Genomic DNA, 57,414 nt, shown 5'->3' on the forward strand with positions numbered 1-57,414 from the left:
GCTTCTCGGCGGCACGCACCGTGAGCCGGAGCCCTGCGGAGTCGTTCATACCCGCAGTAGTCGCCGCCAACCCTTTATCCTTGTCAGGGGGGCGGGCGTCGATCGACGGCGGCGACCCGACCGCAGCGCGAATGGGGCGAGACGGCGACACCGACCGCAACCCCCTTACCCCGTCCGGGCCCGCGTTGAGGTATGCAACCGACAGGGCAGTTACGCGGCGACGCGGTCCGCGTCGCCGGCGACGCCCGCCAGCGATTCTACGACTCCCGCGGCTACGGTCGCCCGCTCGACGGGAACGAGATCGAGCTCTCGCGCGTCGAGGCGGCCCACCTGCTCTTCCGAGGCGACCTCTCCGGGATCGCGCTCGACGCCGACGCGGACCCCGTGGGCTTCGAGCGCTTCTTCGTCGAGAGCGCCGCCGCGACCGACCGGTTCGCGGTGCGTTACCTCGTCTACGCGGACCTCCGCGACCGCGGTTTCTACCTCTCACCCGCCCGCGAGCCGTGGCCGGGTGGGAGCGCGGGTGTACCCGACGCGGTCGACTTCGTCGCCTACCAGCGCGGCTCGACGCCCGACACGGGGGACGTGAAGTACCCTGTCCAAGTCGTCGGCGAGCGCGAGTCGCTGGCCGCCGCCGGGCTCGCGGGACGCACGCTCGCGGTCGTCGACGAGGAGTCCGACATCACGTACTTCGCGGCGACGGCGGGCCGCATCGACGGCGAGACGGACTACGAACCACCGGAGCGCCTCGACGGCGTGCTTCTCTCCGACCGCGTCGTCGTCTGGGACGCGCCCGACGGCCTCTACGAGCGCGGCTTCTACGGCCAGCCGCTCACCGGCCGCGCGGCCGCCGTGGAGGGCGCCGTCCAGCTTTCGCTCGTCGAGGCCGCGTCGCTCGCGGCCGACGGCGTCCTCTCGCTGTCGGCGTCGGTGGGGACGGCGGGCGATGCTCCCGACACGGGCGCCGCGGACCGAGACGGGCCGGCCGCCGCGGTCGTCGCTCGCGGTCGCGCCGTCGAGGGCGAGCGGTTCGACCGCCGCCTCGCCGTTTATAAGCGCCTCCGCGAGGCCGACGCGGTCCCGAAGACCGGCTTCAAGTTCGGCGCCGACTTCCGGACCTACCTCGACGTGGAGACGGTCGACGACCTGCCGCACTCCGAGCACCTCGTGCGCGTCGTCGACGCCGACCACCGCTTCTCGCCGCGCGAGATGTCGCTCGACGTCCGGCTCGCGGGCGGCGTCCGCAAGGAAATGGTGTTCGCGCTGACGGCGGTCGAGGGCGGGAGCGACGGAATGACCCCCACGGACGACGGCGACGCGGCTCGCGACGCCGACGTGGAGTGGGTCTCCATCGGTCGGTTGACACCGTAGGTCGGTTTAAATTGGGATAAAAGCCCGTTCGCCGCCGACCGCGCTCAGTCGTTCGCGTACTCTTTCTCGAAGCCGCGGAACTCGGTTCGGTGCGCCTCCTCGTCGGCGAGAACCGTCACCGCCAGGTCCTCCGTGACGGGGTCGTCGGCGTCCTCGGCGGCGTTGATGAGCGCGCGGTACGTCTCGATGGCGCCGCCCTCGGCGTCGAGGACGCCGCGGATGACGGAGAGCACGTCTGTCGAGTCCTCGGGGGGCTGGAGCGAGTCCTGTCGCGCCTCGAACTCCGCGGAGCCGGGCGGGCGGGCGCCCAGCTGTTTGAGCCGGTTGCCGAGCTGTTCGGCGTGCGTCAACTCCTCCTGGATGTCCTGCTGGAGGCTCTCTTTGATCTCCTCGGCCCGGACGCCGTCGAGGACGATCGCGTTCGTTTGGTAGTTCATCACGGTCTCTATCTCGTCGCTGTAGGCCTTCCGGAGCAGTTCGATAACGCGGTCTGAAGTCATACGAGCAACATGTTTGTCGGACGCGGATATAATGGTCGGGGGTTCTGACTGCTCGGAGCGCAGCCGGACGACTCACACCCGAAGGATCCACCGCCGGCCGACCCGCGAGGCCTACTCGCCGCCCAGTTTCGACTCGCCGACCGCGTCGTGTCCCTCGATGACCTCTGTGCCGCCCATGTACGGGCGGAGCGCCTCGGGGACGGTAACGGTGCCGTCGTCGTTCTGGTAGTACTCCAAGATGGCGACGACGATGCGCGGGACCGCGAGCCCCGAACCGTTCAGCGTGTGGAGATAGTCGGCCGACTCGTGGTGCTCCTCACGGTAGCGGATCCCGGCGCGGCGCGCCTGGAAGTCTTCGAAGTTCGAGACGGAGGAGACCTCCAGCCAGCGGCCGCCTTCCTCGGGACCCTCGTCCATCTCGTCGGCCGGCGCCCACACCTCGATATCGTACTTCTTCGCCTGCGTGAACCCGAGGTCACCGGTGCACATCTCCAGGATGCGGTAGGGGAGTTCGAGGCGGCGAAGCACCTCCTCGGCCTCGTCGACGAGCCCCTCGAAGCGCTCGTCGCTCTCTTCCGGCCGCACGAAGTTCACCATCTCCACCTTGTTGAACTGGTGGACGCGGACGATTCCGCGCGTCTCGGTGCCGTGCTCGCCCGCCTCCTGCCGGAAGTTCGGCGTGTACGCCTGATACTTCAGGGGGAGGTCCTCGCCGAGCAGGATTTCGTCGCGGTGGAGGTTCGTGACGGGCACCTCCGCAGTCGGGAGCAGCCAGAGGTCGTCGTCGTCGTACTCGTCCTCGTTCGTCCCCTCGACCCGGTACGCGTCCTCGGTGAACTTCGGGAGTTGGCCGGTGCCCCGCATCGACGCCGAGTTGACGGGGATCGGCGGGAACACGTCCGTGTACTCCTGATCGCGGTGGACGTCGAGCATGAACTGAATCAGCGCGTGCTCCAGCCGGGCGCCGTCGCCCTTGGCGACGTAGAAGCCGGCGCCGGCGACCTTCGCGCCGCGCTCGAAGTCGAGGATTTCGAGGTCCTCGCCGAGGTCGTAGTGGGGGACCACGTCGTCCGGGAGCGTTCGGAGCCCATCGAACCCCTCACGACGGCGCTCGACGTTCTCAGACTCGTCGGCGCCGACCGGTACCGACTCCTGCGGGATCTGCGGGAGTTCGAGCAGCGACTCCTCCAGTTCGCTCTCCAGTTCCTCGGCGCGCGTCTCGATGTCCTGGAGTTCCGATTTGAGCTCCTGCGAGCGCTCGATCGCCTCCTGGGCCGCCTCCTCCTCTCCGGCCTGTTTGAGCTCACCGATCGTCGAGGAGACCTCGTTGCGCTCGTGACGCAGATCGTCGCCGCGCTGTTTCAGTTCCCGCCACTCCTCGTCGACGTCGAGTATCCGGTCGAGGTCGACGTCGACGCCCTTGTTCACGAGCGCCTCGCGGACGACCTCGGGGTTCTCCCGGACGAACTGTCGAGACAGCATTTATCGGGGATTCCGCGGGGCGACCCAAAACCGTATCGGAGCGTCGGGAGCGTCTTGTCCGAATCGGCGGGACGCTCATCGGTGTTTGATACCGATTTCTCACAGTAAGCAGTCGCTAGCGGTCGGTGTCGCGTCTGAAAAAGATATCAACGGCGTCGACAGCGGTCGTCGCGGTCGGTTCGGCTCAGAGGATGAACGTGATGACCGCGAGCACGATGAAGATGATAACGAGCCACTTCGCGATGCTCATACTCATTCCGGCGACGCCGCTGGCGCCGGCAACCGCCGCGATCAGCGCGAGGACGACGAACAGAATCGCGAGTCCGATCAGGTCCCCACCGAACTGGAGCGGCATTGCCAAGGCTCCGTCGTGAATCGCCTGTGTGATGCTCATACGTGACCGTCCGTTCCTATCTACTTAGTTACAAATACAATATCGACCGATCGCGGGCGTTTCCGTGTCAGACCGAGTCGTCCGCGACTGTCGATTCAATACCCGCCGGGCAGCGCCATGCCGATCGCGAGCGCGACCAGCGGCGCCGCGGCGACGACCGCGTACCACAGCCCGGCGGCGACGAGGAGGAGCCACGTGGAGGCGCCGTATCCCGTCGGGTCCCAGTCGACGCCGAGCCGCGGGAGCCCGGACGCGGCGACCGTCGGGGCGACGACGCCGGGGAGGGCGAACAGCGCGAGCGTCAGGAGCCAGCCGGTCGCCGTCTCGACGACCGCTGGAGCGCCGGTGACGCCGGCGGGATCGAAAACCATGCGCGAGTTCTCGCCGGACGTGTCAAACGCTTTGTGGTGGCGCGGACCGGGGATCGCGCGGACCACACGATTTAAGCGTCGCGCCGCCAGCGCGTACGCATGCTCATCACGGGTGCGGAACTGGCCGACGGGCGGGTCCGCGACGTTCGAATCGCGGACGGCAGGATCGCCGCGGTCGGTCAGGGACTCGACGCGGACGCGGGAGAGCGGGTCGTCGACGCTCGCGGGCGACACCTCCTGCCCGGGGCCATCGACGTTCACGTCCACTTCCGCGAGCCGGGCGGGAGCCACAAGGAGACGTGGACCTCCGGCTCGCGGAGCGCGGCGGCCGGCGGCGTGACGACGGTCGTCGACCAGCCGAACACCTCGCCGCCCACGGTCGACGGGGACGCCTTCGACCAGAAGGCCGCGCTGGCCGCCGAGTCGCTCGTCGACTACGGGATCAACGGCGGGGTCACCGGCGACTGGGACCCCGAGAGCCTGTTCGAGCGCCCCCTGTTCGCACTCGGCGAGGTGTTCCTCGCGGACTCGACCGGCGACATGGGGATCGCGACCGACCTGTTCGAGGAGGCGCTCGCGGAGGCCGCCGCCCGCGACGTCCCCGTCACGGTCCACGCTGAGGACGAGACGCTGTTCGACGACGACGCACTCGACGGCGACCTCGGCGGCGTCGGCACCGCAGCGGGGGCCGACGCGTGGTCTGCCTACCGGACCGCCGAGGCGGAGGTCGCCGCGGTCGAGCGCGCTCTCAAGGCCGCCGCCGAGAGCGACGCGCAGGTCCACATCGCACACACGTCGACGCCGGAGGGGATCGATGCGGTCGTCTCGGCACGGGAGTCCGAGACCGGCGGGGACGCGACGACAGACGCCGTTCCGCCCACCTGCGAGGTCACCCCTCATCACCTCTTTCTCTCGCGAGAGAACGCGGGTCGGCTCGGCACGTTCGGGCGGATGAACCCGCCCCTGCGATCCGAGGAGCGCCGGGCCGGAGTGTTCGAGCGCCTCCGTGACGGCGACGTCGACGTGGTCGCCACTGACCACGCGCCCCACACCGTCGCCGAGAAGCAACAGGGGCTCACGGAGGCGCCGAGCGGCGTCCCGGGGGTGGAGACGCTCTACCCGCTCCTCTTGGAGTCCGTCCGGAAGGGGGAACTCGGCTTGGAGCGCGTCCGCGACGTCGTCGCCGCCAATCCCGCGTCGATCTTCGGGATCGAGTCGAAGGGAGTGGTCGCCGAGGGGGCCGACGCCGACCTCGTCCTCGTCGACCTGACGAACCCCCGTGAGATCGAGGCCGGCGCGCTCCACAGCGCGTGCGGTTGGACCCCCTTCGAGGGGTTACAGGGTGTCTTCCCGGAGCTGACGCTCGTCCGCGGCGAGGTCGTATACGAACGCGACCCCCTCACGGGCGCGGAGGCGTTCGGCGAGCCGGACGGGCGGAACGTCCGACAATAATCCCTCGAACGTCCGACACCCGTCTCTCTTGGAACGTCCAACAATAGGACCTCTTGGTACGTTCGACAGCCGAACCAAGTGGACTGTCCGACAACCGGACCTCTTGGTACGTCCGGTAGCCGTCACCGACAGCGAATTCGAATCGCGGTCCGACCGCCGTGTCTCCCGGTCGGCCGTGTGCGAGCGACTGCGTCCGGCGGAACGCATATGCCGTTGCTACCCCTACCTATTCAGTATCAATGGTCGTGGGTAGCACTGTCACGGGGAGTGGTAGCAAGACGGCCGTACGGGCTGATCCGGTGTCGGCGGGAGCACGGGGCTCGCGACCAAATCGGGCCTCGCGGCCGGCCGGGGCCTCGCCGCGGTTCTGGGCCGCCGGGCGACGGGCGTCGCCATGACGGACGCGACCGAAGCGGGTTCGGGCGGTGTCGATACCGACGACGCCGACGTGGCCGACGTGGGGCTCGATGAGGTGGCGGCGATCGCCGAGCGCATCGTCGACAACGTCGAGTCGGTGATCGTCGGGAAGCGAGCGGCGGTCGAACACGTCGTGATCACGATTCTCGCCCGCGGACACCTCCTCGTAGAGGACGTGCCCGGGGTCGGGAAGACGACGCTGGCGAAGGCCGTCGCGAGTTCGATCGACGGCTCGTTCAAGCGCGTCCAGTTCACGCCCGACCTCCTCCCTGCCGACGTCACGGGCGTCAACGTGTTCAACCAGCGGACTGACGAGTTCGAGTTCCAACCCGGTCCGGTGTTCGCGAACGTCGTCCTCGGTGACGAGATTAACCGGGCGCCGCCGAAGACGCAGTCGTCGCTCTTGGAGGCAATGGAGGAGAAACAGGTGACGACCGACGGGGAGACCCGACCGCTCCCTGACCCGTTCTGCGTGATCGCCACGCAGAACGACGTCGAACCGGGACAGACGTACGAGCTTCCCGTGGCCGAAATCGACCGGTTCACCAAGAAGATCCGACTCGGCTACCCCACCGCCGACGAGGAGGCGACGATAATCGGCCGGATGGCCGGAACCCATCCGATCGATGCCGTCGAGCCTGTCGCGTCCATCGGAGACGTCAGACGCGCCCGCGATGTCGTCGCCGCAGTCGACGCGGCCGAGCCGGTTCGGAAGTACATCGCGCGGCTGGCGACGTACACGCGCCAGAACGCACGGCTCGGCGTGAGCCCGCGGGGAAGCCTCGCGCTGCTCCGGGCCGCGCAGGCGCGCGCCGCGCTCGACGGCCGCGGGTACGTGATCCCCGACGACGTCCAGACCGAGGCGCCGACCGTGCTGGCGCATCGAATCCGCTCCGACTCCGGAACCGACGGCGGAGATGTGGTCGAGGACGCGCTGGAGCGGACGAGCGTGGAGTGATCCGCCGTGGCGTCGCCAACCCTCACCCGTCGGGGTCTCGTCGTCGCCGCGGTCTGCCTCGTCGGCGTTGGCATGGCGTTCGCCGCCGGCGGGCGGTCGCTGGAGGCCGTCGTCTTGCCCAGCGTCGTCGCGCTCGCGGCGGGATACGTCCAACTCGCTCGGATCGACGAGCCGACGGTCAGGCGGACGCTTCCGGGCGAGCGGTCCGTCGGAGAGCGCGGCGAAGTCCGACTCGCGTTCCGCGGACGGACGGGTGAGCTGTCACCGACGTACGTCGCCGAGGTCGAAGACGGGCTTGATGAGGGGCTCGAGGGGCCGACGGCTCCTGTCCGCACCTCCGTCGGCGACGCCCCGGCGACGTACTCCGTCCGCTTCCTCAGACGTGGCGAACGACGCTTCGGTCCCGTCACGGTGACGGCGAGCGACGTCTTTGGACTCTTCGAGCGGCGAGCGGTCGTACAGGAGTTCGACTCGACGATAGCCTATCCGGCGTGTCGGTCGATTCCGGCGTGGTTCCGGCGGGCACTGTACGCCGAGGACGCGATGGGCACGAGCCGGCAGCGCGAGGAGTTCGACCGTCTCCGGGAGTACACGCGGGGCGATCCGCTCCGCGACGTCCACTGGGCGGCGACGGCGAAACACGACGAGATAGTGGTCAAATCGTTCGCCGCGGAGACGGAGCGCGGTCGTGTAGCGATCGCCGGCGAGGCCGCCGGGGGGCGGCGGGACGCGGACGGGCGGACCCCCGCCGACGCGCTCGCGAGCGCGGCCGCCAGCCTCGCGCTGGCCCTCTTGGACGACGGCGTCCCGGTCGATCTAACGCTCCCCGCCGGGGCGGTCTCGGCCGACCCGGGATCCCGCGGGCGCCGGACCGTGCTCGAACTGGCCGCGCGGACCGGTCCGGGGTCGGTCGGTGTCGAGGACGCTGACGTCCGCGTGGTCGCCGACGGGGACGGCGCGCAGTACCGCGTCGGCGACCGCGTCGTCGCGTTCGACGAGGTCGCGGGCGGCGGGATCGGAGAGGCGGGACCGGGCGAGGACGGTCCGGCGTCACGGGACGGCGCCGCGACCGGCGACGGGCAGGCGGACGGCCACCCGCTCGGCGGGGCCGCCGGGCGGGCCGCGTCGCCGAGCCGACGCGAGGTGCTCGGCCGATGAGAGGGCCGTCCCTCGGCGACCGCGGCGGATCGAATCGGGGCGGAACCTTCCGGCGCCGGGGCCGGCGGGAAGAGCCCGGGAGCGGGAGCGCCTCCGGCAGTGGCGGCGTCCGCGGATGGGTGCGGTCGGTCGTCGATCCGCCGGTTCTCGGCGTCGCAATCGCCACTGCGGCGTACCTCTCCGTGTTCCTCGGCGCGACGAACGTCGTTGGCGGGACGGCCCGGACCGCGGCGGTCGTCGCGCTGGCCGGTGTCGCCGGGTTCGTCCTCGCGCGGTCGATCGGCGAGCGGGCCGCGGTCCGGCTGACGGTCGCCCTGTTCGCCGTCACGTTGGCGGGGTACTACTTCGCGATCCCCGCGAGCCAGCGCGCGGTGTTCAGCGTCCGGCGGGTTGCGATCGACGTCGTCTCCCTGCTCACTGGACTGTCGATCCTGCGCCTCGCCCTCGCGGACGTGTGGGTGCTCGCGGTCGCGCCCGTGCCGACGTTCCTCGTCGGCTACCTCGTCGGTCGCGGACGGCACATGTGGGCCGCCAGCGTGGCCGGGGGAACACTGGGGTTCCTCGTGCTGACGGGCGACGCCAACGGGACGACGACGCTCGCCGGGGTCGTCGGCGTCGCGCTCGCGGCAGGCCTCTCGACGCTGTCGATACCGGGCGGGATCCGGGACCACGGCGACACTCTCGCGGCGGTGGTGGCGGCGATGATTCTCGTGAGCGCGACGCTCACCCTCCTTCCGGCCGGCGCGGCCCAGCCGTGGGGGCTCGACCGCGGCACACCGACGCTGGAGTCGTCGATCGACGCCGACGACGAGGTGACGATCATCGGCCCGACGCGGCTCTCGCCCGAGGTCCGGTACACCATCGAAAGCCCGACGGCGACGAACTGGCACGCCGGCGCGTTCGACACCTACACCGGCGACGGCTGGGTGCGATCGGGCGAGCAGTCGCCGTTAGCGGGATCGCTCGACGGGCCGCCGGGCGACGCGACGAGCGTGAACGTCACGATCACCGCCGAGACGGAGTCGCCCTCGCTCCCGTCGCCGTGGCAGGTCGTGGACGTGCGCGGGACCGCCGCGCAGACCGCTCGGGTCGACGAACACGGGACGATACGGCTCGCCGAGCCGCTGGCGCCGGGCGAGACGGTCACCGTCGAGAGCAGGATACTCGACGACGACCCGGCGGTCCTCCGTAACGCCAGCACGGCGTACGACCCCGCGCTCGAGGAGCGCTACACCCAGCTCCCCGAGAGCACGCCCGACCGGCTCGGCGATCGGACCGAGGCGATCCTCGCGGACGCGAACGCAGAGAATCCCTACGATCAGTCCGTCGCGATCGAACGGTATCTGCGCGAGGAGTACGCGTACTCGCTGACCGTGCGGAAACCCGACGGCGACGTGGCCGACGCATTCCTCTTCGAGATGGACGCGGGGTACTGCGTCTACTTCGCGACGACGATGGTGGCGATGCTCCGCTCGCAGGGCGTCCCGGCGCAGTTCGTCACCGGCTACTCCGAGGGTCAGTCGATCGGCGACGACCAGTACGTCGTTCGCGGGCAGGACGCTCACGCGTGGGTGAAGGTGTACTTCCCGGAGCACGGCTGGGTCGCCTTCGACCCCACGCCGCCTGCCGAGCGCGAGGAGGTCCGGAGCGCGCGACTCGCCGACGCGCGGGCCACGGGCGAGGAGAACGTCGACGTGGCAGCCTCCGATCCCGGCAGACTCGCACCGGACATCGTTCCCGACACCGTGGAGGGAGAGCCCGCGATCGAAGCGACGAACGAGACCAACGGAACGGCGACGGCCGCGAATGGGTCGAACGATGTCGACGACTCCGTTCAAGGGCGGATCGACCGACGCGAGGAGTCGCTCACTCGCGGGGCGGTCGGCGGGGAGCCGACGACCGACGACTCGGGATCTCGGATTCCGTCGGTCGAGACCGTCGCGTACTGGCTGTTCGCCGTCGTAATCGGCGTCACGGGCGCCCGACACTACCGCGTCGGCAAGCGCTCCCGCCGCGCCGCGAGGCTCTGGCTCCCGTGGATTCGCGCCGACCCGACCACGGACGCGCGGCGCGCGTTCGCCGACCTGGAGTCCCTGCTCGGCCGTCGGTACCGGGAACGCCGCGTGGGGGAGACCCCGCGGGCCTACCTCGATGCCCTCCGACTGCGCGGACTCGACGAGCGGGCGTTCGCGGTCGGCGAAACCTACGAGCGGGCGACGTACGCCGGGACGGTGACGCGCGCGGAGGCCGACGAGGCGCGCCGGACGGTCCGCAGACTGGCACTCGAGTCGACGCCGATCGTCCGTCGGCTGTTCGACTGACCCGCTCGCGCCCTCTCGCCGGACGTCTGTCGGATGTTCGCCGCGATCGCACTCCCGACACTATTTAATACGGTCACCATGTAGATTCGGTTGTAATGTCGGAAGTCTGCTCGACGTGCGGACTGCCCCAGGAACTCTGCGTCTGCGAAGACGTTGCGAAAGAGTCCCAGCAGATCAGCATCCGCATCGACGAGCGAAGGTACGGTAAGGAGGTAACGGTCATCGAAGGATTCGACCCGAAGGACGTCGACATGAGCTCCCTTTCGTCGGATCTCAAGTCGAAGTTCGCCTGTGGTGGCACCGTCGAGGACGGCGCCATCGAGCTACAGGGGAACCACTCGGGTCGCGTGGAGGATTTCCTCCGCGACAAGGGCTTCAACGTCGCGTGACCGTCACCTGACCGTCCGGCGTCGGGCGATTCGCGGATTCGATTTTTGAACGGTCCCGCTCGGTGAGCGACCGCACACGGATCCGGGGACCGCTTATATCAGGAGCGCCGCCCGGCCGACGACGAACGCGACCGCCCCCAGGAAGGTGCCGTATTTAAATCGGTGCTGCGCGGTCGCCGGGTCACTGAAACTTTCGTAGCCGGCGTACAGCATCACCGCGTCGGCGACGGCGACGACGAGCAGGTACACTCCGCCGAACGTCCCGTTTAGGTACGGGACCGGACTGGCCGCGACGGCGACGAGGAGCGCGGCGGTCCCGACCCACAGCGCTCTCCTCTCGCCGACCGCGATGGGGAGGGTTCGGAGCCCCTCCTCGCGGTCCCCGGCCACGTCCTCGACGTCTTTGATCACCTCTCGCGTGAACGTCGAGAGGCCGGCCAACAGCGCGAGGACGACGACGGCGGCCGGCGTGCCGACCGCAGCCCCGCCGAAGAGGAACGTCGACCCGACGAGGTACGAGACGAGCGCGTTGCCGAGCCCGGGCGTCCCTTTAAAAACCGTCGTGTAGGTGACGAGCGCGACGAGATTGACGGCGGCGATACCGATCGCCAGCGCGGGGAGGCGGGTCGCGAGCGCCACGGCGAGGAAGAACCAGACGCCGGCGACCGCGAGCGCGCCGCGGGCCGAGACGGCGCCGCGCGGAATGGGTCGGTCCGGTCGGTTGACGGCGTCGATGTCGCGGTCGAAGTAGTCGTTGATAGCGTTGCCCGCGGCGACTGCGACCGCGGTGACGAGCGCGGCGATGGCCGCGAGGATCACGGCGTCGCCGGCGCCGGCGACGAACGCACCCGTTCCCGTGAGGACCGCGGCGGCGATGCAGTTCCCCGGCCGCGCCAGCTCCGCGACCCCGCGCGCTGTGTCGTACACGTCGTCTCGCACGAGCGCGGCGCAGCACATAAACGACCCGGGATGTGTGCCGGCAGCGCGGTCCGCCAGTTCGGAAGTCGACGACCGGCCGCCCCGAGAGTGAGTCCGAATTGAGGGTTCCCGCAGGGATCACCCTACACCGCTCGATTATTCACAGACGGAATCGGCCACGAACGTTTATGACGTGTGGAAGAAAACCAGCGTGTATGGCTAAGGGCCTTGACGTCGGTACGATGAACATCCTCTCTGGACGACAGGAAGGGGCGGAGACGGTGTTCGTACAGCAACGGAACTCGTTCGTCGAGATCGAGTACAGCGACATGGCCGAGCAGATGCTCTCCCGCAGCGACGTCCTCCACATCCGGAAGGACGACAAGGTGTACGTCGTCGGTGACGACGCGCTCAACTTCGCGAACATCTTCAACAAGGAGACGCGCCGGCCGATGCAGCACGGAATCTTATCCAGCAACGAGGCGTCGGCGATTCCGATGATCAAGCTCATCACCGAGCAGGTGGTCGGCGAGCCCTCGCGGCCAAACGAGCGGCTGTTCTACTCCAGTCCGGCCGATCCGATCGACTCCGAGCTGACGACGCTGTACCACGAGAAGACGCTCGAGTCGATGCTCGGCGACATGGGGTACGACCCCGAGCCGATCAACGAGGGGATGGCAGTCATCTACTCCGAACTCGCGGATAACAACTTCACCGGGCTCGGGATCAGCTTCGGTGCGGGGATGACCAACGTCTGTCTCGCCTACTACGCGGTGCCCGTCATGAAGTTCTCCATCGCCCGCGGCGGCGACTGGATCGACGAGCAGACCTCGCAGGCCACGGGAACCCCGGTCGATAAGGTGACGAGCATCAAGGAGGACGACTTCGAACTCGACTTCCGCACCGACGTCGGCGGCGTCGAGGGCGCGCTCGCCATCTACTACGAGAACCTGCTCGACTACGTCATCGAGAACATCAGCCGCGAGGTCGACGAGGAGGACGTCGAGGAAGGCCTCGACGTTCCCGTGGTCGTCACCGGCGGCACCTCCAGCCCGAACGGATTCAAGGACCTGTTCGCCGACCACCTCGACGACGCGAACATCCCGTTCTCGATCAGCGGCGTGCGCTCGGCCGAGGAGCCGATGTACAGCGTCGCCAGCGGCGCCCTGGTCGCGGCGCGCTCGGAGGAGGGCGACGAGGCGGAGAGCGTGGACGAGCCCGCGAGCGAAGAGGCCGCGCCCGAGTCCGAGGACTGACCCCGCCATCGGACACCGATTTTTCGGATCGTGAGGACTCGCCGAACGCCTAACCCCGAGGCGCGTCGAGAGACCGTATGGCCGAAGCCGCGAGCGACGACGGCGACCGGCGACTCCGCGTCGACCTCGAAGTCGACCCGGCGGACGAGTGGGCGTGTCCGATCGTGTCGCAGACGGAGAACGCGAGCGAGGTCACGGTCAACGCGGTCGGAGACGAGTGCACCGTGGAGGTCGAACCCGCGACCGAGGAGGGGATCCGCCGGGACCGAGGCGAGGTCACCGACGACTGTCTCTGTCGGGTGTTTCAGGAGGTCGGCTACGTGCCTCACGTGCGGCGAGTCGAGGCCGGCTCGGTGATCGTGACCTCGTACGTCGACGACCGCGACGCGGTGCGGGAGATCGTCACCGGGCTCAGAGAGATCCTCGACCGCGTTCGACTCGTCAGACTCGCCGTCGTCGCCGGCCCCGACTCGATCGAACAGGCGACGGTGGACCTGTCGGCGCTCACCCCGAAACAGCGCGAGGGGGTAGAACTCGCCGTCGTCCGCGGCTACTTCGACGCCGACGTCGACGTGTCGCTCGGCGAGCTCGCCGACGAGCTGGCGATCAGTAAGTCGGCGCTCTCACAGCGGCTTCGGGCCGCGCAGGCGAAACTCGTCACGGACGCCTTCGAAGCGGTCGACGACTGAGCGACGTCTCGAACGCTTCGAAGCGGCACCCGTCAGTCGAGCGCGGGCCTCCCCCATCCGCGGTTCGCTCCGTCTATCTCGACCACGCCCGGCGTAGGAATCCTCCAAAACCCGATTTCGAGCGCTTTCACGAACGAAAAATCCGCCCCGAACTGGCTCGGAGACCGACCGTGTAAACCACATACCGATATAGCAAATCCGAGTTCGCAGCCGAACTTTCGAGCGCGACGCACACAGATCGAGTCGTGACGGAGGGATTCAGCGACGAAGGGCTCGAATTTGCCGGAACTGGGGCTCCCGACGCCGGTGAGGCACCGAGGCCACCTGTTATGTCCGGCCGTGACCAAGTGAGACGCATGCGCGAACTCGTCTTCGCCCTCGAGTACGAACCGGGGCGTAACAGGGTGGCCGACGCACTCGCTGAGCATTCGGGTGCGCGGGTGCGGTCGCTGTCGCTGCACGCCACGGAGGACCACCTCTGGCGCGTCGACCACGCCACCGGCTCCCCGGAGGCGCTCGCAGCCGTCGAGGACGCCTTCACCGACGGCGACTACTACGCCGACTGCCTCGCGACCGAGGACTGCGGCGCGACCCAGAGCACCCGCGTCCTCGACCGCACCGACGACACGCTCGTGTTGTACACCGACTGGGAGCCCACGCCGGTCTGCGCGTCCGTCCCCCACCTCGCGCGGGATCATCTCGGCGACGGCGTGCTGTTCGAGACCCGCCACGAGGGACGCCACTACACGTGGCGGCTCATCCACTCCGGCGCGGGGGACGTGGGCGCGTTCTTCGACGCGCTCCGCGACGCCGTCGGCGACGCGGCCCGGACGGAACTCCTCAGGACGGCGAACGTCTCCGGCGCACCCGACGAGTCGGAGAGCGACGGCGACGGAGTCGGGCTCTCGGCCGAACAAGAGGCCGCGCTCAGGGCCGCGGTCGAACACGGCTATTACGAGTCGCCGCGGGCGGTCGACGCCGGCGAACTCGCGGCCCACCTCGACGTCCCCCGGTCGACGCTCACCTATCGGCTTCGCCGGGCCGAAGAGCTGCTGGCGAAGGCGCACGTCGCCCGCGACCCGCAGACCGACGGGGTCCCCACCCCGCGTAGCTGATCCCGTGGCTCGCGTGAATTGGATATTTCCAACCAAGGCTTATCGCTGTGAGGGCCTTCCCTCATCGTAATGAGCGACGATCCCGACGAACAGGGAGGGGGAACCAAGGGGGACGGGGGCGAACGGCGCGAACTGACCGCCGCCCTCGCGGTGCCCGAGATGGACTGCCCGTCGTGCGCCGGGAAAGTGGACAACGCCCTCGAGCGCGTCGACGGGATCACCGAGGTCGCACTCAACCCGACCGCCGGGACGGCGACGGTCACGTACGACGCCGACCGAACGACCGAAGACGACGTGGTCGCGGCCATCGAGGGCGCAGGGTACGAAGTCACCGGCGGGCGCACAACCGGCGACGACGGAGCGGCCGGCCAGCGTGAAGAATCGAGCGGCAGGGGAGCCGACGGCGTCGCGGTCGCACCCCCGGCCGAGGTTTGGACGACCCCACGCGCGAAGAAGACCTGGCTGGGTGCGGTGCTGGTGGTCGCCGGACTCCTGTTCGAATTCGTCCTGACGGGGCGGAACCCCGCGGTGGCGAGCGTGCTCAGCGCCTCGCTCACGCTCGCGGACGTGCTGTTCATCGGCGCGGTCGCGGCCAGTGGGATCCCAGTTATCCGCGCCGGCTACTACTCGGCACTGAACCGAAGCCTCGATATCGACCTCCTGATGGGGACCGCGATCATCGCCGCGACGGGGATCGGCTACTTCGTCGAGGCCGCCACGCTCGCGGTGCTTTTCAGCGTGGCAGAGCTGCTGGAGGATTACGCGATGGACCGCGCCCGCGACTCGCTCCGGGAGCTGATGGAGTTGTCGCCGGACGAGGCCACGGTCAAGCGAGAGAAGGGGTCGGCGACGGGGTCTGGCGCAGACGGCGAATCGGTCAACGGCGACGAGGTGACGGTGCCGACCGACGACGTTGCCGTCGGCGAGATCGTAATCGTCCGTCCGGGGGAGAAGATCCCGCTCGACGGGACAGTCGTCGCGGGAGAGAGCGCGGTCGACGAGTCGCCGATCACCGGCGAGAGCGTCCCCGTCGACAAGGGCGTCGGCGACGAGGCGTTCGCCGGATCGATCAACGAGGAGGGGTACCTCGAGATCGAGGTCACCTCGACCGCGGGCGACTCCACCCTCTCGCGGATCATCGAACTGGTACAGGGCGCGCAGGCGAAGAAGACGGAGACGGAGCAGTTCGTCGACCGCTTCGCGGGGTACTACACCCCGGTCGTGGTCGTACTGGCGATCCTCACGGCCGCGGTCCCGCCGCTGATCATCGACGCCCCCGTGACGATCGAGCTCGCCGGATTCTCCTTCGTCTTCGCGAGCGACTGGGGGACCTGGTTCGTGCGCGGACTCACGCTGCTGGTGATCGCGTGTCCCTGCGCATTCGTCATCTCGACGCCCGTCTCCGTCGTCTCGGGGATCACCAGCGCGGCGAAGAACGGCGTCCTGATTAAGGGAGGGAACCACCTGGAAGCGATGGGCGAGGTCGACGCCGTCGCGCTCGATAAGACCGGGACACTCACGCGGGGCGAACTCGCGGTCACCGACCTCGTTCCGCTCGGAAGCGCCGACGAAACGACGCTGCTGCGACGGGCCGCGGCGCTCGAGCGACGGAGCGAACACCCGATTGCGGCCGCGATCCTCGACCGCGCCGAGGACGCGGGCGTGACCGGCGTCGCGGAGCCGACGGAGTTCGAGAGCCTGACCGGACGGGGAGTCCGGGCCGAGATAGACGGCGAGACGTACTACGCCGGGAAGCCGGCCCTGTTCGAGGACCTCGGGTTCGACCTCTCACGAGCCCGTGCTGAGACCGACGGCGGGGTCGTGTCGGAAGGCGACCGCACATCGGACACCTCCGGCGACGGTGCGTTCGCCGACGAAGTAATCGGTGCGCTGGAGAGCGAGGGGAAGACCGTCGTTCTCGTCGGAACGGCGACGGAACTGACCGGGGCCGTCGCCGTCGCCGACGAGGTGCGTCGCGACTCGAAGCGGGCGGTCGAGCGCCTCCGCGAACTCGGCGTGGAGCACGTCGTGATGCTGACTGGCGACAACGAGGGCACCGCGCGGGCGATAGCCGACCAGGTCGGCGTCGACGAGTATCGCGCCGAACTGCTGCCCGAGGAGAAGGTTTCCGCGGTGCAGTCGCTCCAGGAGGCGTACGGTGCCGTCGCGATGGTCGGCGACGGGATCAACGACGCACCCGCGCTGGCGGTGGCCGATGTCGGCGTCGCGATGGGCGCCGCGGGGACGGACACGGCCCTGGAGACTGCCGACATCGCCCTGATGGGCGACGACGTTTCGAAGCTCCCCTACCTCTACGGACTCTCGCACACGGCGAACGGCGTGATCCGCCAGAACGTCTGGGCGAGCCTCGGCGTGAAGTTCCTGCTCGCGCTCGGGGTGCCGCTGGGACTGGTGAGCGTCGCCGTCGCGGTCGTCGTCGGCGACATGGGCATGAGTCTCGGCGTCACCGGCAACGCGATGCGGCTCTCCGGCATCAAGCCTGAGTCGTTCGAGTAGGTGGTGGTCGCGACCCGGCACCCGCAACACGCGACACTAACATGAACTTTTATTAAGAATGGCTGCATCGGCAGAGTTGTGCCACCCGTAGTACACGATTGACAAAGGCTCGGACCCGGCGACGGCGACCCGTCCCGACGGACCGAGCGCGGCCGAGACGAGTATCGAGGCGAAGACGGAGACGGTGGACCGCGACGACGGGCTCCCAACTGCGGCGGAGGCGGTCGCCCGGTGCGCGAGACCGTTCGACGTGACGGACGGGGAGCGGATTCCCAACGGAACCGACCGATGGAACGCGTACACCGGGTCGTCGCACCGGTGACCGAGGCCGCGGCCTTTTAATCGGCGGACGAAGTACGGTCGGACGGCCGATGACGATACACCGCTCCGAGCTGCCTCGGCACCAGCGATGACGAGCCCTATGAGTGCCGAGGCCACTCTATTACCGAGCAACGACTACCGCGTATTTCGAGTCACAGTGGTTGCGTATCCTCGATCGCATCTGTGAGGATGTCGAGGAACATCGGATCGTACTCTTCACCAACGTGATTCACGTTCCACAGACCTGACTCCCGAATCTTCACGCTTCGACTGTGGTTGCCCAGCCAATCATTTGAACGAGCGTCGACTGCATCTTGCTGGTAGTTGCTGAGGAGTGCGATCGTGTTCCGTTCGATATAGGCCCGCTGGCTATCGGCGCTCGGTTCGTCGTCAACCTTCAACCAGAGGAACGGCAGGCTTCGGAGATAATCGCTTACTCGCCGCTCCATCTCGAGTTCATCGAGTCGTTGTTCCCGTTTCGCGCTCGAACCCTCGCCCCACTGTGGATACTCGCCATGTAAGGAGTCACGCTCTACGAACGCCTCACCGACTCGCTTTCTGAATACGGATCCTCGGTGATTACCACCTCCGTCGTAGGTCCCCCGCATCGCTCCTCGATGCGTCCGAAGTCGGTTCCAGAGCGACGTACTGCTTCCTTCCGAGACCGCATGAGTCCCGATTCGGGTCACTCGAAGCTGGTCGCCAGAGTCTCGGTATTCGTCCGGTGCGAAGAAGATGTAGACGCCCCGGTCAGGCCAGTCCATGTACCCGGTACAGTTCTTGAGTTGCCGTGTACCGCCGACTCGCTGCTCAAGGTCATTGAGTAACCCATAGAAGCGGTCGATGTCGTCCTGACGAGCCATTCTTACGAGGTTCCTCTCATTCACGCACAAAGAGTGTCACCACTCTGTTCGACGGATTCGAGTAGAACGACGGATGGAGGTCCTCGTACTCTCGCCGTGTCCAAGTATGAACGGGTGATTCCGTTCTCGACTGTGAGGGAGTAGACGAGCATCCGCGGGAGGAACTCTTCGGAAATAGTGACCGAGAGTCAGAGTTAGCTAATACGGAGATCAATTACAAGGAATCGAATACAGAAGGCCATCCGCCTACCATACTTTCTCAAATATGAATTATGTCCTGCCAATATACACATATATATTTGAGCATTCGTTCTCAGATCGAGATGTGGTTGTTCAAAGTGATTTCAACGAGAACTGAGATTGCATTCGGGCCAGCCCGTAGATAATATTGGAAAATAAGGTGGTTGCGCATATATCCAAGCTATCTCACAGAATAATTCCGATTTTGTCGCCAATTACCCCCGAATCGAACCAATTAGTAATGATTAGTAATATACATCGAGAGCTTTCGCAAAGTATGATATCACCCCGGTGGTCGCTTGAGTTGAGGGGAGAGAAAGCTTCCTAGGACTGTCTATCACGGTCTATCAGCGTCAAAGGACATCGGTCGCTTCGCTCCGTGACTTCCGGTGGAAGGGATGGTGACGTGCGTTATTGACCGTCAATCAGCACGGATTCGAGACGCTACTTCGGATTGTCGACGCAGCCGTTCAATTGATAACATACCAGTAGTACCTATATCACTAGGATCTGTTAAGTACTCACTCGCCGCATCCGCACCCACCCTCGCGAAGTAGTTCTCCGACGGGTGCGCCGGAGCCGCACGCGGGACAGACGGTACGCACGTCGACGAGCACGTCGTAGTCGGAGCGATCGAGCGTCCCGGCGGAGACGAGAGTGGCGAGGGCTGTCTGTATCACCGCTTCGAGACGGGACTGCAACTTCTCTATCGTCTCGATCTTCGGTCCGATAGCGCCAGTATCGTCTTCGGGCAGTTCCGCTTCACGTTCCTTTGTGAGGTACGTGTGAATCGCCTGATGAGTAACGAAATCCCCTTCCAACTCATCTACGTTGATCCCCTCCCGTTCCAAGCGTCGGCGTGTACGGGTCGCATCCGGTCCCCCTCCATCCGAGAGCGTCTCGTATGTCCCGGTGATTTCGAATTCGAGCGGGAGATCTCCGGTTCCTTTGAGTGTGGCCCGAAGCACCTCCTCGTTGAACTCGTCTGCGAGGTCACGAAGGCTGGTCCGCGTTTCGGGGTCTGCAGTCCATGATTCCTCGAGTTGGAGCCCGAGCCCGTCCAGATCATATTTGTCGATGACCTTTGCAACCTTTGTCGAACGGCCATTGCCCATGCGGGGCCGTAGCCGTTAAGCATTACAAAAGTACCGGTGTAATGCCAACGAGAGAGATTCGATCACTTCCGCTCGACGAGTACCGTCGACTTAGTCGAGGTTCTCCACGTACGTGTATTCCTCACTGAGTGCAGCGGCATCCTCGGGCAGCAGAGCGACGACCAAGTGATTCGAGTGCCCCTCGAAGTAATCGACGAGGCGGGCGATCCGGTCGGAATCGATCGCCTCCAACGAGTCGAGCACGATGAACGGAACGGTCTCCGCGACGTCGTGAACGAGGTACCCTGCGAGGGCAAAGACCAGCCCGGTGACTTCACGCTCACTCTCCGAGAGGTGGTCGACGGTATCCTCGTAGGCGCGTCCATCGGCGGTCGATCGAACGATATGAAGGGTGAATCGGGTTCGGTTCACGTTGCGGCGCCCCTCGCGAACCTCGACGTCGCGTCGCTCGATCCAGATACGATCGAGGTTATCGTACTCGAGGATGTTCAGGACCGTGTCCATATGCTCGTTGAACGCGTCGACCGCTTCTTCCTCGATCCGATCGACCTTCGTACGGAGCTCCGTGAGCTGCTCTGTGAGTGCCTCACGCTCTTTCCGCAGTGCGTCTCGCTCGTCGACTGACGCTTCACGTTCTGCGATTTTCACGTCGATGTCATCGATATCGGATTCCAAGCGCTCGATGCGCAGTTCGATCCCGTTGACCTCTCGATGAAGTTCGAGCGCCTCGTCGTGGCCTTCGATATCGATATCCTCCGTTTCCGCCTCCAGCTCCGCGACCGTCTCCTCTTGGTCTTCGATGCGAGCTTCCAATTCGTCGATCCGATCCGATGTCGTTTCGATTTCCGAGGCTATCTCCTCGAGCCGCTGTTCGGTGTGCTGTCGCCGCTCCTTCCGCTGTTTCAGTGCGGATCGCTCGTCGCTCACCTCCGAGATTCGGGCTTGGATATCGTTCCGCTCGTCCAATTTTGAGGAGCGTAACTCTCGAATTTTCGCCAACGTATCCTCGATTGTTGTCAGCTCGACTTCAGACCCGCACGTCCAGCAAACAGCCCGGTCCGATGCGGTGAGTGCATCGGTGGGGTCAGAGGAGTCCTCGAGTCCGAGTCCCTCTCCAGTTACCATCTCTTCGTTAAAGTTGACCACGCTACCGAGTTCGCTGATCGTGTCGTCGAGCGCCCGTTTGCGACCTCGGAGCTCGTCGATGCGACCGGCCAACCGATCTGGATTCTGATCGACCGATTCGATATCTTCCAGGGCGGTCTCTAATTCCTCACGTTCCGACCGTAGCTCCGAGCGAGTGGTCCGCTCGGTCTCGAGTTCGAACTCAACGTCGTCGAGCGTGGAGCGCGCCTCCCGAACACGGTCGAAGGCATTCTCGAGATCCTGTTTTTTCGACCGGCTCTCGGCGACGCCGATGTCCAGTCGATCGAGTTCAGCCTGGGCCGCCTTCAGATCAGTCTGTGCGCTCTCTAATTCCTCACGTTTCTCCCGACGTTGGGCCTCGAACTCGCGTATCTCTTGTTCAAGTGCGTCGAGCGCCTCGATACGGTCTCGAAGGTCGGCGCGCTCTCGCTTAACCGATTCGAGTTCGGTCTCGATTCGGTCGGTATCGATCGGTCGCATGATGACCTCGCGAAGGTCGTCACCACGGGCGACAGTACGCCGAGCCTCGTTACTTTCGAGCAGAAAGGCAAACAGATCCGCGAGAGCGGGATCGTCGAGGTACGGATCGCCGCCGAACACGACAGAACCGTTCTGCCGAGTCAGCGTGCGAGTATACGTATTATCGCCGAATTCGAGCGTTACCGAACCCTCATCGGCGTCACCTTTCAGCGAACTCTGTTCGCTCCCCAACCCGGCCATGAGAGCCTGTAAAAACGAGGTCCGATTAGTCGCATTTCGGCCGGAAAGAATTGAAACACCGGGAGGAATAGTAACGGACGCTTCGTCGATACCACCGATATTGCGGACCTCAACGTGTGTTGGTGGAGAAAGTTGTTCGATAGCCATGTTCACTTATGACATGACTTGTGTGTTAAACCTATCTTTATCACATTTCGATAATATGTACAGGTTCGTGAAAACTATCCGTTCGTGTGTGCTGAAAGTAGAATATCTGAAATTAGCAACGTGAGGTAGTCTCGTATCTGGCTTCCCGACTGTGCTTGTGGTATCAGTACAGATCGCATCGAGTTTGGAGCCCATTACGCCTGTACGGTTGTAATGTATCGTAGGTAACGCTGGTTCCTTGAGCGGGTTTTTTGATATCTGCCGTGACGCGGTACACACCGTTCGTCGGAGCGGAAGCCGTGAGGTTATCGAACTTCTTCCCGTATTATGGGAAATCATTCGATACCGCCGTCAACGGCGAACGCACGTTCGGTTATAAATCGCTCAGTTAATTGACCTCGTAGGCCAGCTTCAGTTCCAGCTCATTTACCGCGGCCAAGACCAGATTCGGGAGCTTCTCGCGATAGAGGTCGTCTTTGAATCGGTTCGCCGGTCCGGAGATGCTTAAGCCACCGACCGGGAAGCCGTCCGGGTCGCAGACGGCCGCACCGACCGCACGCAGTCCGGGCGTCGCTTCCTCGTTGTTGTACGCGACGCCCGACTCGCGAATCGTATCGAGTTCCTCAAACAGCTCCTCGCGGTCGGTAATGGTCTGCTCCGTCGATGCCGAGAGCCCGTGCTCCTCGATGATTTCATCGACCCGCGCCTCGGGAAGTTCCGCGAGGATGGCCTTACTTGACGCACTCACGTGAAGGGGACCGCTCTTCCCGATACTCGCGTCCGTCTGTACCGCGTTCTCCCCGGACTGCGTGTAAAGGTAGTATCTGAGCCCGTTCTCTTCGACGACGAACTGAACTCGTTCGCCCGTCTCCGCTGCGAGTTGGTCCACTTTCTGTTTCGCGAGGTCGAACACTTGTTTGTTCGTCTGAACGCGTCCACCGAGGGTCAGAAACGGCATTCCAAGCCTGTACTCTGTTCCTTCGCGCACGAGGTAGCCGTGCGACCGGAGGGTGTTGAGATGCCGATGCACCGTACTCGTGGAAATCTCCAGTTCCGTCGCTATTTCCGACAGCGTGAGTGCGCCGTTGGACTCGATGACGTGGACGATCGAGAGCGCCGTATCGAGCGTGGAGACGGTGTCATTTTCGTTGATGTCAGTCATGTCTCAACGATGGATGGTATACTATTTAATTTCCCGGATAGCGGGAAATTGCTCGGAGAGGTACATCCCCCCGAGAGCGGTAGTTGACCGTCAGGAGACGGGCAAAAGGAGCCGACTGACGGCCTTTGAAGGCCGAAATTCATCGATCCGGCTGCGAGCGTCGAGATGAAATATGTTGGAGATAACTCCGTTTCATAATAAAGTATTTTCAGATACACCCGTGATTTCGAATTGTTAGGTATGTAGTAACACACGAACATGTGGAACTGTGATATTTTCATATCGCGGGAAAACAGTCGGGCAACACGGGTCGAACTGACGCGAGTTTCGCGTTGAGACACAACGTTTGAGCGGCAGAGATGGAACTACCCGGTAGATCGCCGAAGGCGGAATCACACAGTCGCTCGAATGGAGATGGACGATTCAGTGCGAGGCAGTTCCCCGCGTCATGGCCGTCGAACGATTGTCAGTAGTAGCCCGTCCCGTCCATGAGTCGTCTCTGTGTCCGATAGACGGTGACGCTGTTGACCCTGTGCGGATCGGTTTCCACCGATGCGGTCGCCGACATGGCTCCTCGGGGATGGCCCACTGTGACGGTCTCCCCGACGCTTCCCGTAACCGCTTCGACGACGGTGCCTGGGAGCCGTGCCGCAGCGGCAGTGCAGGCGACACCGGTGACGGCATACACCGGATGGAGTTTTCCCATTGACATATACCGAGCAAGGAGGTCCACCTCGTCGCCGGACATCAGATTCCCGTCGGACGTCTCGTAATCGGACGGCGGCGACACGAACACGAGCTTCGGATAGCCAGGCGACTCTCTCGACGCGTCTTCAGGGTCGTCGACAAATCCGAGTTCCGCGCATATCGAGGCTCGAATGCGTTCCAAATCCGCGAGAAGCTCCGGATCGTTGTCGATCTCTTCAGGCGTCTCCGTGGCTGTCAGTCCGATGTCTTCGGACCTAACGAACGCGATCGGTGTCGTGACGTCAACGACCGACAGTTCGAGTGTTCGGCCGTCGATCGTTCGTTCGATGGTGGGCCCACCGAGAGGGTACAGTCCGTCAGTCAGCGACCCGGCCGGATCGAGGAACGTCGTGTCGATACGTGCGCCAGTTCCCGGAACCCCGTGTATCGAGAAGTCACCGCTCGTCGCAGCGCTCCCGTCCGCGAGTGGGACCTGCTGTTCGATTCGGGCATCGGTGTTCGTGTTGTGTAACTGCAGGTCGGCCACCTCGGCATCGGGCGCGACCTCGACTAATCCCTCGTCGACTGCGAAGGCGCCGATCGCACAGGTGAGGTTCCCGCAGTTGCCGCTCCAGTCGATAACCGGATCGTCTACCGCCACCTGGCCGAAGGTGTAGGAGACGTCGGCGTCCGGAACCTCGGCATCGCCGACGACCATGAGCTTCGACGTCGTCGAGGTCGCACCACCCAGCCCGTCGATTTGTCTCGGGTCGGGGCTCCCGAACAGCGAAAGGATGGCCTCGTCGCGGTCCGTCTCGGGGAGCTCCGTCCGGCGAAGAAAGACACCTTTGCTCGTCCCGCCTCGAACGATGGCACAATCGAGCGAGCGCTGGTCGCTCATGGCGTCTCGACCTCCGTGTGAACGCCCTCTCCGAGAGGGGTCGACGGATTTGGTCCGACGGGCCGATCGGTCCCCGATGAGCGGGTGACCCTGTGGACGGCAACGGTGATATCGGGACGGACTGGGTTTGTCATAGACATTTCGACCTCTCCCGTGCGGGCTTATCTATTTTACTCCCGAATAACCCAGAATAGGGAGTTGTCGGACTCGGACGAGTTGACAGCGCGGGGTGCGTCGATTCCGTCCGGCTCGGCCGCCAGATGTTGACCGAACAAAAGGGTTTAATAAACACCTCACATACCGAGAGGCGAGATGCACGTTATCGATGATCACGACATCGTCGTGGTGGGGTGTGGTATGGCCGGCCTCGCCACTGGGCTCCGGGCCGCGGAACTCGATTTAAATCCGGTGTTACTCGAGAAGTCGCCTCGCGAGGAGCGCGGTGGGCAGACACGGTACGTCCAGTCGTTTCGCATTCCGTCCGCCGGGTCGGGACTTCCGGAACGCGGCTACGAGTTCGACATTCCGGACTACAGCGCGGACGACTACTACGACGACATCATGCACCAGACCAGCGGCAAGGCCGATCCGGACATCGCCCGGACGCTCGTCGATAGAGCCTCCCCCACTGCGGAGTGGCTGACGGACCACGGAGTCGACTGGGACATGGAACCGCCACACGTCGGCTACACGGTCGCGCGGACGTTCATCGACGGCGAGGATTTGGTGTCAACGCTCGTCGATCGTATTGAGGAGTTAGGTGGAACAGTCGTCTACGACGCAGAAGCGCGCGAACTCACGGAGAGCGACGGGAGCGAACGACGGGTGACAGGCGTCGAGGCGCTCGTCGATGGCGAGCGGGTCACCTACGAGGCGGACGCCGTGGTGATCGCCAGCGGGGGGTACGAGTCCGACGAACGGAAGCGGACGGTGTACTACGGCGACGGCTACGACGAGATGACCGTCCGTGGAAGCCCGTACAACACGGGCGGCCCCATCGACATGGCGCTCGATATCGGAGCGAAGGCGACCGGCCAGTGGAGTGGCGCTCACATGAGCCTCATCGACGGCAACTCGCCGCCCGCCCGGGGCGGTGCGAACCGGATAGACGGCTACCAGTACTGCGTCGTCCTAAACCACGACGGAGAGCGGTTCGTCGACGAGGGCCAGGACGCCCGTGCACACACATATGCGAAGTTCGGCCGTCTGTTCTTCGAAGAGGAGGACCACGAGGTGTTCCTGATCGCCGACAGCGAGATGGAGGAGTACCTCTGGCCGCAGGGACCGTCCGAGCCGGTGTACGCCGACACGGTCGCCGAGGTACTCGAGGAACTCGGCTGCAAAAATCCCGAGAGCGGACAGGAGACCATCGAAGCCTACAACGATGCCTGTCCGGACGACCCCGACTTCGACCCCGAGACGCTCGATGGAAACCACGCCACGGGGATCGAACCGCCAAAATCCAACTGGGCCGTCCCGCTCGAAAACCCGCCGTACGTCGGCTACCCGCTCACCGGCGGGATCACCTTCGCGTTCGGCGGCGTCGCCACGACGACAGACGCGAAAGTACTCGACACGCGCGAAGAGGTCGTTCCCGGATTGTACGCCGCGGGGAACAGCGTCGGCGGACTGTTCTACGACAATTACCCCGGCGGAACGGGCCTCACCAACGCCGCGGTCTACGGGAGAATCGCAGCCGAGTCGGCGGCCGACGAACTGAAGCACCAAAGCGCTGGAGCGGAAGCCGACGACTGATCGCGTCGCTGCGGTTTCGCCGAGACACAGTTTTATAACCACTTGCGGACTGGTCGATGTATGGACTCAGTCCAAGAAATGAAAGGCGCGAGCATCGTTGTCGACACCTGCGCGGGGATTCGCCCGGGCGAGGACGTCCTGGTCGTCTCGGATTGGGAGGTCGCAGACGTCGCCGAACGCGTCGCCGCCGCCGCGAACGAGCGCGATGCGAACGTCACAATGACGATGATGGACCCCCGCGAGTACGACGGCAACGAGCCGGAGCCGTCGGTCGCGGCGGCCATGCTCGAAGCGGACGTGATCATCACGCCCGTCCACCGCTCTATCACGCACTCGAGCGCGACGGCCGAGGCCAAAAACGCCGGTGCACGGGTGATCAGCATGGTGAAGTTCACCGACGAACAGCTGGTCCACGGCGGACTCTACGCCGACTACGAGGGAATGCGGCCTCACTGTGAAGAGATGGCGAACAAGTTTAGCGAAGCCAGCGAGGCACGGATCACGTCCCCGCAGGGGACCGATGTGACGGTCGGTCTCGACGGACGTGACGGTAACGCCCATCCGGGGATCGCCCACGAGCCCGGGGAGTTCACGGCGCTCGTCCACATCGAGGCCAATATCTCCCCCGTAGAGGGAACCACGAACGGGACGGTCGTCTTCGATGGCGCCATCCCCAATCTGGATATCGGCGTCCTGGAGTCTCCCGTCACGATGGAGATCGAAGACGGCGCAGTCACCTCCGTCGACGGCGGCAAAGAGGCGAAACGCATTGCATCGGTCTGGGCGGACCACGACGACCCGGCAGTGTACAACATCGCCCAGTTGGCCGTCGGTATGAATCCCGAGTGTCCCGAGTTTAACGGCTGGTTCTCCAACGATCACGGTCGCTACGGTAACGTCCACTTCGGTATCGGCACGAGCAGCAATCTCGGCGGGACGACTCGCGCACCCGTCCACTTCGACGCGATGATGGCCGAGCCGACGCTCGAACTTGACGGCGAAGTCGTTCTCGAAGACGGCGAGTTCACGTTTTTCTAACTGAGAGATGACGTGGACTCACGGATCGAATTCGACGGCGGGGGAGAGATGAGACGGGCACTCGTCGATCAGGACCTACAGCCCGATGAGGAACTGAGAAAGCGGGTCGGTGGTCGACTCGAACTCGACATCGGCGTGGAGGCCACCGAAGAGGCAGTGATCGAGGCGCTCGACGGCGCATCCGTGCTGTTCACGACGTCACGGCTTCCGATCTCTGAGCGCGTCCTGGAGGCGGCAGACGAGCTCGAGGTCATCGGAAAGATCGGAACCGGCCTCGACAACGTCGACCTCGACGCCGCGTCGGAGTTGGGGATCGGCGTGACGTACACGCCCGGACTGAACGCGGCCGCGGTCGCCGAGTACACCGTGGCACTCACGCTTGCGGTGTCGCGTAGCATCCTCCAGAACGACCAGCTGCTGGAGGCCGGCGGGTGGCGAAACGAGACCGATCTGAGCACCTCGGTTCACGGGAAGACCGTTGGCGTGGTCGGCTTCGGCGACATCGGCAGCCGCGTCGCTGCCTTCTTTTCGGGACTCACGACGGACATCCTCACGTACGATCCGTACGTCTTCGATGAGGACACCGACATCACCGGGGCGGAGCTAACTGATTTAAACGACCTTCTCGAGCGCAGTGACATCGTCACCGTCAACGCCGAGTTGACGGCCGAAACGGAGGCCCTGATCGGCGCATCCGAACTGGATCGGATGCAGGAGTCGGCGATATTGGTGAACACCGCACGGGGACCGGTCGTGTCCGAGTCCGCGCTGATAGACGCGCTTGAGACCGGCGACATCGCCGGTGCCGGTCTCGACGTGTTCGAGACCGAGCCTCTCCCGCGAGACGCTCCGTTTCACGACTTCGACAACGTGATCGCCACTCCGCACGTCGCCGCGACGACGACGGAAAGCCGAACACACAGCATTGACGCGCTCGTCGACAGCGTCTTCGGGATGCTCGACGGGGACGGCGCACCGGAGCGATACACCGCCGTCGAGTACGATTCGTAACCTCGAGCGTACCTCGACGTCCGAGGGTCTCATTTCAGATGGGCCGATTCCGAGTTAGAGTATTGGTCCGGAGGTGTCCGAGTAGCGAACATCCCCGCGCAGATGCGGATACTCCCCGCTGACGTGCCGACTCACTCGGCGTCGTCGTCCGTCCGGGGCACAGCGAGAGTCGGTCTATCAACGCTCATGAGAACTTTCTGTGCAGTGCTTCCGAAGACTGCCTTCCCGACGGCGGAGCGCTTCCGAACGCCGATCACGACGTAGCGCGCGTCGCGACGTTTGGCGAACGAAACGATCTCGCCAGCAGCGTCGCCCACCGCACCGGTCGCCACGAACTCCTCGACAACCTCCTCTGCGATCTCCTCCGCGATCGAGGCGGCGAACTCTCGGACTTCGCTGGGATCGACCGCGTCTGCGGTCTCCGACACGCTTGTCCGTTCGAGGTCGACAAAGTCGTCTCGACTCAGCACGTGGAGGACCTCCAACTCGTCGTCGAACTTGCGAGCGAGCGTCTCCGCTTCTTCAAGTAGCTGACGCGATCCGTTCGATTTCTTGACTGCAACCAGGACGGTCATACACTCTCATGACTACTCTGAGGTATAATACTTACCGACCCCCTCGACCTCAACTGTTATGACTTCCGGGTCAGATGAGGTCGTATGGACGCAAGCGATCTGCTATCACAGCAACGGGAGTATCAGATGTTCATCGACGGGAAACCGACAGAAGCGGCCAGCGGCGAGCGGTTCGACATCTCCTATCCGTACCAGGAGACCGCGTGGGCGTCGGTTCCCGAGGCGGCGGCGACAGACGTCGACACCGCCGTGGCGGCCGCTCGGCAGCGGTACGAGAGCGATTCCTGGCAGGCTCGCTCGGCAACGGAACGCGGGAAGTTGCTGTTCGCGCTCGCCGACGAGATTGAGGCACACACCGAGGAGCTCGCCGCGCTGGAGACGCTGTCGAACGGAAAACTGATCCGTGAGATGCGAGGCCAAGTCGAGAGCCTTCCGGACTGGTACCGGTATTATGGCGGGCTCGCGGACAAGGTGCAAGGCGACACGATGCCGATCGAACAGGACGGCTTCTTCGGGTACACGGTACCGGAGCCGTACGGCGTCGTCGGCGCGATCACGACGTGGAACTCGCCGCTGTCGCTGGCGACCTACAAGATCGCACCGGCCATCGCCGCCGGAAACACGGTGGTGTTGAAGCCGTCCGAATTGGCGCCGGTCTCGGCGCTCAGGCTCGCGGAGTTGGCCGACGAGGCGGGATTCCCCTCGGGCGCGCTCAACGTGGTAACGGGCTTCGCAGATGTCGGGGCGGCGCTCGCCGGCCACAACGACATCGACCGAGTGGCGTTGACCGGCGGCCCCGAGGCTGGACGCGCGGTCGCAACCGCCGCGGCCGACAACATCGTCCCCAGCACGCTGGAACTCGGCGGGAAGAGCCCGAACATCGTGTTCCCGGATGCCAACTTGGAGAACGCGGTCACGGGCGCGATCAAGGGCATATTCGCTGCCAGCGGGCAGACCTGTATCGCCGGGTCGCGGTTGTTCCTCCACGAGGATATCGCCGAGACGTTCTTGAACCGGTTGGTCGAACGCACCGAACAGATCGACCTCGGCGACCCGCTCGACGAGGAGACGGAGATGGGCCCCATCGTCTCAGAGGCGCAACTGGACGGGGTGCGAGACCACGTCGACGGCGCCATCGATGAGGGAGCGACGCTTTTGACCGGCGGACCGGAGCGAGACGTCCCCGACGGACCGTTCTATCCGCCGACGATCCTGACCGACGTGACGAACGACATGGCGATCGCCCGCGAGGAAGTGTTCGGTCCGGTGTTGGCGGTCCTCACGTTCGAAACCGAAGACGAGGTCGTCGAGAAAGCGAACGACTCCGAGTTCGGGCTCGCCTCTGGCGTGTGGACGAAGGACATCCAGCGCGGGCACCGGATGGCCGACGCGCTGGAGGCGGGCGTGGTGTGGCTCAACACCTACCGGAAGTCGTCCTTTACGATGCCGTTCGGCGGATTCAAACAGAGCGGGATCGGGGTCGAAAAAGGGATCGAGGCCATCGAAGAGTACGTGCAGACGAAAAGCGTCTGGGTCGAGACGAAAGACGAGGTCTCGGACCCGTTCCGACTCGTCTGATCAGCGCGGCTGACAGACCACGTCGACGAGAACCGGGTCGCCACCCTTGACGACGTCCCACGCTTCGCGCAGGACCGGTCCGAGTTCGTCCGGGTCCTCGACTGGGCCGAATCCCTTCACCCCCATCGATTCCGCCATCGACGCGTAGTCAGGCGTCGGGTCGTAGAGACCGGTTCCGACGAGTGCGCTCTCGAAGCTCGCGTCCCGTCCGCGGTGTTCCGCGAGCGTCATGCGGTGGTCTGTGGAGTTGTACAGGGAGCCGTTGTTGTGGACGACGGTGAATATCGGGAGCCCGTAGTGGCCGATCGTCCAGAGGCCGCCGGGGTAGAACATCAGGTCACCGTCGGGTTGGAGGTTTATCGGAATCCGATCCGTCTCTTGGTACGCCAAGGCGCCGCCGATCGCCTGGCCGATGCCCTGGCCGATGCCGCCGCCGCCGGAGTAACTGCCGATATACTGGTCGTACTCGTCGATGTCCCACAGCTTGTAGGCCCATCCGCGGAAGGTCCCGTTCGTGAGCACCCACTCTTCATCCTCGATGACGTCCCAGATCTCTCCCGCCACGCGGGGCAGCGAGATGGGCGTCTCGTCCCACGCCGCTTCGGCCTCGTCCCGCCACGCCGCGCGCTGATCGTCGTGGACGCCCTCGATCGTCGCGCGGCGGGAGCGCACCCGCTGGCGCGCCTCGGCGTCGGTATCGAGTCGAGACTGTACCGCGTCGCGAAGCTGGGGCACTGCGAGTGCCGTATCGGCGGTTATCGAGAGGTCCGTCTCACGAAGGGCGAACTGGTCAGAGACCAGCCCCGACGGACGCGTGTTGTGCGTCCCGACGTCGATGAGCGCGAAGTCGTTTTCGACTAATTCGGTCCGCTCGTGGCTGACCGGCTCGGTGTCGGTGAGCGTGTAGTTCGGGCTCCACACGTCGAGCGCGAGGACGGCGTCGGCGTCGCGATACCGTTCCGTACCGGCCAGATCGAGCGGATGCGTGTTCGGGAAGTTGTAGCGATGCGGCGTGCCGACGCGGTGAGAGTGGAACACCGGGGCGGCGAGCGACTCTGCCAGGTCAACGAGTGCGTCGACCGCCTCACGGGAGTCCCCGACGGCGTCCGAGAGGATAACGGGGAAGTCGGCGTTGACGAGACGGTCCGCCGCCCGCTCGACGGCATCGGGGTCGGGTGCGATTCGGGTGGGCGTCTCGAACTTGTCGAAGTCGGGGAGCGGAATCGGCTCGTCGAGCTCCTCCTCCTGTATCTGATGGTCTAACGCCACGTACGTCGGTCCCTTCGTCTTCGAGTCGGCGATGTTGATCGCGTTCAGCAGCGACTCGGCGACGCCGTCGACGGCGACCGGCTGGTCGTCCCACTTCGTGTAGCCACGCACGAGGTTCCCCTGAATCTGTGCGGTGTGGATCCAGTCAAAGAAGGGTCGCCGTTTCGACTTCTGGACCGGACCGGTTCCCGCGAGCGCGACGACCGGGACGCGGTCGCAGTAGGCGTTGAATATCCCCATCGTCCCGTGGAGCGTCCCGACGACGTTGTGGAGGATACATAGCGCCGGCTCACCGGTGGCCTTGGCGTGTCCATGGGCGATGGCCACCGAGAGCCCCTCGTGAGGAACCTCGATTATCGGCGGGTCCTCGTCGTTGTAGTTGACCAATGACTCCTCGATCCCTCGAAACGACGACCCGGGGTTAAACGAGACGAACTCGAAGCCGTACCCCTTCAGGAAGTCGGTGATGTAGTCGGACCCGTACCGCTGATCGCTCGTATCGACCGCGCGCCGCTCGCGGAGCGGCGGGCGATCTGGAGTGTCGCTCATATAAACTCGCCTCAGCCAACGGCGAGGCTGTACTTAGTCGTATTGGCGATGAGAAGGAAACGGACGTCGTGACGACGCCGACCGCGATTCACCGGGCGTCCATGCTTACAATGTCGACTTGCTGACCCCGCCGTCGACGGAGATCGCCGTCCCGTTGAGGTAGCTTGCGCGGTCAGAACAGAGAAACGCGACGAGGTCGCCGAGTTCGTCCGGGCGTCCGAGCCGACCCAGCGGACTGTCTCCGGCGCGTTCGGCGAGCACCTCGTCGTAGCTCTCGTACTCGCCGCGCTCGATAGCCGCCTCACCGAGCGAGCGGATCCGCTCCGTCTCGATGCTCCGCGGGAGCACCATGTTCGATCTGACGTCAGGTGCGAGTTCGCGCGAGAGCGTCTTTTCCAGCCCGGCGACCGCCATCCGTACCGAAGCGGACAGCACGAGCGTGCTCGATGGCTCTTTGACACTCATGGAGGTGATGTTGACGATGCTTCCACCGCCGTCTGCTCGCAGGTGCGACTCGCCGGCGCGAACCGCGCGCACGACGCTCATCACCAGCATGTCGAAGGCGTCGTACCAGTCTTCGTCGGTGGTCTCGAGGGTCGATTTACTCGCTGGGCCACCTGCGCTGGTAACGAGGTGATCCAACCGACCGAACTCGTCGACACATCGCTGGACGACGGACTCGATATCCTCTCGAACCGCGATGTCGCCTTGTTGACCGACCACGGACCCCGTCGCGTCTGCTCTAATGTCCTCGACTGCCTCGGCAAGCCGGTCTTCGTCCCGACCGTTGACCACGACGTCGACCCCCTCCGCAGCGAGGGCTCGTGCTGACGCCTTTCCGAGACCGCTGCTCGATGCCGTCACGACCGCCGCGTTGCCCGCAATATGTAGGTCCATACCGCCCTCTCGACCGATGTCGAGATAAGTACCTCGCCCGTCACTGAGGCAGTCAGATCATTCCGCTAAGTCCGGATCGAGATGTGACAGTTCGCCGACGTATCGGTACTGCGCCTCGCCGGTAAACAGCGGGCGAGCAGTCCGCCCGACCGTAACGGCCTCGATCGTTGGATCCGGTCCGTCGTCGTCACCGTCGCGGGTATCTCGCGTCTCCTCTTCGCCGACTTCGACGCCAATCTCGATCGTCCCCTTCGGATGGCCGATGGTGACCGATCCATCCGTTCCCCGACGGACGACCTCGTTCGGGACCGTTCCCGGCAGCGACGCGGTTGCGGCGAGACACAGTGCACCGGTCACAGCGTAGGCGTGGTGCGGGGTCCCGGAGGTGACGATTCGGGCCGTGATGTCGATCTCAGCCGCCGAGACGTGCGTCCCCACGGAGGTGTCGTACGACTGCGGTTCGGAGACGACGGCGATCTGCGGAACCGCGGGCGATTCGCTACGCGAACGTGACGCGTCGTCCAGCAGCCCGATTCGCTCGCAGACGACACCGCGGATCCGTTCGAGTTCGTCGAGCAGTCCCGGTGTCTCCGTCAACTCCGCCGGTAGTTCGGTTCCGTCGAGTTCCAGGTCTGACGCCCGCAAGAAGACGCAAGGGTTCCCAACGTCAGCGACCGAGCAGGGTATGCTGCGGTCTCCACCGTTCCGACCGCCCCCCTCGAGGGCGATCTGTTCGGTCGGCGTTCCCGTCGGAAACAGAGCGCCGGTGACGCTGCCGGCCGGGTCGCGGAAGCGGGAGGGAATCCGCGCGCCCGTTCCGGGCACTCCGTCGATCGCGTAGTCGCCGTACACGTCGAACCCGCGGGACGTCACGGGGACGGTCTGGTCGATCACGGTGTCGGTGTTGGTGTTTATCAGTGTGAGATCGGCGGCGGGCGACTCGGCATCGACGATGCCTTGGTGGACGGCGAACGCACCGACGGCGGCCGTGAGGTTCCCGCAGTTGCCGCCCCAATCGACGACGGGGTCCTCGACGGCGACCTGCCCGAACGTGTAGGCCACGTCGACGTCCTCACGGTCCGCTGGCCCGACGATCATCAGCTTGCTCGTGTGAGATTTCGAGCCGCCGATACCGTCGACCTGTAGCGGGTCCGGGGACCCGAACAGCTCCAAGATGAGCTCGTCACGTAGCGCCCCGGGTTCGGGGAGGACGCCGTCTCTGACGAAGAATCCCTTGCTGGTGCCGCCGCGAAACAATACCCCGGGTACAGAGCCTTGGCCGGTCGGCGTCGACGCGTTCGACATACCCGCGACGAGGCAGATGCGGCCAATATAGGTTTCGCTCCGATAGGTCGTAACTGCGTACATATCCCGCTGAGCAGGGTGTTTCGCCCCAATTGCCGGGATCTCTACTACCAAGTGTGGGTGACCCCTCGTGGCCGACGTGTCAACGAACGACCGCTCCGTCTGGGCAGGCGCCGACGGGCGGGTACTCGTCGCCCTCTCTGTCGGATGGCTCGCGGTACGGCTCGGCCGAGAGGCCATCCCGCCGCTGATCCCGACACTTATCGACGACCTCCAGATATCACCCTCGACGGCGGGATTCGGCCTCACCGTGATGTGGCTCATCTACGCGCTCAGTCAGTACCCCGGTGGTCGGCTCTCGGACGCGCTCTCACGAAAGACGGTGCTCACGGGGAGTCTCGCCACCCTCGTGGTCGGCTTCATAGCGCTCAGTGCGGTCTCGACGTACGTCGGACTCCTCGCCGGGTTCGTCCTCGTGGGACTCGGTGCCGGACTGTACTTCGTTCCGTCCCGGGCGCTGCTGGCGGACACCTTCGGTGAGCGCCGCGGCCACGTCTTCGGGATACAATCGGCGTCCGGTTCCATCGGTGCGGGTGCCGCCGCCGGTGTCACGCTCGTCGCCGTTTCGATCGGCGTCTGGCAGCTCTCCTTCCTCCCGGTTATCGCCGTTCTCATCGTTGTGCTGTTCGCACTGATACGATGGGCCGATGGCGAGTGGACGATCGGCCGCGTCTCACTCGACCTCGGCGGCACGGGTCGACGGGTGCTGGCCGTCTCGCGCGCACGCTCGCTGCTTCTCGCGTACATCTGCGTCTCCTTCGCGTGGCAGGGGTTCCTCGGCTTCCTCCCGACGTTCCTCCGGGCCGAGAAGTCGTTCAGTCCCGCGCTCGCGGGAGCGGCCTTCGCATCTGTCTTCGTCGTCGCGATCATCGTCGGACCGTTGGCCGGCCGGCTCGGAGACGCCATCTCGCGGGTGTTCGTCGGGGTCGTCGCAACCGCCGTCGCCATCGTCGGCCTTATCGTCTTGATCACGTCCGGAAGCGCGGCCGTCGCCGTCGTCGGTGTCGTCGTGGTCGCAACCGGGCTCCGCGCGTACCCGCCGGTCATGCAAGCGTACCTCATCGGTCTGTTTCCGAACGATAGTATGGGCGGTGACCTCGGAGCGATGAAAACCATCTGGACGGGGATCGGCAGCTTCGCGCCCACGTACGTCGGTCTCATCGCCACGCGGTGGAGCTACGGGCTCGCCTTCGCCGGTTTCGTTGGCTGTCTCGCGGTCGCCTGTATCGTCCTCGCGCTCATTCACCTGTCGACGACCGCAGAGACATCGTAGCTCCCGAGACAGACAAGTTCCCGCCACGAGAGCCGCAGCGACGTCTGAGTCCACGCATAGATTTAAGCGCGGTCCCACGGATGGGTAGGTCGTATGCCTGAGCAAATGCTCGACTTAGAGATGATCGGCGCGTCGACGTCGGTCGTCGAGGAATGTCTTGACGTCAAACCCGGCGAAGAGGTCCTCGTTATCACGGACGCTCGGAAGGTTGGCGTCGGCCGAAACATCGCGACGGCCGCCAACGCGGCCGGTGCGACGACGACGATGTCGGTGATGCCGCTTCTAGATAGCCACGGGAACGAGCCGCCGGACGTCGTCGCCGAGGCCATGGTCGCGGCAGACGTGGCATTCACGTGTACTACGCACGCGATCACGCACACGCGGTCGCGTCTGCGCGCCGCCGAGGAGGGGACCCGGTTCGGGATCCTTCGCGGTGTCACAGAGGAGATGATGGTCGAAGGCGCAATGACCGTCGACTTCGAGGAACTCCGTCGCATCACCGAGGGACTTCGGGACGTACACGACGCCGCCTCCGATGTTCGCGTCACGAGCAGACAAGGAACCGATATCAGCTTCAGCGTCGACGGCTGTCCCGCGTTCGCGCTCGACGGGTACTATCACGAGACGGAAGGGTTTGCCACGCTGCCCCCGGGCGAATCCCCGACTCACCCGAAAGAGGACACGGCGAACGGAACGATCGTCTTCGACGTGTCGATGGACAACCTCGGCCAGCTCGACGAGCCGATCACGATGGAGATCGAAGACGGCTTCGTGAGCGATATCGACGGAGGGAGCCAAGCAGATGAGCTCCGCGACCTGATCGAGCGTAGCGACGAGAACGCTGGAAACCTCGCCGAGTTCGCGATGGGGACGAACCCGAAGGCGAAGCTGATCGGCAACCTCGCAGAAGACAAGAAGCGGAGCGGGACGGTTCACTTCGCCATCGGCGACAACGAGTCGCTCGGCGGGACCAGAAAGAGCGACATTCATCTGGACGGTGTCCTGCGAACGCCGACGGTCGAACTGGACGGAGAGACCGTCGTCGAAAACGGTCGTCTCCTCACCGAGAAATTCCTGTAATTTCGGCGGGCAAATCGGATGGCAGTCGCCGTCGATCAGCTCTCGATTTCGTTTCGGCCATTCTCTGTTAGGTGACCAGTGGCCAGTAGAAACCCCAGCAGAGGACGATAGCGATGACGGCGTACCCCGTCGTGATGAGTCCCGTCACCATCACGTCGACCGAGGACATCGGCCCCTTATCGTAGGTCAGGAGCACCGTCGTCGTGTTGAACGGGAACACGGTCGAACAGCCGACCACCATCATCAGCGACAGCGAGAGGAACAGCGCGTTTATCTCAAACGTGTCGGCGAATCTCAACATTACCGGGAACAACACGAGTAGTGACGCCGACGCCGTCGAGAAGAACAGTCTGACCACGAACGCCAGCGCCAACAGGAGCGTGACGGTCTGCCAGAGGGGTAGGGAGGCGAACGGAAGCGCCTGTTCCGCGTTTCCGATCACCCACGTGAGGACGCCGGACGACTCCAAGACCTCGAGCAAGGAGAACATCGTTCCGAAGACGAAGATGATCCCCCAACTGATCGTGGTCACGTCGTCAGCGGTAACGATCCTGAGCCCCGGCAGCGCGAGGAAAAGGATCGCCGCGGTGGGAGGGAGAATCGTCGGGACTCCAACGAACGACCCGACGACCCAGAGGAAGATAACCGCGATCATTACGCCGATGACGATCCGTTGATCTCGGTTGAATCCGGTTCCAGATGGGCGCTTTTGCTCGGGTGTGGAGGCGGTTGCGGCGCCGACGGGGTGGAGGAAGAGAATGGTCGCGACTGCGAGGACGAAGATGAACACCGTCGGGGGGAGCATCAACACCGCCCAGTCCAGCCAAGAGATATCAGTAACGGACGAGCGGATGAACTCCGAGGAGAGAATCGCCATCCCCCCGCCAGTCATCAGTCCCATCGACGCGACCGGGTTGACGTGTCCGAGGATCAGGTGAGCGTTGAGGAGGAAGTTCTCGTCGTCCGGGACGTCCCAAAGCTCGTCGAGTTCCTCGAAGAGCGGGAGAAACGCCACGGTCCGAGCCAGCGCCGACGGCATCATAAACGAGAGTGCGAGTAGCCCCGCAGCGGCCAGCCGGATCGTCTCCGCTGGCGAGTCGGCCACGAGCAGCCGTCGAGCGATAAGCTCGTCCAACCCGACCTTCGAGATGGTGTTTCCGAGAAGCAGCAGGATAATCAGGAAGAAGATGAGCCGCGACGAGAAACCGCTGGCAGCCACGGCGAACGAGTCGGCGATACCCAGCACGTACAGAAGTACGACGGTCGTGAGACTCGATATCGCAAAGGGAACCGGCTTGGTAAGCCACATAACGAGCGCGAAAAAGAACAGACCGAGCACGCGCTGACCGGTCGGGGTGAGTCCGTCGACCGGGAAGCCGGCGACGCTTCCGTAGAGGCAGACTACGCCGAGCGCTACGCCGATTGCCGGTACGATATCGATATCCCTTGAACCCCGCATGTATTGAATGAAACTTACAGATGTGGTAGGGTCGGATAAAGGTAGTGAAGCAGGCGGTTCACCGAACAGCTCCCCTCAGACCTGAGCTCAGTCCGGTTCGCGGTCGTTCAGTGGTCCCAATCGAGCCACGACAGCTGACCTCCCACAGAGATATCCGCAACATCTCAGATAGTTCCGTTATAGGTGTCGAGTAAATTATGGTAATGGTTAAATATGATTGTACTGTCTAACCGTGTGGGTCGACCATGACAAACGACCGCATGTCCCGCAGGAACCTCCTGCGATATACTGGTGGCGCATCGACAATCGGAATTGCTGGTTTAGCGGGCTGCTCAGGCAACGGCGGTGACGGTGGCGATGGTAGCGATGGTAGCGACGGCAGCGATGGTAGCGACGGTAGCGATGGTAGCGACGGTAGTGATGGTAGCGATGGTAGCGATGGCAGCGACGGTGACGACTACCCGAGTCGTCGGATCGAGTACATCGTTCCCTTCAGCGAGGGCGGTGGGACCGACACGTACGCCCGAACGATCATGCCGGAGGTGTCGGAGATTCTCGGTGTGCCTATTCAGATTAACAACGTCCCGGGGTCGGCGTCGCTCCGCGGGGCAGGACAGATGGTCCGTGCCGAACCGGACGGCTACACCTTCGGCGGATTCAATCCGCCGTCGACGCCGGTTTCGTACATGTTGAACCCGGCTGAAGACTGGGAGCTGACGGACCTCCGAGGCGTGGCCGGGTACGCTCGGACGCCGTACGTCGTCTACGCGAATCCCGACCAGGGGTACAGCGACCTCGCAGCCGCCATCGAGGCGTACGACAACGGCGACATCACCAATATCGGTGGTCAGCAGCGCGGTGGTATCGTGAATGTCATCGCTGAGATCATGAAGAACAACGACGACTACGGCGTGGGCTGGCAGAACTACATCGGGTACGACGGTGGCGGTCCGCTGGTTCAAGCGGTCGCATCCGGGGAGGTACCGGTCGGTATCACCACCGACGCATCCGGTCTCAGCGCGGCCGCGGACGACCGTGTCGACGTGATTGCGGTCCTCTCCAGCCAAGGAAGTAGCGTCTTCCCGGACGTGGAGTCGGTGACGACTCAAGGGTACCCCAACATCGACTACGTCGGTCAGCTCACTCGGTGTATGTGGATGCCGGGCGAGACGCCGGACTCGGTCGTGCAGACGATGTCGAGCGCCGTCGAGGAGGCGCTCCAGTCGGAGTCGGTTCAGTCGTGGTCTGAGGAGACCGGCAACATCATCCAGTACAACCCGCCGGAGTTCGCCGATCAGGTGCTCCAGGACGCCTTCGAGCAGATCCCCGAAAACGTCGACATCGAGGCTCTGCGGGAAGCCACGAGCTGATCACCCTCCACCCATTTCATTGATTAGCTTCTCGAAATCGCGCGATACACCGACCGCGGTGCGTCTGTCGATCTCGATGAAGCGGCCCGATCGGCCGAACATCCTGAGCGCGGACGAAAAATACATTACAGCGTAAAAAAATGTCACTATCTGACATGGTACAACAACAACTCGACAATGTGGACAGCGAACAGATCCTTCTTGGATTTCTGGTAGTCGTTTCCGGCGCCATGGTTATCCAGACGTTCCAGTGGAACCAGTCATCGGCTATCTTCCCGCGGTACATCGGATTGGCGACGCTGATCGGGTCAGTTCTGCTTCTGATCCGGAACTACCTGCCGGAGCCGTTTTACACCGTCGTGGCCGGGTCGACATCGATCACCGGCGGGAGCCGGGAGACCGATCAGGTTCAGGCGAAAAAGGATGAGGAGGATCAGTCCGGGGGGCCGTCCACGGAGCTCCCCGATCGGCCGCTCTCTCCCGCCGTGTTCACCGCGGTACTCATCACGCTGTACATCGGTCTGAGCTACTTGTTCTCGATGTTCCTGATGACGCCGCTGTTCGTGATCGCCTACACCGCTTGGTTCGAACAGCCGTGGTACATGATCGCATTCTTGACTGGGATCGGTACGCTCCTCGCGTACGCATTCACCACTGTGCTGATCGTTCCGGTCGACCGCGGCGTATACGTCGGCGATCTCCTTCAAATCGGTCTCGGGGGTGTCGTGTAGATGGCGACAGTCAGCGCCCTCACTGAAGCAGTTGGCATCGCGTTCGGCTGGCCGACTATCGGCTTGATGTTTGTGGGGCTACTACTCGGAATCTTCTTCGGGTCGCTTCCTGGTATCGGTTCCTCTCTCGGGATGGCGATTATCCTCCCACTGACGCTTCCCCTCGAGGGTATCAGCGCGATTATTCTCCTCGTGAGCATCTACAGCGGCGCGATGTACGGAGGAAGTATCGCTGCGATCCTCATCAATGTCCCCGGTACCGCGGCGGCGGCAGCGACGACGTTCGACGGCTACCCGATGTCCAAACAGGGGAAAGCGAAAAACGCACTTGCGATGTCGGCGGTCGCCTCGTCAGTCGGTGGACTGTTCACCATCATCGCGCTGTTCCTGATCTCCCCCGTGCTCGTCGAGATCGTCCTGCTCTTCGGGTCGCCCGAGTACTTCCTCATCGCGTTGTTGGGCCTTTCGATGATCACCATCGTTTCGCAGGGGTCGATGGTGAAGGGACTCGTCGCCGGATTTTTCGGTCTCCTGTTGACCACTATCGGCATCGCGCCCGTCGCACCCACGCTCCGATACACGTTCGGGTGGTTCGCAATCCGCGACGGACTGTCGTACGTCGCCGCGTTGATCGGCTTGTTCGCCGTGACGGAGATGTTGATACTCGCCCGCGATCAGACGGAGATCGCAGACGCCGACATCTCCATCAGCGGGAGCCTTCGAGAGGGAATCAGAGAGACCTTCCGACATCCAGTCACGGTGATAAAATCGGCATTCATCGGGATGGGTATCGGCGCAATTCCGGGCTCGGGTGCCTCGGTGTCGAACTTCCTCGCGTACGGCGAGGCGATGCGCTCGTCGAAAAACGCAGAGGAGTTCGGGAACGGGAATCCCGAAGGCGTCATCTCCTCGGAAGCATCGAATAACGGAACCGTTGGCGGCTCGCTCATCCCGACGCTTTCCTTCGGAATTCCGGGGAGCGGGTCGACCGCAGTCCTCCTCGGGGGACTCATCATGCACGGACTCATTCCCGGTCCGGACCTGTTCACCAGCCAGTTGCCGCAGACGTACAGCATGTTCATCGCGCTGTTAGTCGGGAATGTCGTCATCCTCATTCTGGGCCTCACCGTTATCACGAAGCTCAGCTACGTGACGCAGATCGATACCAACTACATCATCCCGATCATCCTCGTGCTCGCGACGCTCGGCGCCCTTGCGCTCCGGAACAACTGGGTCGACGTCTTCACCATCCTGGGGCTGGGGTTCATCGGCTACTACATGCGCAAGCACAACTTCTCGATGGTCGCGTTCGTTCTGGGAATCGTCCTCGGACCGATCGCCGAGCAGAACCTCCTTCGGTCGCTCCAACTCTCGGGCGGTTCGCTCGACATCTTCATCAGCAAGCCGCTCTCGTTGATGCTGGTCATCGCAATCGTCGTCGTCCTGCTGGGTCCGTTCCTCGGACCGAAGCTCAAAGAGCTGGTCGCCAGAAACACGTAATTGGCGACAGACGCCGTCTACCTGTTGTCGCGTTTCTGTGCTCGCATTTTTCGCTCCTCGTGGAGAACTCTCAAATCTCGCGGAGACATCCACGGACGGGCCTACGGGCGACACAGACGCGGAGAGCGCGTCACCGAGCACCTGACGACGCTCGCACGTATTCAGGCGGATCACGAGGATCACTAGGATCACTACCGGAGTGTGGCTTTCGCCCCGCATCACGGTGTGCTCTCAGCAGGCTATATTTTTAAGGTCTTCTCGTCAGTTGATGAGGCATGGTACGCAAATACAACCCATCCGAGATCCCGTCGGTGTACAATCTTGCCGATGCTCCCGTCGCGAAGGAAGGCCCCGGGTTCGAGCAGGTCGTCTTCCGGGGTGTCGACCAGATGGTCGGGATGACGACGATCGGCCCCGAGCGAGAAGATAAGCCGCAGCACAGTCACCCGTGGGAGCAGACGACGATCGTTATCGAAGGCGAAGTCGATTTCCTCGTCGACGGAGACAGAGTCTCGCTCGGCGTCCACGATGCGGTGGAAATTCCCCCGGACGTCCCACACGCGTCTCGCACCGTCTCCGAGGACCCAGCGCGCCTCCTTGCGTTCTGGCCTCTTCGGGAGGATCGCCTCGATGCGACCGAGTACCAAACAGAGTTCGATGTCTGATCGAGTAGCGACCGGACGGTCGAGGAAACGCGAGGGAGGTCGACGATGGATCTGACCGGCAAAACCGCTCTCGTCACCGGATCGAGTCGGAATATCGGCCGAGCGACGGCGGTCCGGATCGCAGAGGCCGGAGCCGATGTGGGGATCACGGCGCGAACTGACGAAGAGGGATGCGAAGAGACCGCGCGTCGTGTTCGCGCGGTCGGTAGCGACGCCGCAGTCTCACTCGGCGACATCGGCGACCCGGACGACGTCGTGTCGGTAGTCGAAGCGATCCGCGATCGACTCGGCCCGATCGACGTGCTCGTGAACAACGCGACGTACCGACCGTCGAAACCGTTTCTTGACGTGGAGACCGAAGATATCGATCGCGTGCTCGACGTGAATTTTAGAGGCGTGTTTCAGACGACGCAGGCGGTCGTCCCGGACATGAAGGCGCGGGGCGGGGGCTCAGTCGTGAATCTGATCGGAGCGATGGTGTACCTCGGCAAACACGGGCACGCTCACTCGTACGGTTCGAAACTGGGGATCGAAGGGCAGATACGGCAGTTGGCGACCGAGTTGGGCTCGGACGGGATCCGGATCAACGGGGTCTCGCCCGGACTCATCGACGTGGACCGAACCCGGACCGATGAGTGGGAGCGGATCGAGAACGAAGTGGTCCGTTCGACCCCGCTCGGACGGCTCGGCGAGGTCGAGGAGGTGGCCGACGCGTGCTGTTTCCTCGCGTCAGACGCCGCGTCGTTCGTGACCGGACAGGTATTACACGTCAACGGGGGGAGTTACCCGACGCCGACGCTGGTTCCCGAAGAGTAACTGCTTGCAGGCGGCTCCGTCACGGCACTGTCGGGCCGGCCGTGATGGAACCACTCCTCGTCCGACTACAGGAGACGCGAACTCCACCCACCGTCGACGGGTAACACCGACCCGGTAATGTACGACGCAGCCGGTGAGGAGACGAAGGCGACCGCCTTGCCGAACTCTTCGGTAGTGCCCATCTCGGGAAGCGGCAGCTCCTCGACACGAAGTTCTCGCACAGCCTGTTCCGATATCCCCTCGCGCTCGGCCCGCGCGGCAATCTTCGATTCGATACGGTCGGAGAGTACTCCGCGAGGGGCAACGCAGTTCGATCGAACCCCGTTTTCTCCCTCCTCGTTGGCGAGGGTCTTCGAGAGCCCGTAGATGCCCGGTCGAAACACGTTTCCGAGCGTACCGTGCGCCGTCGGCTCCGCCGCAGAGGCGGCCACGAGGTGTGTAACCGCGCCGCCGCCGTCGCGAAGCGCTGGGAGAGCGGCCTTACACTGAACGACCGTGCTCCGGATAACGTCGTTGTACCCTCCGTCAAACGCCTCGATGGAGGTCTCCTCGAAAGAGGCATTGTCCGGACCCCCGTGGTTGGTTACCAGCACGTCAAGCCCGTCGAACTCCGTCGTCGCTTCCTCGATGCCAGACTCTATCTCGTCGCGGTTGGCGAGATCCATCTCAACCGTGAACACCGCGTCCTCGTCACAGTCGGTCTCGTCAAGTATCGTCTCGCGAGCACGAGCGAGATTGTCCGCGCTGCGGGAGGCGATTGTCACGTTCGCTCCCTCCGCGGCGAACCGCGTGGCCGCCCCCAATCCGAGCCCTTTGCTTGCCGCGGCTACGAACACCGACGCTCCGCTGAGCCCTAAGTCCATGCCAGCATCTCACACGGGAGGGACGTAACGATTCCGTTCGTCTGAGGACTCCCGACTCAGAGGGCAGGCTGGACACCACATCTGGTCGGGGTCGCGAACCGATCGCGAGTCGCCGACAACAGCGCGATCAGCGCGCCTCTTTCACCCGTTCTCGGACATCATCGACGAAGGAATCGAACTGCGGGTTCCCACCGTCGCGAACCCATCGATACGTGATAATCCCGTCCGAATCGATAACGAACACGCTTCGCTGGGCGGATTCGATCGACCCGTACATATTCTCGTAGACGACGTCATACAACCGGATGGCCTCGTGATTCCAGTCCGAGAGCATCGGGATACTGAACCCCTCCTGTGCTATCCAGACGTTCTGAGCAAACGGAAGGTCGACGCTGACTCCGTACACCTCGGCGTCGAGCGCCTCAAAGGAACCTAATTCGCTCCCGAAGGTACACATCTCCTCGGTACAGCCACTCGTGAACGCACCGGGGACGAACGCGAGCACAATCGGGCCGTCTCCAATCGCCTCGGAAAGCGTGAACTCAGAGACGTCATCGTAGCCGTTTCCCCCGGCGAGCGGGAGCGTAAAGTCGGGTGCACGGTCACCTTCGGAACTCATGGCCACCCGTACCGCAGAGAACGACGTAAGGTTAGCGGGTCATTCGACGTCGGTAACGAAAACCACAGACCGGATCGGCAGTAAAACGACCGCGATTAAGAAGACCGAACTCGCACTCGTCGACGGCGCGCTCGCGCCACACACGATACCCGATGTCGGATAGTCGGTGCCTGAGTTCGCTCACCTCACTTGACGGTCGATTATTTGAATGGCTGACGCTCGGACGCGTCCGACGCCCGCCGTCTGTCCAGGGGGGCCGCCGTCCGTATCGTGAGTCGGTGTGCGGGTCCGCATAATCGAAGTGTGGAAGCTCAGCACACTGCTTCACTCGACAGATGTATCACTTTTTAGTACAACGTCAGTTACTGATAAATCGGGCCAGCCAATATCGAATCGTGATTCATCGATGGGGCGAGACGCGGCGCTATGGCAGAGCGGTGATACACACTCGAATCCCGGCGCAGTCGGTGCACCCGCGTGTCGAGTTACCCGCTCGTGACGGGCCGTACGTTGTTATTACTCCCGATCGTACCCGTCTGCTCCACGTTCGGTGTTGTTTGACCATGAGACTGCGATTTCTACGTTTCTATCGGTGCTACGAAGGAAATTTTGCATCAAAGCCGCGAGATCTCTCGTGGGCGGTGCTTCATGGTTGCAGACGGTACGTCATCGCAACGGGCTCCGATTCTCTCGCGTCACACACGGGAGTCGGAGTGCCGATAAACGCATTTTGAATATTATAATAAACCGAACAAACCAATTCTCCAATATATGTGGTCGCGTCGATCCGAGTACCGCCGAAGTCGGGTGCGAGCAATCGCCTTCGCATGAACTCAACGTATCTTCTCACCGCCGTCGGATTTACTGACAGAGAGGTGATAATTCCAGTTTAACTCTGCGTATCGATGAACAGACTCTCCCTCTTCGGTGAGGGTCTGCTCCCTGTCGGAGTGAGTGATCTCTCCGCACAGTGGATCACGCCCTCCGGTATGCTGTTCGGGTGCACGGATGTCGGTGTTCCGGAGGGACACGGACAGGGGAGCGATCGTAATTCGATATAGCAATATAATATTTATATCGTACCAGACGAGGATCTTGTCCGGAGACGAAACCGAAGCGAGACTGGTGATAAACACATTTCAGTCCTCCGCGGAACCCACCATCCGACCAATAATCTCTCGATTCGCTCACGATCACCGGTATAACACGAACGATAGTTAAGAGAATCCTATCCATCGATGAGATCCTCGACCGAATAGATCCGGCTCTGTACTTATAGGTCAGCGAGGAAAAAAACGGACATGGAGCCAGATCTGGATCGATTTACCTCGCGGCGGTCGACGGTGTATGGCCAACGCGGAGTCGTCGCCACGAGCCAACCCCTCGCCAGCCAGGCGGGAATCGAGACGCTTCGCGACGGCGGGAACGCGTTCGACGCCGCCGTGGCGACTGCGGCCGCCCTCAACGTCGTCGAACCGACCTCGACCGGGCTCGGCGGCGACGTGTTCGCGCTGTACCGCACCGCCGACGGCGAGGTCGGGGCGATGCGCGCCTGCGGCGGGGCGCCCGCCGACGCGACGATAGAGAACGTCCGCGGTGCGCTGGACGCGGACGACGACGCCGCATCGTACTATCCGGACGACGGCGGCTACGCGGTCGACGACACCGATGAGGCCGGGATGCCATTCTACGGCCCGCACACTGTGACTGTTCCGGGCACCGCCCGCGGCTGGGAGGCGACGATAGAGGAACTCGGACGGCTCACCCTCGCCGACGCCCTCGCGCCAGCGATCCGATACGCCACCGAGGGGTATCCGGTCTCCGAGGTCATCGCCTCCTACTGGGCCGGCGCGGAGGAGCTGTTCACGGACGACCACGCTCGGGAGGCCTTCCTGTTCGACGGCAACGCGCCCGAAGTCGGCGATATCGCCACGCTCCCGCGGCTCGGCGAGTCGATGCAGACGATCGCAGACGAGGGGGCCGACGCGGTGTACGAGGGGGAAATCGCCGAGGCCATCGCCGAGGAGGTCCAGTCGCAGGGCGGGTTCATGACCGTCGACGACCTCGCCGACTTCGAGGTCGAGTGGCCCGACCCCGTCTCCACCACGTACAACGGGGCCGAGGTGTACGAGCTCCCGCCGAACAATCAGGGACTCATCGCGTTGGAGGCGCTCAACGTCGCCGCCGAACTGGGCGCCGGCGAGTACGAGTACGACACCGCAGAGCGCGTTCACTACTTCGCCGAGGCGATGAAGCTCGCCTTCCACGACGGCCACCGACATATCACCGACCCCGCGTACGAGGAAGTCCCGCCGCTCGCGTCGACGGAGTGGGCGACGAGCCGAGCGGCCGGCGTCGGGCCGACCGCCGACCACGACGTCTCGTTCGGCGTGCCGAACGCTAACGCCGAGGACGCCGACACGGTGCTTCTCACCGTCGCCGACGACGAGGGCAACGTCGTCTCGTACATCAACTCGCGGTTCGCCGGCTTCGGCTCTGGGCTCGTCGCGGGCGAGACGGGGATCGCCCTCCAGAACCGCGGCGCGTCGTTCTCGCTCGACCCCGAGCACCCGAACAGCCTCGAACCCGGGAAGCGGCCGTTCCACACGCTGATTCCCGCCGTCGTCCGCCTCGACGAGGACGACTGGGCGGCCTTCGGCGTGATGGGCGGATACATGCAGCCGCAGGGGCACGTGCAGGTCATCTCGAACATCGTCGACTACGGGATGCCGCTGCAGCGCGCGCTCGACGAGCCGCGGTGGCGGTACCGCGAGAGCGGCGAACTGGGCGTCGAACCGCACTTCGACGACGACGTCGCCGCGAAGTTGGTGCGGAAGGGCCACGACGTCAGGACGCTCTCGCCGGTGCAGTTTGGCGGTGCGCAGATCGTCCGCAACGAGGACGGCGTGCTCTCCGCCGCCACCGAGCCCCGGAAAGACGGCAACGCACAGGGGTACTGACCGGCGAGCGGTCCGTAGCCGTCCAGAGATTTGACGCCCGCGTTCGCGTGGCGGGCGAGATGGGGACGGCGAGGCGGATCACTGGCTTGCTCGGACGACCCGCTGGCAGCGCCGAATGGGATGAATACGACGTACGTCGCCCGGTTCTGGGTAGAAAACGTCTTATAGGTCGATTTCACACGTTGAGTTGAAGGAGTGTTATCACGTGAGTGTCTCTGAAACGTACGTTCGATACCGCCAAACTCTCCGCGAGGAACCGCTCGCCATCGGGGTCCTGCTCGTGGCCCTATGGATGGTGTGGTCGCTCGTCAGCGGTCTTCTGACCGGCGGGATCCAGATCAGCAGCCTCGCATCTCTCGTCTGGGACGGGTTGCTCAGAGGGCTGATCATCGGGTTGGCGGGTATCGGACTCTCAATGACGTACAGTATTCTCAACTTCGCGAACTTCGCACACGGCGACTACCTCACCAGCGGGGCATTCGCCGGAATGGCGACCAGCTACTTCATCGCCGGAGTGGGACAGAACAGCATCGGCGCGCTCCTGCTCGTCGGTGCTGGCGGATCGGTGTTCGGTGGCGCACTCGGTATCGGGGTGACGACCGCGCCCCTCGCCGTGCTCTTCGGGGCCATCTTGGCAGGATTGGCGACCATCGCGCTGGCGCTGGTGATCGACAAGTTCGTCTACCGCCCGATTCGTGACGAGAGCGGTATCGCCCTGCTGATAACCAGTATTGGGGTCGCATTCGCGCTCCGATACCTGCTCCAGTTCGTCTTCGGAGCGGGGGTACGCGGAACGACCGCAGCGGGCTCCGTCCCGCGGATAAACGTCCCAGCCATCGACGGGACGTTCCGGGTGACCGCCCACGACATCAGTCTCGTGGTCGTCGCCGCCGGGCTCATGCTCGGCGTGCACCTGCTGCTTCAGCGGACGAAACTCGGGAAGGCGATGCGCGCGATGTCGGACAACGAAGACTTGGCCCGGATCACCGGAATCCCGACCGAGCAGGTCATCCGCACGACGTGGATCGTTGGCGCCGGACTCACCGGCGTCGCGGGCTACATGTTCGTCCTCTGGAAGGGAACGCTCGGATTCAACGACGGCTGGCTGCTGCTGCTGCTCGTGTTCGCCGCGGTCATCCTCGGCGGAATCGGATCCATCTACGGCGCGATCGGCGGCGGGATCATCATCGGGTTGACCGCCTCCGTCTCCGTGGTCTGGATCCCCTCCGAGTTCGGTCGCGCGGCTGCGTTCCTCGTCATGATCGTGATTCTACTGTTTAAACCGGAAGGCATCTTCAGCGGGAGGTCGACAGCATGAGCGCAAGTGACATTCGCGAGCGATTCGAGGGGCTGTTCGAACGAGACGTGACGCTCGTCCTCGCCGTCCTCGGCGCAATCTACTTGGCGTACATTCTCGCCGGGGTCGCGTTCGGGTACGGGCTCCGCGGACAGCTGAACTCGATAGCGAACCTGACGTTCTACATCGGCGTGTTCGGCATGCTCGCGCTGGCGCTGAACCTCCACTGGGGGTACACCGGACTGTTCAACATCGGCATTATCGGCTTCATGGGAATCGGCGTTTACGTGACCGCGCTGGTCTCGAAGCCGCCGGTCGCGGAGGGCGGCGCCGCGCAGGTCGGCGGGTTCGGACTTCCGCTGTTCGTCGGCGTCATCGCCGGCGTGCTCGTGGCGGGCCTGTTCGGGCTCCTCGTCGCGCTGCCCGCTCTGCGACTCCGGGCTGACTACCTCGCGATCGTGACCGTGGCGTTCTCGGAGATCGTCCGGTTCACGATGATGTCTCGGACGTTCCAGACGTTCACGATCCCGGATACGATCGACCTCTGGCTGTTCACCTTCGACCCGACGGCTGACACCGTCGGGCTGGGTGGCGGCGGCGGGCTCATCCTGGACTACACGGACCCGCTCGAGGCGCTGTTGCGAGCCCTATTCCTCTGGGAACCGTACCTCGGGTTCGTCGAACTGGTCCAGCAGACGCTCATCCCGAACAACCCGAAGCCGGTGATCGACGGCCTGGCGTACGGGGTTCTGCTGCTCATCGGCGTCGGACTGTTCTACGTCCTGCTCTCGCGGACCGGAAAGTCGCCGTTCGGGCGCGTCCTGAAGGCGATCCGCGAGGACGAGGACGTGGCGAACGCGCTGGGGAAAAACACTGACCGGTTCAAGCTCACGGCGTTCGTCCTCGGCGCCGCGCTGATGGGGCTCGGCGGTATCCTGTGGTACTCGAGCCGCGGGAGCATCACGCCGCCCTCGTTCCGACCGAACATCACCTTCTTCGTCTGGATCGCGCTGATCATCGGCGGCGCGGGTTCGAACACTGGCAGCTTCCTCGGAGGCGCCATCTTCGCCGGCGTCCTGTACGAGGGGCCGCGGTACTTCAAGAACCTCGTCGAGACCGCTTTCGAACTCGGCGATGCGCCGCGGAACTTCGGCGAGGCGGTCGCGGCGTTCGGCTCGCTGGACCCGGTGCCGTTCGTGCTGTACACGCTCGACAGCGTCAGTCAGCTGCGGCTGGTCATCATGGGCGTCGTGCTGATCTGGCTGATGCACAACCGCCCGGAGGGACTCCTCGGTCACCGCAAGGAGACGGCGTCGACGGTCGACCTCGCACGACCGGGAACCGGCGGATCGAGCGGAAAAGCGGCGGCCGCCGATGGGGGTGACGAGCGATGAGCGAAACCAACGAATCCACCACCAACGACTCCGTTCCGACGGACGAGGCGACAGCAGACGACGATCCGGCAATGACCGAGGGCGACGCCTCGGCCGACGGGTCGTCGTCTGATCCCGACCTCACCGATGTCATGGGCACCGAAACCGACCTCCCGAGCGGGGAGGACGGAGATCGATACGCGCCTCTCGAAGTCGAGGGGCTCCGGAAGGAGTTCGGCGGCATCGTCGCCGTCGAGGACGTCAGCTTCGACGTCGAAGAGGGAACGCTCACCGGACTTATCGGCCCGAACGGCGCGGGGAAGTCGACGACGTTCAACCTCATCACGGGGATGCTCGACCCCACCGAGGGGACGGTCCGGTTCAACGGCGAGGACATCACCGGCCTGCAACCCTACGAAATCGCGAACCGCGGGCTCGCGCGCACGTTCCAGATCGCCCGCGAGCTGGAGGAGATGACCGTCCTCGAGAACATGATGCTCGCGCCGAAGGGGCAGATCGGCGAGTCGCTGTGGCGGTCGGTCATGCCGGTGGCCCGCGCGTCGGTGCGCGAGCAGGAGACCGAGCAGCTCGAACGCGTCTGGGAGGTGCTCGACTTCTTCGAGATCGATCACCTCGCCAACGAGTACGCCGGGAACCTTTCCGGCGGCCAGCGGAAACTACTGGAGATGGCGCGGGCGCTGCTGACTGACCCCGACGTCATGCTCCTCGACGAGCCCTTCGCCGGGGTCAACCCGACGCTCGAAAAGCGGCTCCTCGAACACATCCACGAGCTGCGCGAGCAGGGATACACGTTCCTCATCGTGGAACACGACATGGACCTCATTATGGACAACTGCGAGCGGGTCATCGTTATGCATCAGGGCCGGATCCTGAAGGACGGAACGCCGACGGAGATCAAAGAGAGCGAGGAAGTCATCGAGGCCTATCTCGGAGGTGAGGTATGAGTCTGCTCGAGGTCCGCGGCTTGAACGCCGGCTACGGCGACCTGCAGATCCTCACCGACGTCAACCTCGACGTCGACTACGAGGAGTACATCACCATCGTCGGACCCAACGGGGCCGGCAAGTCGACAGTGATGAAGTCGGTGTTCGGACTGACGACGCATATGGGAGGCACCGTGACGTTCGACGGAGAAGACATCAGCGGGACGAACCCCGAGGATGTCATTCACAAGGGGCTCGGCTACGTCCCCCAGAACAAGAACGTCTTCGCAGAGCTCGACGTGGAGGAGAACCTCGAGATGGGCGCGTACATCCTCGACGAGGTGCCGCAGGACGCACTCCGTGCGGTGTACGACCGGTTCCCAATACTCGAGGAGCGGAAAGACCAGCAGGCGGGGACGCTGAGCGGCGGTCAGCGACAGATGCTCGCCATGGGTCGTGCACTGATGCTCGACCCCGACCTGCTGCTGCTCGACGAGCCCAGCGCGGGGCTCGCGCCCGACCTCGTCGACGAGATGTTCGACAAGATCGACGAGATCAACGACTCCGGCACGGCGATTTTGATGGTCGAACAGAACGCCAAGGAGGCGCTCAGACGCTGCGATCGCGGGTACGTGCTCGCGAACGGAAAGAACCGGTTCGAGGACGAGGGGATGGCGCTGCTGAACGACGAGGACGTCCGCCGCGAGTTCCTCGGCGGGTAGTCAGCGGCGTCCGCTCAACGGCCATCGTCCGAGACTGTGACGTAGTGAAACGCCCTAGTGCCGACGCACCGCTCGGCGCACCGTGGAGCGTTCGACTCTTTGAAGACGGGCGTCTGGCGGATTACCCCGGGGGAGAAACACCCTCATGGCGCGACGTGGAACAATGCGATGAGACACATCGCTATTCAAGAAGCGCGTGACGGGAACGCCGTCAACTGATTAGCACACGTCAGTGACGACGAGTACAACTCCGAAGGAGATCGCTGATCACCCATCCACAGACCCAGATACCCGGAGTCACGCACGTTCTCGTGACCGACACTCACACACCGTCGGCGGCACGGCTGGACACATCTGTTATCGAGTGAGGGTTCAACACCGTCAAAAAACGAGGGTGCGAAACTGGTTGTCCGTGACGCCCGAACGGCGCGTCAGTTCCCGCTGTTGAGCGCCTGCTCGACGACGTTGGAGTACGACGACTCGCCGATGTTGAAGCTGATCTGGTCGTACACCTCTCCACCGAACTCGTCTTCGAACACGTTGCTGAAGCGCTCGGAGAGCTGCTGACCGTAGTCGTTGTTGACGTACAGCGTCGCGGCGGTCGAGGCGCCGAGGCGCTCGGAAGCGACCTGCGCCATGACTCGACCCTGAAGCTGGTCGCTCGGGGCGGTCCGGAAGATATAGTCGTTGTCGTCGAGGTTCGTCACCGACAGCGCAGTGCTGGACGGCGAGCAGCCGACGACTTCGTTCGGGATGAGCGTCTCCTGACAGACGGGGATGTTCACGCCGGAAGAGGCCGTCCCGCACACTGCGGGAACCCCCGCGCTGACGAGGGACTCGGCGCCGCTGACCCCCTGGTCGGGCGAGGTGTTCGTGTCCTCGAACTGGGCGTTGACCGTCAGGTCGAGGTCGGATTCGTTGACCTGCTGGGCCGGGAGCTCCGCCGCGCGGATCATCGGCTGACCCGTCGACGCGAGGTCGCCGGTCTCGGGGAGCAGGATTCCGACGCTCACTTCGCGGCCGAAGCCGCCGGGGGAGTCGTCAGCCGAGGGGCCGCTCCCGTCGGGGTTCGCGCTCTCGAACCGCTGCGTCTCCGCGACGTTGACGGAGTCGGAGTCCTGCCCCGCGAACTCCCAGATGGAGTAGGCCGCGGAGGCAGGGTCGCCGTTCTGGTCGAAGTTGACTGCGCTCGACGCGCCCTGGTAGTTGATGTCCTCACCGTTCGCGACCGCCTCGACGGCGTCCAGGAACTCTCCCGGCCCGTACGAGGTACCTCCGGGGTTCGCGATGCGACGAAGCTGGTCGCGGATCGCGGTGCCGTCGTTCTCGCCCGCCGCGACGTTCGCGAGGATCAGCGCCGCCGCCGAGTCGTACGACTGCGAGGTGAACACGCCGGGTGCCGCGTCGTAGGCATCGCGGTAGAGGGACTCGAACGCGGACTGGTTCGGGCCGCCCGCCGCCGGCGCGGTGCCGGTGACGTTCTCCATCGCGTTGCCGACCTGTCCCGGCAGCGAGGGGTCCTGAAGGCCGTCGGGGATGAGGATGTCCTCCGCCCCGTCCGACGCCGCGTAGTAGTCGCGGAACAGCTGAATCCCACTCTCGGGGTAGCCGATAACGGTAAGCAGGTCCGGCGCACCGTCGCCACCGTCTCCGCCATCTCCGCCGTCGCCACCGTCTCCGCCATCTCCGCCGTCGCCGCCGTCGCCGCCGTCACTGCCGTCGCCACCGTCTCCGCCTGCACAGCCTGCGAGTCCGATTGCGCCGGCAGCTCCGACAGTCTTCAATACGTCACGGCGTCTCTTGCGATAAGACATACTCACTCATAACGAGGCCTCTTTGATAAGTATACCCCTGTCAACTTCTCCACAGGTCTTGTCAATAACTCATATTTAAGGTGTATTAGTACCACCATAAATGAGAATACAGTAGCGGACGGGCTGGTCGATTCCGTGGCGGACCGTCGTAGCAGCGCTTCTCTCTGATTGCTGAGTGCCGCTCGTTATGAGTGCCGCTCGTTTCAGTCACCGCCCGCGGCCCGTGCGTGACGCCGAGCGTCCTCGGGCGAGCGCCCCTCGCGGAGCAGTGCCTCGACGAACAGCTCGCCGGCCTTGTACGACGAGCGGACCATCGGCCCGGAGGCACAGTAGAGGAAGTCGAACTCCTCCTCGGCGACCGCGCGCCACGTCTCGAAGACGTCTGGGTGGACGTAGTCGAATACGTCGAGGTGCGAGCGCGACGGCTGGAGGTACTGCCCGAAGGTGACCACGTCGACGCCGACCTCGCTGAGATCGCCGAGAGTCCGGTACACCTCGTGGTCGTACTCGCCGACGCCGAGCATGAGGCTGGTTTTGGTGTGGACGTCGGACGTGCGGTCCACTCGGTCGAGCACCGCGAGCGACTGCTCGTAGTCGGCGCGGCGGTCGCGCACGGGCCACTGGAGGCGCTCGACCGTCTCGACGTTGTGCGCGATCACGTCCGGGCCGGCGTCGACGATCCGGTCAATCGCCGCCGGGTCGCCCTGGAAGTCGGGGATCAGCGTCTCGACGAGGATCTCCGGGTCGCGACGCTTGATCTCGCGGATCGTCTCGGCGAAGTGCGCGGAGCCGCCGTCCGCGAGGTCGTCGCGGTCGACCGAGGTCAACACGACGTAGTCGAGGCCGATTTCGGTCACGGCCTCGGCGACGTTCTCGGGCTCGTCCGGGTCGAGCGGCCCCATCCCTCCGGTCGCGACGTCACAGAAGTTACAGCCCCGGGAGCAGCGGTCGCCCATGAGCATGAACGTCGCGGTGCCGGGGCCGTCGCGGCCGGACCAGCACTCGCCCATGTTCGGGCAGTTCGCCTCCTCGCAGACGGTGTGGAGGTCGCGCTCGCGGAGGCGCTCTTTGATCTCCGTGAAGCGAGAGCCGGAGGGTGGCCGCGACTTCAGCCAGTCCGGCTTCCGACGGCCGCGTTGCATACCCGACCCACGACGGCCGAGTCCAAAAACGTGAGGATCAGACGCCCCCACCGCGGCCTCGCGCGGGACTTACCGCAGGTCGGCGGCTTCGACGACCGTCGCGAACTCGCCGTCGAGGTGCGCGAGCGCGACACGGTGAGAGGTCTCCGGGTCGATAGCCGCGCCGTCGTACCCCTCTCGGGCGTGGGTCGCCGTCGCATCGGCGACCACGCGAACGTCGTAGCCGCGGTTCTCGGCCTCGCGCGTCGTCGTGGAGACGCAGTGGTCGGTGGTGAGCCCGCAGATGACGAGAGAATCGCGTCCCGCCTCGCGGAGCCACGCGTCGAGGCCCGACTCGAGGAACGCGCCGTTGACCGACTTCTCGAAGGTCGGCTCCCCGTCGACGGGGGCCATCTCGGGCTTCCAGTCGAATCCCGGCGCGTCCGGTCGGAGCGGGGAGTCCGACTCCGTCGAGGCGTGGCGGACGTGTGCGACAGGGCGCCCGGCATCGCGCCAGCGGTCGAGGAGCGCGGCCGCGACAGCCTCGGCGTCGGGATTGTTTCGCTCGCCCCACCCCGGTTCGTCGAAGCCGGTCTGGAAGTCGATCAGGAGGAGGACGGCGTCTTCGGAGGGTTCGACGTGGCCCCCCGCCCGGTCCGAGTCGGCGCCGTGCGGGTCAGTCATCGCCGAGCCCCGAGGTGACGGTCGCGTCCGCGTCGGGTCCGAGCGCGCCGGTCGACGGTGATCCCTCCGCGAACCGCCGCCACGCCTCTCGTTCCAGCAGCGCCTCGGGGGCCTTCGGATGGTCTCGGGTCGGCGTCAGGGGGCAGGCGTCCGGGCTCGCGTCGTCGTCCTCGCGGAAGAGGTACTGCGTCCACTCGCGGTCGCCCTCGACGCCCCAGTCGCCCAGGTCGGCGTGCGGACAGACCCCGTCGTACTCGCCCATCCGGTCGCGGATGAGGTCGCGGGCGCGCTCGCCGGCCGCCGTGTCGGCGGTAATCCCCTCGAAGACGGCCCGTGGCTGGAACGTGATCTCCAGTCCGACTGGCGAGTACCGGCTCTTTCGCTCGGCGTAAAACGGCGCCCGCGACGTTGGAAACAGCGGCTCACCGCCGAAGCAGAACTCCCAGCGCGAGGTGTCCGGATCGGTCGGGATGTCGTCGGGCCACGGTTCCGGGTCGTGGACGTGGAGGAACTCGAGGACGTTCCACAGTCGCTCGTGGTAGTAGGCCTCGCCTCGGTCGCCCTCGGGTGGTCGGAAGAACACCGCGAGCGGCGTGCGGTCGGCGTGGTCCGCGTAGCTGTCGAGGTACTCCAAGAGGGTGTCTCGGAGCCGGAGGAGCGCGGCCGGGTCGGTCGTCGACTCGCAGGCGGCGTACAGCAGGTCACCCTCGCGCTCGACTTCGATACCGAAGTAACAGGGGAACGGCGAGCCGTCGCGCTCGCCGAGCATCGACTGGCGGAAGGTTCGGTAATGCTCGCGCAGCCAGTCGGGGGCGTCGTCCAGCCGGTCGTGGAGCGTCTCCTGGTCCAACAGCACGCCCTCGGTGCCTGGCTCGTTCATGGGGTTTATAAGAAAGAGGCGGTCTTTTGCCTTTCGCCGATACCCCACCGCTCGAAGCGCCGCGCCGGTTCATCCGGTCAGTCCGCGCTCAGAGGAAGAATCCCTTGACGGCGTTGATGACCGCCCATTTGAGGTTCTCGACGAACTCCCCGTCCTCGCCAGTGATCACGATGTCGTTGTCCCTGACGGCGTCTTTAAATGCCGCGGCGGGGTTCTCGGACGCGGCGATATCTTCGAGCGTCTGGCGGTCGGTCGTGATCTTTCGGACCGCGTCGTCGCTGGAGCTGTCGTCGAGGGAGGTGATGCGGTTCCGGTCGTCCATGGTGACCGCGTACGTCAACTCGGAGTCACCGTCTTCGATGTAGATGTTGGTCGTTCCGGCGAGGTTAATCGGGCCGAGGTCGACGTTTTCGGCGTTCTCGTTGTACGCCGGGACCATCTCTTCGAGCGACTCGAACAGGTCCTCGTCGTCGTGCGTATCCGCGGCCACACCGCCGGAAAGCGCGCTCGTGAGCAGAATGGATACGATAAGGAGTACGGACAGTTGTCTCAACATAATCTACGTATAAATTGTCGCGCAAGTATAAATATATAGA

At 64.4% G+C, this 57,414-nt stretch carries 49 protein-coding genes and 1 pseudogene (1 of these 50 running past the window's edge); 27 read left to right on the forward strand and 23 right to left on the reverse strand.

The window, feature by feature from the left end; genetic code table 11:
- A protein-coding gene (locus ACNS84_RS14115; RefSeq protein WP_435075497.1) for an AAA family ATPase crosses the window boundary here: on the reverse strand, positions 1–49 show its 5' end (the start). The gene continues 2,204 nt to the left of window position 1, outside the view; 49 of the gene's 2,253 nt are visible here — the first part of the coding sequence; the start codon lies at positions 47–49; its stop codon lies beyond the left edge, outside the window.
- Positions 50–192: 143 nt separating this feature from the next.
- Between ACNS84_RS14115 and endA the strand changes: the two genes are divergently transcribed.
- Positions 193–1,371: a tRNA-intron lyase gene (gene endA, locus ACNS84_RS14120; RefSeq protein WP_435075498.1), complete on the forward strand. Its 1,179-nt coding sequence runs from the start codon at positions 193–195 to the stop codon at positions 1,369–1,371.
- A 44-nt stretch (positions 1,372–1,415) separates the two neighbouring features.
- Here endA and ACNS84_RS14125 read toward each other — a convergent pair whose 3' ends face one another.
- The 4 genes and pseudogenes from ACNS84_RS14125 to ACNS84_RS14140 form a co-directional block, all read right to left on the reverse strand.
- Positions 1,416–1,871: a ferritin-like domain-containing protein gene (locus tag ACNS84_RS14125; protein WP_435075499.1), complete on the reverse strand. Its 456-nt coding sequence runs from the start codon at positions 1,869–1,871 to the stop codon at positions 1,416–1,418.
- Positions 1,872–1,982: 111 nt separating this feature from the next.
- Positions 1,983–3,353 carry a serine--tRNA ligase gene (gene serS / locus ACNS84_RS14130; RefSeq protein ID WP_435075500.1) on the reverse strand — a complete coding sequence of 457 codons (1,371 nt, stop codon included), beginning with the start codon at positions 3,351–3,353 and terminating at the stop codon, positions 1,983–1,985.
- Between the two features lie 184 nt (positions 3,354–3,537).
- On the reverse strand, positions 3,538–3,747 hold the full coding sequence (locus ACNS84_RS14135; RefSeq protein ID WP_435075501.1) for a DUF1328 family protein: 210 nt from the start codon (positions 3,745–3,747) through the stop codon (positions 3,538–3,540).
- A 95-nt stretch (positions 3,748–3,842) separates the two neighbouring features.
- Positions 3,843–4,067 (reverse strand): annotated as a pseudogene (locus ACNS84_RS14140) (DUF8162 family protein); the annotation flags it as partial.
- Between the two features lie 150 nt (positions 4,068–4,217).
- Between ACNS84_RS14140 and ACNS84_RS14145 the strand changes: the two are divergent.
- From ACNS84_RS14145 to yciH, 5 genes are all read left to right on the forward strand, one after another.
- The gene (locus tag ACNS84_RS14145; RefSeq protein WP_435075502.1) at positions 4,218–5,570 is read left to right on the forward strand and encodes a dihydroorotase; all 1,353 of its coding nucleotides are present in this window, start codon (positions 4,218–4,220) and stop codon (positions 5,568–5,570) included.
- A gap of 394 nt (positions 5,571–5,964) precedes the next feature.
- Entirely contained in the window at positions 5,965–6,945 is a 981-nt protein-coding gene (locus ACNS84_RS14150) for an AAA family ATPase (protein ID WP_435075503.1), read from the forward strand.
- A 6-nt stretch (positions 6,946–6,951) separates the two neighbouring features.
- Positions 6,952–8,103: a DUF58 domain-containing protein gene (locus ACNS84_RS14155; RefSeq protein WP_435075504.1), complete on the forward strand. Its 1,152-nt coding sequence runs from the start codon at positions 6,952–6,954 to the stop codon at positions 8,101–8,103.
- A complete protein-coding gene (locus ACNS84_RS14160) occupies positions 8,100–10,424 on the forward strand; it encodes a transglutaminase TgpA family protein (protein WP_435075505.1) in 2,325 nt (774 codons plus the stop codon). Before ACNS84_RS14155 ends, ACNS84_RS14160 begins: the two co-directional genes overlap by 4 nt.
- Positions 10,425–10,519: 95 nt before the next feature.
- Complete coding sequence (gene yciH / locus ACNS84_RS14165; RefSeq protein WP_004046732.1) at positions 10,520–10,813, forward strand: stress response translation initiation inhibitor YciH; 294 nt, start codon at positions 10,520–10,522, stop codon at positions 10,811–10,813.
- Between the two features lie 93 nt (positions 10,814–10,906).
- Here yciH and ACNS84_RS14170 read toward each other — a convergent pair whose 3' ends face one another.
- Entirely contained in the window at positions 10,907–11,740 is an 834-nt protein-coding gene (locus tag ACNS84_RS14170; protein ID WP_435075506.1) for a geranylgeranylglycerol-phosphate geranylgeranyltransferase, read from the reverse strand.
- 206 nt (positions 11,741–11,946) lie between these two features.
- Here ACNS84_RS14170 and ACNS84_RS14175 point away from each other — a divergent pair, with 206 nt between their 5' ends.
- The 5 genes from ACNS84_RS14175 (at position 11,947) to ACNS84_RS14195 (ending at position 17,630) form a co-directional block, all read left to right on the forward strand.
- Positions 11,947–12,987: a disk-shape morphogenesis protein volactin gene (locus tag ACNS84_RS14175; protein ID WP_435075507.1), complete on the forward strand. Its 1,041-nt coding sequence runs from the start codon at positions 11,947–11,949 to the stop codon at positions 12,985–12,987.
- A 77-nt stretch (positions 12,988–13,064) separates the two neighbouring features.
- Complete coding sequence (locus ACNS84_RS14180) at positions 13,065–13,676, forward strand: helix-turn-helix domain-containing protein (RefSeq protein WP_435075508.1); 612 nt, start codon at positions 13,065–13,067, stop codon at positions 13,674–13,676.
- 356 nt (positions 13,677–14,032) lie between these two features.
- Entirely contained in the window at positions 14,033–14,791 is a 759-nt protein-coding gene (locus ACNS84_RS14185; RefSeq protein WP_435075509.1) for a helix-turn-helix domain-containing protein, read from the forward strand.
- A gap of 69 nt (positions 14,792–14,860) precedes the next feature.
- Positions 14,861–17,308: a heavy metal translocating P-type ATPase gene (locus ACNS84_RS14190; protein ID WP_435075510.1), complete on the forward strand. Its 2,448-nt coding sequence runs from the start codon at positions 14,861–14,863 to the stop codon at positions 17,306–17,308.
- Positions 17,309–17,492: 184 nt separating this feature from the next.
- On the forward strand, positions 17,493–17,630 hold the full coding sequence (locus ACNS84_RS14195) for a hypothetical protein (protein ID WP_435075511.1): 138 nt from the start codon (positions 17,493–17,495) through the stop codon (positions 17,628–17,630).
- A 151-nt stretch (positions 17,631–17,781) separates the two neighbouring features.
- Here the strand turns inward: ACNS84_RS14195 and ACNS84_RS14200 are convergent, their stop codons facing one another.
- From ACNS84_RS14200 to ACNS84_RS14220, 5 genes are all read right to left on the reverse strand, one after another.
- The gene (locus ACNS84_RS14200; RefSeq protein WP_435075512.1) at positions 17,782–18,492 is read right to left on the reverse strand and encodes a GIY-YIG domain-containing protein; all 711 of its coding nucleotides are present in this window, start codon (positions 18,490–18,492) and stop codon (positions 17,782–17,784) included.
- A gap of 761 nt (positions 18,493–19,253) precedes the next feature.
- A complete protein-coding gene (gene rdfA, locus ACNS84_RS14205; protein WP_435075513.1) occupies positions 19,254–19,847 on the reverse strand; it encodes a rod-determining factor RdfA in 594 nt (197 codons plus the stop codon).
- A gap of 90 nt (positions 19,848–19,937) precedes the next feature.
- Positions 19,938–21,860, reverse strand: a complete 1,923-nt coding sequence (locus ACNS84_RS14210; RefSeq protein WP_435075514.1) for an archaea-specific SMC-related protein — start codon at positions 21,858–21,860, stop codon at positions 19,938–19,940.
- A gap of 388 nt (positions 21,861–22,248) precedes the next feature.
- Positions 22,249–23,022 (reverse strand): IclR family transcriptional regulator, encoded by a 774-nt coding sequence (locus tag ACNS84_RS14215; RefSeq protein WP_435075515.1) that lies wholly within the window; start codon positions 23,020–23,022, stop codon positions 22,249–22,251.
- A gap of 466 nt (positions 23,023–23,488) precedes the next feature.
- Entirely contained in the window at positions 23,489–24,610 is a 1,122-nt protein-coding gene (locus ACNS84_RS14220) for a 2-methylaconitate cis-trans isomerase PrpF family protein (RefSeq protein ID WP_435075516.1), read from the reverse strand.
- Positions 24,611–24,922: 312 nt separating this feature from the next.
- Here ACNS84_RS14220 and tcuA point away from each other — a divergent pair, with 312 nt between their 5' ends.
- The 3 genes from tcuA to ACNS84_RS14235 are packed head-to-tail and all read left to right on the forward strand — an operon-like array spanning position 24,923 to position 28,414.
- The gene (tcuA, locus tag ACNS84_RS14225) at positions 24,923–26,365 is read left to right on the forward strand and encodes an FAD-dependent tricarballylate dehydrogenase TcuA (protein ID WP_435075517.1); all 1,443 of its coding nucleotides are present in this window, start codon (positions 24,923–24,925) and stop codon (positions 26,363–26,365) included.
- Positions 26,366–26,425: 60 nt separating this feature from the next.
- A complete protein-coding gene (locus tag ACNS84_RS14230; RefSeq protein WP_435075518.1) occupies positions 26,426–27,403 on the forward strand; it encodes an aminopeptidase in 978 nt (325 codons plus the stop codon).
- Positions 27,404–27,451: 48 nt separating this feature from the next.
- Positions 27,452–28,414, forward strand: a complete 963-nt coding sequence (locus ACNS84_RS14235; protein WP_435075519.1) for an NAD(P)-dependent oxidoreductase — start codon at positions 27,452–27,454, stop codon at positions 28,412–28,414.
- Between the two features lie 131 nt (positions 28,415–28,545).
- On the opposite strand, the gene ACNS84_RS14240 is transcribed toward ACNS84_RS14235, so the two are convergent.
- Complete coding sequence (locus ACNS84_RS14240; RefSeq protein ID WP_435075520.1) at positions 28,546–28,989, reverse strand: universal stress protein; 444 nt, start codon at positions 28,987–28,989, stop codon at positions 28,546–28,548.
- An 84-nt stretch (positions 28,990–29,073) separates the two neighbouring features.
- Between ACNS84_RS14240 and ACNS84_RS14245 the strand changes: the two genes are divergently transcribed.
- Positions 29,074–30,567 carry an aldehyde dehydrogenase gene (locus ACNS84_RS14245; protein WP_435075521.1) on the forward strand — a complete coding sequence of 498 codons (1,494 nt, stop codon included), beginning with the start codon at positions 29,074–29,076 and terminating at the stop codon, positions 30,565–30,567.
- On the opposite strand, the gene ACNS84_RS14250 is transcribed toward ACNS84_RS14245, so the two are convergent.
- The 3 genes from ACNS84_RS14250 to ACNS84_RS14260 form a co-directional block, all read right to left on the reverse strand.
- Positions 30,568–32,385 carry a thiamine pyrophosphate-binding protein gene (locus ACNS84_RS14250; protein WP_435075522.1) on the reverse strand — a complete coding sequence of 606 codons (1,818 nt, stop codon included), beginning with the start codon at positions 32,383–32,385 and terminating at the stop codon, positions 30,568–30,570.
- Positions 32,386–32,490: 105 nt separating this feature from the next.
- A complete protein-coding gene (locus tag ACNS84_RS14255) occupies positions 32,491–33,282 on the reverse strand; it encodes an SDR family oxidoreductase (RefSeq protein WP_435075523.1) in 792 nt (263 codons plus the stop codon).
- A gap of 57 nt (positions 33,283–33,339) precedes the next feature.
- Complete coding sequence (locus tag ACNS84_RS14260) at positions 33,340–34,587, reverse strand: 2-methylaconitate cis-trans isomerase PrpF family protein (protein ID WP_435075524.1); 1,248 nt, start codon at positions 34,585–34,587, stop codon at positions 33,340–33,342.
- A 130-nt stretch (positions 34,588–34,717) separates the two neighbouring features.
- Between ACNS84_RS14260 and ACNS84_RS14265 the strand changes: the two genes are divergently transcribed.
- Together ACNS84_RS14265 and ACNS84_RS14270 are read left to right on the forward strand one after the other, a co-directional pair.
- Positions 34,718–35,920 carry an MFS transporter gene (locus tag ACNS84_RS14265; protein ID WP_435075525.1) on the forward strand — a complete coding sequence of 401 codons (1,203 nt, stop codon included), beginning with the start codon at positions 34,718–34,720 and terminating at the stop codon, positions 35,918–35,920.
- A gap of 93 nt (positions 35,921–36,013) precedes the next feature.
- Complete coding sequence (locus ACNS84_RS14270) at positions 36,014–37,000, forward strand: aminopeptidase (RefSeq protein WP_435075526.1); 987 nt, start codon at positions 36,014–36,016, stop codon at positions 36,998–37,000.
- 67 nt (positions 37,001–37,067) lie between these two features.
- On the opposite strand, the gene ACNS84_RS14275 is transcribed toward ACNS84_RS14270, so the two are convergent.
- Positions 37,068–38,459 carry an SLC13 family permease gene (locus ACNS84_RS14275; protein ID WP_435075527.1) on the reverse strand — a complete coding sequence of 464 codons (1,392 nt, stop codon included), beginning with the start codon at positions 38,457–38,459 and terminating at the stop codon, positions 37,068–37,070.
- A gap of 245 nt (positions 38,460–38,704) precedes the next feature.
- On the opposite strand from ACNS84_RS14275, the gene ACNS84_RS14280 reads away from it, so the two are divergent.
- From ACNS84_RS14280 to ACNS84_RS14300, 5 genes are all read left to right on the forward strand, one after another.
- Entirely contained in the window at positions 38,705–39,829 is a 1,125-nt protein-coding gene (locus ACNS84_RS14280; RefSeq protein ID WP_435075528.1) for a Bug family tripartite tricarboxylate transporter substrate binding protein, read from the forward strand.
- Positions 39,830–39,984: 155 nt separating this feature from the next.
- Positions 39,985–40,560 (forward strand): tripartite tricarboxylate transporter TctB family protein, encoded by a 576-nt coding sequence (locus ACNS84_RS14285; protein ID WP_435075529.1) that lies wholly within the window; start codon positions 39,985–39,987, stop codon positions 40,558–40,560.
- Positions 40,561–42,060, forward strand: a complete 1,500-nt coding sequence (locus tag ACNS84_RS14290) for a tripartite tricarboxylate transporter permease (protein WP_435075530.1) — start codon at positions 40,561–40,563, stop codon at positions 42,058–42,060. It begins immediately after the preceding gene.
- A 275-nt stretch (positions 42,061–42,335) separates the two neighbouring features.
- Positions 42,336–42,725: a cupin domain-containing protein gene (locus tag ACNS84_RS14295; protein ID WP_435075531.1), complete on the forward strand. Its 390-nt coding sequence runs from the start codon at positions 42,336–42,338 to the stop codon at positions 42,723–42,725.
- A gap of 45 nt (positions 42,726–42,770) precedes the next feature.
- A complete protein-coding gene (locus ACNS84_RS14300; RefSeq protein WP_435075532.1) occupies positions 42,771–43,541 on the forward strand; it encodes an SDR family NAD(P)-dependent oxidoreductase in 771 nt (256 codons plus the stop codon).
- 65 nt (positions 43,542–43,606) lie between these two features.
- Here the strand turns inward: ACNS84_RS14300 and ACNS84_RS14305 are convergent, their stop codons facing one another.
- Both ACNS84_RS14305 and ACNS84_RS14310 read right to left on the reverse strand, forming a co-directional pair.
- A complete protein-coding gene (locus ACNS84_RS14305; protein WP_435075533.1) occupies positions 43,607–44,404 on the reverse strand; it encodes an SDR family oxidoreductase in 798 nt (265 codons plus the stop codon).
- 127 nt (positions 44,405–44,531) lie between these two features.
- Complete coding sequence (locus ACNS84_RS14310) at positions 44,532–45,023, reverse strand: redoxin domain-containing protein (protein WP_435075534.1); 492 nt, start codon at positions 45,021–45,023, stop codon at positions 44,532–44,534.
- Positions 45,024–46,324: 1,301 nt separating this feature from the next.
- Between ACNS84_RS14310 and ggt the strand changes: the two genes are divergently transcribed.
- From ggt to ACNS84_RS14335, 5 genes are all read left to right on the forward strand, one after another.
- Positions 46,325–47,983 (forward strand): gamma-glutamyltransferase, encoded by a 1,659-nt coding sequence (ggt, locus tag ACNS84_RS14315; RefSeq protein WP_435075535.1) that lies wholly within the window; start codon positions 46,325–46,327, stop codon positions 47,981–47,983.
- A gap of 205 nt (positions 47,984–48,188) precedes the next feature.
- A complete protein-coding gene (locus tag ACNS84_RS14320; RefSeq protein ID WP_435075536.1) occupies positions 48,189–49,301 on the forward strand; it encodes a branched-chain amino acid ABC transporter permease in 1,113 nt (370 codons plus the stop codon).
- Positions 49,298–50,674 carry a branched-chain amino acid ABC transporter permease gene (locus tag ACNS84_RS14325; RefSeq protein WP_435075537.1) on the forward strand — a complete coding sequence of 459 codons (1,377 nt, stop codon included), beginning with the start codon at positions 49,298–49,300 and terminating at the stop codon, positions 50,672–50,674. Before ACNS84_RS14320 ends, ACNS84_RS14325 begins: the two co-directional genes overlap by 4 nt.
- Before the next feature lie 131 nt (positions 50,675–50,805).
- Entirely contained in the window at positions 50,806–51,618 is an 813-nt protein-coding gene (locus ACNS84_RS14330) for an ABC transporter ATP-binding protein (RefSeq protein ID WP_435075608.1), read from the forward strand.
- A complete protein-coding gene (locus ACNS84_RS14335; RefSeq protein ID WP_435075538.1) occupies positions 51,615–52,319 on the forward strand; it encodes an ABC transporter ATP-binding protein in 705 nt (234 codons plus the stop codon). Before ACNS84_RS14330 ends, ACNS84_RS14335 begins: the two co-directional genes overlap by 4 nt.
- A 431-nt stretch (positions 52,320–52,750) precedes the next feature.
- Here the strand turns inward: ACNS84_RS14335 and ACNS84_RS14340 are convergent, their stop codons facing one another.
- The 5 genes from ACNS84_RS14340 to ACNS84_RS14360 all read right to left on the reverse strand — a co-directional run bounded on the left by ACNS84_RS14340 (position 52,751) and on the right by ACNS84_RS14360 (position 57,374).
- Positions 52,751–54,133, reverse strand: a complete 1,383-nt coding sequence (locus ACNS84_RS14340) for an ABC transporter substrate-binding protein (RefSeq protein ID WP_435075539.1) — start codon at positions 54,131–54,133, stop codon at positions 52,751–52,753.
- Between the two features lie 203 nt (positions 54,134–54,336).
- Positions 54,337–55,275, reverse strand: a complete 939-nt coding sequence (gene lipA / locus ACNS84_RS14345) for a lipoyl synthase (protein WP_435075540.1) — start codon at positions 55,273–55,275, stop codon at positions 54,337–54,339.
- Between the two features lie 69 nt (positions 55,276–55,344).
- A complete protein-coding gene (locus ACNS84_RS14350) occupies positions 55,345–55,938 on the reverse strand; it encodes a cysteine hydrolase family protein (RefSeq protein WP_435075541.1) in 594 nt (197 codons plus the stop codon).
- The gene (locus tag ACNS84_RS14355; RefSeq protein WP_435075542.1) at positions 55,931–56,818 is read right to left on the reverse strand and encodes a YqcI/YcgG family protein; all 888 of its coding nucleotides are present in this window, start codon (positions 56,816–56,818) and stop codon (positions 55,931–55,933) included. Before ACNS84_RS14355 ends, ACNS84_RS14350 begins: the two co-directional genes overlap by 8 nt.
- 88 nt (positions 56,819–56,906) lie before the next feature.
- Complete coding sequence (locus ACNS84_RS14360; protein ID WP_435075543.1) at positions 56,907–57,374, reverse strand: hypothetical protein; 468 nt, start codon at positions 57,372–57,374, stop codon at positions 56,907–56,909.
- Positions 57,375–57,414: the final 40 nt, after the last annotated feature.

Source organism: Halorubrum wangae, assembly GCF_051194135.1.
Classification (GTDB): domain Archaea; phylum Halobacteriota; class Halobacteria; order Halobacteriales; family Haloferacaceae; genus Halorubrum.

What these genes read in the sequence shown, in the direction of transcription:
- endA (WP_435075498.1), top strand. Translation starts at nt 193, where the DNA reads ATGCAACCGACAGGGCAGTTACGCGGCGACGCGGTCCGCGTCGCCGGC.
- ACNS84_RS14125 (WP_435075499.1), bottom strand. Translation starts at nt 1,871, where the DNA reads ATGACTTCAGACCGCGTTATCGAACTGCTCCGGAAGGCCTACAGCGAC.
- serS (WP_435075500.1), bottom strand. Translation starts at nt 3,353, where the DNA reads ATGCTGTCTCGACAGTTCGTCCGGGAGAACCCCGAGGTCGTCCGCGAG.
- ACNS84_RS14135 (WP_435075501.1), bottom strand. Translation starts at nt 3,747, where the DNA reads ATGAGCATCACACAGGCGATTCACGACGGAGCCTTGGCAATGCCGCTC.
- ACNS84_RS14145 (WP_435075502.1), top strand. Translation starts at nt 4,218, where the DNA reads ATGCTCATCACGGGTGCGGAACTGGCCGACGGGCGGGTCCGCGACGTT.
- ACNS84_RS14150 (WP_435075503.1), top strand. Translation starts at nt 5,965, where the DNA reads ATGACGGACGCGACCGAAGCGGGTTCGGGCGGTGTCGATACCGACGAC.
- ACNS84_RS14160 (WP_435075505.1), top strand. Translation starts at nt 8,100, where the DNA reads ATGAGAGGGCCGTCCCTCGGCGACCGCGGCGGATCGAATCGGGGCGGA.
- yciH (WP_004046732.1), top strand. Translation starts at nt 10,520, where the DNA reads ATGTCGGAAGTCTGCTCGACGTGCGGACTGCCCCAGGAACTCTGCGTC.
- ACNS84_RS14175 (WP_435075507.1), top strand. Translation starts at nt 11,947, where the DNA reads ATGGCTAAGGGCCTTGACGTCGGTACGATGAACATCCTCTCTGGACGA.
- ACNS84_RS14180 (WP_435075508.1), top strand. Translation starts at nt 13,065, where the DNA reads ATGGCCGAAGCCGCGAGCGACGACGGCGACCGGCGACTCCGCGTCGAC.
- ACNS84_RS14185 (WP_435075509.1), top strand. Translation starts at nt 14,033, where the DNA reads ATGCGCGAACTCGTCTTCGCCCTCGAGTACGAACCGGGGCGTAACAGG.
- ACNS84_RS14190 (WP_435075510.1), top strand. Translation starts at nt 14,861, where the DNA reads ATGAGCGACGATCCCGACGAACAGGGAGGGGGAACCAAGGGGGACGGG.
- ACNS84_RS14200 (WP_435075512.1), bottom strand. Translation starts at nt 18,492, where the DNA reads ATGGCTCGTCAGGACGACATCGACCGCTTCTATGGGTTACTCAATGAC.
- rdfA (WP_435075513.1), bottom strand. Translation starts at nt 19,847, where the DNA reads ATGGGCAATGGCCGTTCGACAAAGGTTGCAAAGGTCATCGACAAATAT.
- ACNS84_RS14210 (WP_435075514.1), bottom strand. Translation starts at nt 21,860, where the DNA reads ATGGCTATCGAACAACTTTCTCCACCAACACACGTTGAGGTCCGCAAT.
- ACNS84_RS14215 (WP_435075515.1), bottom strand. Translation starts at nt 23,022, where the DNA reads ATGACTGACATCAACGAAAATGACACCGTCTCCACGCTCGATACGGCG.
- ACNS84_RS14220 (WP_435075516.1), bottom strand. Translation starts at nt 24,610, where the DNA reads ATGAGCGACCAGCGCTCGCTCGATTGTGCCATCGTTCGAGGCGGGACG.
- tcuA (WP_435075517.1), top strand. Translation starts at nt 24,923, where the DNA reads ATGCACGTTATCGATGATCACGACATCGTCGTGGTGGGGTGTGGTATG.
- ACNS84_RS14230 (WP_435075518.1), top strand. Translation starts at nt 26,426, where the DNA reads ATGGACTCAGTCCAAGAAATGAAAGGCGCGAGCATCGTTGTCGACACC.
- ACNS84_RS14235 (WP_435075519.1), top strand. Translation starts at nt 27,452, where the DNA reads ATGAGACGGGCACTCGTCGATCAGGACCTACAGCCCGATGAGGAACTG.
- ACNS84_RS14240 (WP_435075520.1), bottom strand. Translation starts at nt 28,989, where the DNA reads ATGACCGTCCTGGTTGCAGTCAAGAAATCGAACGGATCGCGTCAGCTA.
- ACNS84_RS14245 (WP_435075521.1), top strand. Translation starts at nt 29,074, where the DNA reads ATGGACGCAAGCGATCTGCTATCACAGCAACGGGAGTATCAGATGTTC.
- ACNS84_RS14250 (WP_435075522.1), bottom strand. Translation starts at nt 32,385, where the DNA reads ATGAGCGACACTCCAGATCGCCCGCCGCTCCGCGAGCGGCGCGCGGTC.
- ACNS84_RS14255 (WP_435075523.1), bottom strand. Translation starts at nt 33,282, where the DNA reads ATGGACCTACATATTGCGGGCAACGCGGCGGTCGTGACGGCATCGAGC.
- ACNS84_RS14260 (WP_435075524.1), bottom strand. Translation starts at nt 34,587, where the DNA reads ATGTCGAACGCGTCGACGCCGACCGGCCAAGGCTCTGTACCCGGGGTA.
- ACNS84_RS14270 (WP_435075526.1), top strand. Translation starts at nt 36,014, where the DNA reads ATGCCTGAGCAAATGCTCGACTTAGAGATGATCGGCGCGTCGACGTCG.
- ACNS84_RS14275 (WP_435075527.1), bottom strand. Translation starts at nt 38,459, where the DNA reads ATGCGGGGTTCAAGGGATATCGATATCGTACCGGCAATCGGCGTAGCG.
- ACNS84_RS14280 (WP_435075528.1), top strand. Translation starts at nt 38,705, where the DNA reads ATGACAAACGACCGCATGTCCCGCAGGAACCTCCTGCGATATACTGGT.
- ACNS84_RS14285 (WP_435075529.1), top strand. Translation starts at nt 39,985, where the DNA reads ATGGTACAACAACAACTCGACAATGTGGACAGCGAACAGATCCTTCTT.
- ACNS84_RS14290 (WP_435075530.1), top strand. Translation starts at nt 40,561, where the DNA reads ATGGCGACAGTCAGCGCCCTCACTGAAGCAGTTGGCATCGCGTTCGGC.
- ACNS84_RS14295 (WP_435075531.1), top strand. Translation starts at nt 42,336, where the DNA reads ATGGTACGCAAATACAACCCATCCGAGATCCCGTCGGTGTACAATCTT.
- ACNS84_RS14300 (WP_435075532.1), top strand. Translation starts at nt 42,771, where the DNA reads ATGGATCTGACCGGCAAAACCGCTCTCGTCACCGGATCGAGTCGGAAT.
- ACNS84_RS14305 (WP_435075533.1), bottom strand. Translation starts at nt 44,404, where the DNA reads ATGGACTTAGGGCTCAGCGGAGCGTCGGTGTTCGTAGCCGCGGCAAGC.
- ACNS84_RS14310 (WP_435075534.1), bottom strand. Translation starts at nt 45,023, where the DNA reads ATGAGTTCCGAAGGTGACCGTGCACCCGACTTTACGCTCCCGCTCGCC.
- ggt (WP_435075535.1), top strand. Translation starts at nt 46,325, where the DNA reads ATGGAGCCAGATCTGGATCGATTTACCTCGCGGCGGTCGACGGTGTAT.
- ACNS84_RS14325 (WP_435075537.1), top strand. Translation starts at nt 49,298, where the DNA reads ATGAGCGCAAGTGACATTCGCGAGCGATTCGAGGGGCTGTTCGAACGA.
- ACNS84_RS14330 (WP_435075608.1), top strand. Translation starts at nt 50,806, where the DNA reads ATGGGCACCGAAACCGACCTCCCGAGCGGGGAGGACGGAGATCGATAC.
- ACNS84_RS14335 (WP_435075538.1), top strand. Translation starts at nt 51,615, where the DNA reads ATGAGTCTGCTCGAGGTCCGCGGCTTGAACGCCGGCTACGGCGACCTG.
- ACNS84_RS14340 (WP_435075539.1), bottom strand. Translation starts at nt 54,133, where the DNA reads ATGTCTTATCGCAAGAGACGCCGTGACGTATTGAAGACTGTCGGAGCT.
- lipA (WP_435075540.1), bottom strand. Translation starts at nt 55,275, where the DNA reads ATGCAACGCGGCCGTCGGAAGCCGGACTGGCTGAAGTCGCGGCCACCC.
- ACNS84_RS14350 (WP_435075541.1), bottom strand. Translation starts at nt 55,938, where the DNA reads ATGACTGACCCGCACGGCGCCGACTCGGACCGGGCGGGGGGCCACGTC.
- ACNS84_RS14355 (WP_435075542.1), bottom strand. Translation starts at nt 56,818, where the DNA reads ATGAACGAGCCAGGCACCGAGGGCGTGCTGTTGGACCAGGAGACGCTC.
- ACNS84_RS14360 (WP_435075543.1), bottom strand. Translation starts at nt 57,374, where the DNA reads ATGTTGAGACAACTGTCCGTACTCCTTATCGTATCCATTCTGCTCACG.